Origin of the sequence: Gelatiniphilus marinus, assembly GCF_042684345.1 — a bacterium.
Lineage (GTDB): Bacteria > Bacteroidota > Bacteroidia > Flavobacteriales > Flavobacteriaceae > Gelatiniphilus > Gelatiniphilus marinus.
This window is the reverse complement of sequence record NZ_JBHULK010000003.1, coordinates 346,029-403,699: the sequence shown is the minus strand read 5'-3', so window position 1 is coordinate 403,699 and position 57,671 is coordinate 346,029. Positions and strand designations below refer to the sequence as shown.

Here is a 57,671-nt window from a genome sequence, read left to right as displayed (position 1 = left end):
CAAGTAATCAATCATAATTAATTTTATACCGTGTTGCGATGATAAACGGCGTGCTTTGGCACGTAAATCGAAAATGGACAACGATGGGGTATCGTCTATAAAAAGCGGTGCTTTTTCCAAGCCTTTTACTTTTACGTTAAGCTGTTCCCACTCGTGCTTTTCCAGTTTTCCGGTTCGAAGTTTCTCTGAAGACAATCCTGTTTCACTAGAAATTAAACGGGTAATTAATTGTACCGAAGCCATTTCCAAAGAAAAGAAAGCAACAGGTATATTTTGATCAACGGCTATATTTCGAGCCATAGACAAGGTTAAGGCGGTTTTACCCATACCCGGACGTGCCGCCACAATAATTAAATCGGATGGTTGCCAACCCGATGTTAATTTATCGAGTTTGTTAAACCCGGTTGGAATACCGCTTAATCCTTCTTTATTCGAAATTTCTTCAATTTTCTTTTTGGCTTGAATAACTAAATCTTGTGCGGTTTCACTAGATTTTTTTATGTTGCCTTGGGTAACTTCGTATAGTTTAGCCTCGGCTTTATCCAATAAATCGAAAACATCTTTGGTTTCATCATAAGAATCTTCAATAATTTCGCTTGAGATTTTTATTAAACTGCGTTGTATGAATTTCTGTAATATGATGCGTGCATGAAACTCGATATGTGCTGAAGAGGATACTTTTTGAGTTAGGGAAATAAGGTAAAAATCGCCGCCAGACAATTCCAGCTTGGAATTTTTCTTTAACTGTGTTGATACGGTTAATAAATCGACTGGTTCGCTGTTTTCGAACAAATGAAAAATAGCTTCAAATATATGCTGATGCGCTTCTTTGTAAAAAGCTTCAGGGCTTAAAATATCGATAACCTCGTCAACTCCTTTTTTGTCAATCATCATCGCACCCAACACAACTTCTTCTAAATCAATGGCTTGTGGTGGTATCTTTCCTTTTTCAAGACTAATGATGGTGCTTTTATCTACTTTGTATCCTTGGATTTGGTTAGGCTGTTTCATGACTACGAAAGTAATTAAATTGTATGTGTTTTGCTATGAAAAACGAATCTTGATTGTTAACCTTTAGTTAACAATTTAACTGTTAATAACTTATAAATATTGTCGATAACCATAAAAAAAATCTGAAGTACGGGACTTCAGATTTTACTGTAATGCTAATTTAAAAGGCTTAGCCTTTGTAAACGCCCATTTGCATATATTTATCCATACGCTGGGACACAAGATCTATTGGTGATAAGTTTTTAAGCGATTCAAAAGTTTTTAAAATGGTACTGCTAACGGTTGAAAATGTTTTTTCCCTATCGCGATGTGCACCTCCAAGGGGCTCTTTAATAATTTCGTCCACTAGCTTTAATTTTTTCATATCGGTTGCCGTAAGTTTTAGGGCTTCTGCGGCTTGTTCTTTGTATTCCCAACTGCGCCAAAGTATAGACGAGCAGGATTCTGGAGAGATAACAGAATACCAGGTGTTTTCTAGCATTAAAACCTTATCTCCTACGCCAATACCTAATGCGCCTCCAGATGCGCCTTCTCCAACAACTATGGTAATAATGGGCACTTTTAAGCGTGTCATCTCTAAAATATTTCTTGCAATAGCTTCGCCTTGTCCGCGCTCTTCGGCTTCTAAACCGGGGTAAGCTCCGGGTGTATCTAAAAGGGTTACTACCGGAATTCCGAATTTTTCGGCAGATTTCATTAAGCGCAAGGCTTTGCGGTAACCTTCTGGGTTTGCCATTCCAAAATTACGGTACTGCCTGGTTTTTGTATTGTAGCCTTTTTGCTGGCCGATAAACATAAAGCTTTGATCGCCAATTTTACCCAATCCTCCAATCATGGCTTTATCGTCTTTAAAGCTTCTGTCGCCGTGGAGCTCTAAAAAGGTATTGCCGCAAATGGCGTTTATATAGTCCATGGTATAGGGCCTATTTGGGTGGCGCGATAATTGTACACGCTGCCATGGCGTTAGGTTTTTATAGATGTTTTTTTTTACTTCTGTAAGTTTTTTTTCTATTTGCGTGCAGGTTTCAGTAACATCAACTTCACTCTCTTCGCCAATTACCCTACATTTTAACAATTGGTCTTCTAGCTCTTTTATTGGTAATTCAAATTCTAGGTATTCCATAAGAATTTTGTATTTGGACTTTTAATCTTGGTTAGGTTGCAAAATTACATATTTTATTTTGTTTTAAAATTACAAACAAAACGAAATAACATTTTAATTTCAGGAAATCCTAATTATCAAAATGGTATGGTTTGAGTAAATATAAAACTTTAATTTTGTAATGCTGTTAAGAACGTTTTCATTTTAAAGTTCTTATGTTTTTTACTAGGCCATTTAGCATTACGGTTGCAATGATTACAAGGGCACCATAATAAAAATTTGATGTCATTTTTTCTTTTTCAGGAAAGAGCAGGAAAGCCATCAAAATTCCATAAATAGGTTCTAGATTATAGGTTAACACCACGGTATAAGGGCTAATGTGCTTCATAACATAAACCGAGGCAATAAAGGCATAGGCCGTACAAACGGATGCTAAAATAAAAAGATAGCCAAAATCTTGTACACTAAGCTTAAAGAAATCTGCCGAAAATCCTGGGCCAAAAAAGAACAGGTAAACAGATATAAATAACACACCACTTAAAAACTCGTAAAAAGAAATAACGGTTGCCGTATGTTGTTTTAAAAAACTACCGTTAAGTACGGCGAACAATGATGACAGGAATGCAGACGATATGCCCAGAACGATGCCAATTATATATTTAAATTCGCTTTGTGTTATTATAAAAACACCAATTATTACCATTATACCAAAAACAATTTCGTACCAAATTATAGAACGTTTATAGACTATGGGCTCTATAAAAGAGGCAAAAAAAACACCCGTTGAAAACATGGCCAGTGTTATTGATATGTTTGATGCATCAATAGCTGCGAAAAAAGTAATCCAATGCAATGCGATAATAACCCCAGCCACCGAGAGCTTTAAAATGGATTTTGGCGGTATGCTTAATTTTACTTTGGCTATTTTAACATACGCAAGCATTAAAATAGAGGCCATAACCATTCTAAACCAAACCAAAGGAATGGCGCTAATTGTAATAAACTCTCCTAAAATGGCTGTAAAACCTGCAATAAACACTAAAAAATGAAGGTGTAATTGGTTTTTGAGTTTAGCGTTTGGCATTACGTAAAAGATATAAAGCTAAAATACCGAAAATGACGTTAGGAAACCACACCGCAATAATTGGCGGGAAATTAGACTGTTCTGCCATAACACCAAATATTTTATCGAAAAATACAAAAACCATGGCAATACAAATGCCCACAGCTAAATTAACGCCCATGCCACCGCGCCTCTTTATAGACGAAACGGCAACTGCTATTATGGTTAAAATAAATACCGAAACGGGCAAGCTCCATTTTCTGTAAAGCACTAATTGATAGCGCCCTATATTTGAAGAGCCGCGTTTTTCCTCTTTGTCTATAAAATCTTTTAACTCGCTATAAGGCAGGGTTTCTGCGATGTAAATCTCTGGAGTTAAATCTTCAGTATCGAAAGGAAATACCGTGTCTTTTTTTGGTGCGCTTTCAATAATATCTTCAAATTCGCCAATAGTTCGTTTTACATAATTACGTAATTGATATGTGCTATCTTCTGGATTGTATTTTATGGTGCTGGCGTTTATTTTGTAAACAAGTTTGTTGTCTTTAATGTGCTCTAAGGTAAAAAAGTGCCCTTGTTTGTTTTTTAAATCGAAACTGTTTACGTAAATAAAATCGTTGTCGTTAATTTGCCTAAACACATCTCTGTTTTCGGCAACTTTTCTGCCTTTTTTTAAATATTTATAGCTAAAATCATTAAAGCCCTCGCTAGCTTTGGGCGCTAAATACAAGCCCAGTACCAGGGCTAAAACAGCGACAATAAATGCACCGATTAAATAGGGTTTTAAAAATCTTGAAAAGGATACGCCCGAGCTTAAAAAAGCAATGATTTCTGTATTGTTGGCCAGTTTTGAGGTAAACCAAATTACAGACAAGAATAAAAACAACGGAAATAATAAATGGGCGAAATAAATTGTGAAATCCAACAGGTACCACATAACCTCTGCAAAAGGCACTTCGTTTTCTAGTATTTTTCCTATTTTTTCGGCAAGATGTACTGTTATTCCTATGGGAATAAACAAGAGTAGCATCATAAAAAATGTAAATAAATAGCGCTTTAATATGTACCAGTCTAGTATTTTCAATTCAATTTCATATTTATTTTAAGAAAACAGAAAAGAGCTATTAGAAAAAGACTCGTAAATACTATCTATTTCTTCTCTGTTCTATCTTTTCTTCTTTAAAATCTTTTACAAACGATTATCCATTTGTTTTACCATGTTATCTTTCCAAACCCTAAAATCTCCTGCTAATATATGTTTTCTTGCTTCGCGAACCAACCATAAATAAAATCCTAAATTATGGATGGTCGCTATTTGTTTGCCCAACAATTCGTTTACGGTAAACAAATGCCTAAGGTAGGCTTTGGTGTATTGGGTATCTACAAATGTAATTCCCATCTTGTCTATGGGCGAAAAATCGTCTGCCCATTTTAAATTTTTAATGTTAATAGTACCATTTGCCGTAAACAACATGCCGTTTCTGGCATTACGTGTTGGCATTACGCAATCGAACATATCTACACCTAACGCAATATTTTCTAAAATATTGATTGGTGTCCCTACGCCCATTAAATAGCGTGGTTTATCTTCGGGTAGAATATGGGTTACAACCTCGGTCATGGCATACATTTCTTCGGCTGGCTCGCCCACCGATAATCCACCAATGGCATTGCCAACAGCTCCTGCATTGGCAATATATTCTGCCGATTGCTGGCGCAAGTCTTTATACGTACTGCCTTGTACTATTGGGAAAAAGGCTTGATTGTAACCGTATTTTAAAGGTGTTTTTTCTAAATGATTAATACAGCGGTCCAACCAACGATGCGTCATGTGCATGCTTCGTTTGGCATAATTGTAATCGCAGGGGTATGGTGTACACTCATCGAAAGCCATAATAATATCGGCACCAATGGTTCGTTGTATTTCCATTACGTTTTCTGGTGTGAATGTATGATAACTGCCATCAATATGAGATTTGAATTTTACACCTTCTTCTTTAATTTTTCTGTTTGCTGAAAGTGAATACACTTGATAGCCACCCGAATCGGTTAATATATTCCGGTCCCAATTCATAAACTTGTGCAATCCACCGGCTTTTTCGAGAATGTGGGTTTGCGGGCGTAAATACAAATGATAGGTGTTACCTAGTATAATATCTGGGTTTATATCGTCTTTAAGTTCGCGCTGGTGCACGCCTTTTACTGTAGCTACTGTACCAACAGGCATAAAAATAGGTGTTTCTATAACACCGTGATCTGTGGTTATTTTTCCGGCTCTGGCTTTACTTTTGGGGTCTTTCGTTTTTAAATCGAATGTCATATATCTAAAAATCTGTAGTCGGCAAACCTACATATTTTTTTTATTCTAATACCTGTCTCATCTTTAAATCGTGTTTGCCTTAACACTATTTTATGAGGTCTGGCGGTTTATAAAAATAAATTTACAGGCTTTTAGCTTCCTCCCAAAACTGGTCCATTTCGGCAAGCGTCATATCCTTTAGGGGTTTGTTTAAGCATTTAGCCTTGGCTTCAAGGTATTTAAATCGCTTTGAAAATTTTTTATTGGTGCGCTCCAAGGCATTTTCTGGGTTAATGTTTAAAAAGCGGGCGTAGTTTACCATTGCGAACAAAACATCGCCAAATTCGTTTTCCATGTTGTCTTGGTTGCCCAAGTTTACCTCGGTTTTAAACTCGTTTAATTCCTCTTCTACCTTTTCCCAAACTTGATTAGGCGCTTCCCAATCAAAACCTACTCCGGCTACTTTTTCTTGAATTCTATTGGCTTTTACCAATGCTGGCAGGCTTTTGGGCACGCCTTCTAAAACACTAGTTTTGCCTTCTTTAAGCTTTAGGTTTTCCCAATTGCGTTTTACATCGTTTTCGTTTTCAACCTTTAGGTCGCCGTAAATATGCGGATGCCTGTTTATCAATTTTTCGCAAATACTGTTGCAAACATCGGCAATATCAAAATGTTTGGTTTCGCTTCCTATTTTAGAATAAAACACAATGTGCAGCAATACATCGCCCAATTCCTTTTTAACTTCATTTAAGTCATTATCTAAAATGGCATCGCCCAATTCGTAGGTTTCTTCAATGGTAAGATGCCTTAGGGTTTCCATGGTTTGCTTTTTATCCCAGGGGCATTGCTCTCGCAATTCGTCCATAATGGTTAGCAACCTATCAAAGGCTTTTAGTTGTTTTGCTCTGCAATTCATTATTTAAATTTTTGTAAAAATACAATTTTGGTTATGCCGAAATAATAATGTACTAAAAAAACCAATTTATTTTTCATGCTTTATGGTTTTAAGACTCTAACTGCCATAATATTTTTTATACCATTTTAATCTACCAAATGTTAATTATACTATTTGGTTTATGGTTTGACTTAGTGCGAAAAAATAAATACTTTCGCCAAATACAATATTAGGGTGTTATTACAGCACTAGTTATTTTAAAACCCTACAGATAATATTTAAAAAAGAATTATAATTTTAAAAAAGATTTTTTATGCCAAATGAATTTGAAAAAGGAAAAATATTTTCTTACGATAAAAGTATTAGTTATGCCGAAAAAGCCGTTGTTAGCAAGCATATTTTAAAAAAAGAAACAGGAAATATTTCTTTATTTGCTTTTGATAAAAATGAAGGTTTAAGCGAACATACCGCACCTTTTGATGCTATTGCTTTTATAGTTGATGGTAAAGCCGATATAAAAATAGATGGGGTTTCCCACATTCTTGAAACAGGAGACAATATAATTATGCCAGCAAATATACCGCACTCGTTATTTGCCATAGAGAAATTTAAAATGGTACTAACTATGCTAAAAAATAAAAAGTAAAATTGATTACTTTTCATACTCCCTCCCGAGAGCTTTCGGGAAGGGATTCTCGGGAATGGCCCCAACGCTTCGGTAAAATTACCCCCCTGTAACACAGCCTCAAGACCTTCTTTTCGATTTAAATCTTTACTTAAATTTTAATTCAGGTAGCACTTACGCATTTTGTTAGCAAACGTTTAATTATTAATACATTATATTAGATGTATAGTTTTAATTAGCGTTAACACAATGGATACTTTAAAAATTTCAGTACTGGCAATTCTTATTTTGTTTTTTAGTTGCAGTAAAGGCAAACCATCAGTAGAAAAAAAATGGTATAAAGGTAATTTGCACACCCATTCTTATTGGAGTGATGGCGACGAATTCCCTGAAGTTATTATGCATTGGTATAAAAGTAACGGGTATCAATTTGTAGCTTTAACAGACCATAATACTTTGGCCAAGGGTGATAAATGGATAACTGTTCCTGAAGATTCCATCTATCAAAACGCATTTAAAAATTACCTAAAAACCTATGGTACAAATTGGGTAAATTATAAAATTGATTCGTTAAACAGAATCCAAGTTAAACTAAAAACTTACAACCAATACAAAACAAAATTTGAAGAGAATAATAAGTTTTTAATTCTACAAGCTGAAGAAATAACCGATAGCTACCAAGGCAAGCCCATTCACATAAACGCAACCAATATCGAGCACAAAATAAACCCGCAAGGTGGCCACAGCGTTTTAAATGTGATGCAAAACAACTTAGATGCCGTAGCTAAACAAAAAGAAGAATTAGGCAAACCAATAATAGCCCACATTAACCATGCAAATTTTGGCTACGCCATTGGTCTTGAAGATATGATAGCCTTAAAAAACGAACAGTTTTTCGAGGTTTACAACGGGCATCCTGCTGTTAATAATTCTGGAAATGATGAATATATATCCACTGAATTGATGTGGGATTACATTAACATTGCTTACATAGAAAACAATAAACCATTAATGTACGGACTTGCTACCGATGATTCGCACCATTACCACAGAAAAGGCAGCACATGGAGCAACGCTGGTAGAGGCTGGATTATGGTACAAACAGATATATTAAGCCCTAAATCTTTAATAAACGCGATGGAAACCGGACAGTTTTACGCCTCAACTGGCGTAGAATTAAAAGATCTTAGTTTTAAAAACAACACCCTTTCTGTTGAAGTTAAAGCAGATAAAAACACAACCTACAAAATAGCGTTTATTGGCTGCAAAAAAGGACAAGTAGAGCCCGAAGAACTTTTTTCTGTCGAGGGCAACAAAGCCAGTTTCGTACTAACAAAAAACTTGCTATACGCAAGATGCAAAATAACCTCTTCTAAATTACACAAAAACCCCATTGAAGATTTGCTGTTTGAAAACGCTTGGACCCAACCTTATACTTATACAGAATAAAAAACCATAAAGCCCTTGCTTTAAAGATTGTTAGGAAACGCTGTAAAAAAGCAACACAAAAATAAAACTACTCCCTATAAATTGTGGGTAAGGCTATTTTAAACTTTACAGCCAACAATCTCGTGGTTATTACCACCACACCGGCAACTACAAAGACAATATTGTCTTCAATTGGTAATTCGCTTAACAAAAAATATGTAACCCCACCAAGAATACAAGCTGTGGCATAAATTTCCTTTCTGAATATTACGGGTATTTCGTTACATAAAATATCTCTTATAACACCTCCAAAACATGCCGACATGGTACCCAAAGCTACACAAATTATAGGGTGCAATTCTGCATTTATACCTTTTTCTATACCTACCACAGTATAAAGCCCAATACCTATGGTATCAAACAAAAAAAGTGAGGTTCTTAAATAATTGATTTTGTTTCTAAAAACAATGGCAAATACCGAAGATGCTATAATGATGTAAGAATACGTCATGTCTTCCATCCAAAAAACCGGCGTGTTTCCTATAAGCAAATCGCGCAGCGTACCACCACCAACTGCGGTTACAAAAGCAATTATTAGGATGCCGAATAAGTCCATTTTTTTGCCCATCGCAACTAGTACGCCCGAAATGGCAAAGGCAATGGTGCCTAAAATATCTATGGTGTAAAACATGGTTTTTTGTTAATCATATTAATTTATACGATGGTGCGCGTTAGCGATTGAGGCATTTGATGAAGCTCTTTTTGTGTTGTTGCACCTATGCAACACAAAAAAGCGACTGCCGAAAGCGCGACCCTTGTGGTAACGCTATAATTATATTTTTTATAAGAATGATATCCCGAAACAATTTCGGGATGAGTGATTCACTCTCTTTTTTAAAGACCCTTCGATAAACTCAGGGTAAGCGATTCGCACACTTTTTCTGAAAAGGAAAAAGTAGCTCTTGAAAACCTTACCTTATTTAGAAAGACCCTTCGATAAACTCAGGGTAAGCGATTCGCACACTTTTTCTGAAAAGGAAAAAGTGGCTCTTGAAAACTTTACCTTATTCAGAAAGACCCTTCGATAAACTCAGGGTAAGCGATTCGCACACTTTTTCCGAAAAGGAAAAAGTGGCTCTCTGCTTACATATCTTGTGTATAAAAATTATAATCTTTTAAAATAGCATCGATAAAGTCTATATCTGTTTTTTGTTTTATGGTTTTAATTTCAACGACTTCAACTAATTTATTCCTCAACTTTATTAAGGTTTGATAATCTTTTGAGGCCCTCGCCACGGTAAAGGTATCTTTTATAATGCGCGCATCGTTATCGGATAATTTTATAACATTTGGGTATGTTGGCCTGTAATCGTCTTTTAAATTTTCTAAAATAGTATGACTGATATTTACTTTATCTTTTAAGGCAATTACTGCTGTTCCTGCTACCATATCGCCCAAGCGTTGTTGTTTTTTACTAAACATAATTACAAAAAAGCCCAAGCCGAAAATGTAAATATCTACAATTCTGAAAAACCACCGCACCACATAATCTGCCAGCGACGCTTGATAACCATCAATTTTAACCACCTTGATTTTTAAGGCACGTTTGCCAATGGTTTGCCCTTCTAAAAGCGATTCTAAGGCCAACGTGTAAAACATAACCGGAAAGCTCAATACCGTGTTAATGGCAATTTGAGACCACTGGTCCATGTTTTCGAAAGCACCAAAAGTCCAATTTAAAACCAATAAATAGCCGATTTTTATAGCGGTATCTATGATGAATGCCAACAAACGCTCCCCTGCTCCAACAGCAGTGAATTTTATTTTTACATTTTGGGTCGTGTTAATTTGTAACTCTGACATTTTATATTTTAATTTATCAAAAATACATGAATTTTTTAATTCGAAAATTTAAAAAATCGAATGAAAAAATTACATGGATTAACAAAGTTGGTTACTGAAGTGAAACTAAATTTTGTAATTTTTTAAATACAAAATTTAGTTTTTTACAGAAGAAATATATGAGGGAAGTTTCATTCATCAAACAAAATAAGGAGAAATGGTTGAGTTTCGAGCAGGCAATTTTTAATAATGACTTTAAAGACCCCGACGAACTCGCCTCGCAATACATTCATTTAATAAACGATTTGGCTTACGCACAAACCTATTACCCTAAAAGCAAGGTGATTGCGTACTTAAACCAATTGGCTGCAAAAGCATTTCAAAAAATTTATAAAACCAAACGGGAAAACACCAACAGGTTTCTTGATTTTTGGAAAACCGAAGTGCCGTTAATTTGCTACCAATACCGAAAATTTATTTACATCGCTTTTGTAATCTTTTTCACGTTTACGTTTATTGGCGCGATTTCTGCTGCCAATGACGGGGAGTTTGTGCGTTCTATTTTGGGCGATAATTATGTAAACATGTCTTTAGAAAATATTGAAGCCGGCGATCCGGTTGCGGTTTATAAAAGCGGTAGTAATTGGGGCAGTTTTATTGGTATTACCATTAACAATTTACGGGTTGGCATTATTGCATTTGTTTTGGGTGTTTTTGGTGGCGTTGGCACACTTTATATTATGTTTAAAAACTGTATTATGCTGGGTTCTTTTCAGTATTTTTTTTACGAAAAAGGCGTATTTTGGGAAAGTGTTCGCGGGATTTGGATTCACGGTTCTATGGAAATTTTTGCCATTGTTATCGAGTGTGCTGCGGGGTTGATTCTTGGTGCCAGTATTTTATTTCCGGGTACACATTCTAGATATACCTCGTTTAAACATGGTGCAAAAACAGGTGTAAAAATTTTAATAAGCACCTTTCCGTTTACCTTTTTTGCTGGCTTTTTAGAAGGTTTTGTAACGCGTTATTCTAATATTATGCCGCATTTTTTATCGGTGGGCATTATTTTAATTACCCTCGGAGTTATTAGTTATTACTACTTAATTTATCCTTTTAAAGTGCAAAAAGAAGTAACACGTGTTCCACTTTTAAATCCATCTTCTATCTGAAAATAATCCGATTACATATTGTTGTTTTCTTGCTTTTGAGTGTTGCAAATTCTCAAAAGGCATTTGGTATTTCTACTTTTCAAAAGCCCGAGCAAATTAGAAAATTTGACAACGATTTTAAAACACGTTATTCCAGCAGAAAATATAATTACGAAGGTAAAGAGGTTGTAAACCAAACTCCATCTGGTTCGGGTAAATATGAAGATTTTAAAAACGTAAAACCATCAACAAAAGAAACAAATAATCCCGATAGTTTCAGTATCAACTTTGGCCCTTTTGCTTGGTTATTTTATTTAGCATTGGCTATTGCAGTAGTCTATTTGGTTTACATTTTACTTAACGAAGGTGGAGCTGGTTTATTTTCATCTAAACAAAATCGAACTCTTAATAATTACGAAGATATTACTGCCGAAAATATTGAAAATGCAGATATTAACACGCTAATACATAATGCTGAAAATGACAATAATTTCAGACTCGCCATCCGATTTTATTATCTACTTGTTTTAAAAACCCTTAGTTTAAAAAACCATATAAAATTTGAAGACGATAAAACCAACGCTGAGTATTTAAATGAAATAAACGATAAGCCATTTAGTAAAAATTTTGCTTACACCTCGTATTTGTACAATTATATTTGGTATGGCCAATTCCCGTTGAATACCGATGAATACAGCAAAGCTAAAAAGAATTTTGTAACCCTTTTAAATCTGGTTAAGTAAATGAAAAAGATAATTCCAATACTTTTCATTATCGCTGCTTTAATGGTTACGGCAGCAATAACTTTTGGCATAAAATCTACTAAAACGGTAGATTGGGAAGAGTCTTTTAACGAAAAAAGTAACAAACCTTACGGAGTAAGCATTTTTTACAAAGAATTACCAAACCTATTTAAAAACCATAAAATTAGAACGGTTTACCATCAACCGGCGAGTTATTTAAGAGCACATTCCAAGGATAATTACGGCGAGCATATTGCTGAAGGCAGTTTTGTTATCATCGGGAATTCTGATTATTTAGAAGACAATTCGATTGATGAATTATTGCATTTTGTCGATTCTGGAAACACACTTTTTATATCAGATTATTATTTCAGTCAGAAAATTCACGATACCTTAAATATAAGTGTCGATTATATTGAAAACACGAAAGACAGCATTTCGTATCAATCTTTAAAATACCTCGACATAAAAAATATTGCCATCGATAAAAATGAAGGCGACAATTATTTTTCAAAGTTCGACACCATAAATCACACCGTTTTAGGATATTCTAAAATCGATTACAAACACGCAAATTTTATACATGTCCCTTTTGGAAAAGGCAATATATATCTGCATTTAGAGCCAAAAGCCTTTACCAATTATAATCTTTTAAAAGAAGACCGATATAAATATGCAGAAGGCCTCATTTCCTATTTACCCGAAAACGATGTGTATTTTGATTCTTATACCAAAATACAAACAGGTTATGATGGCAAAGTGGAAAAAGAATCGAATCTCAGTTGGTTTTTAGAGCAACCGGCGTTTAAATGGGCATGGTACACCGCTTTAATTTTTGGTATTTTATTCATGATTTTTAATGCCAAACGCCGACAACGTATTATAAAAATTATAAAACCCTTGCAAAATACAACTGTGGCTTTTGTTAAAACAATTTCTAATTTATATTTTGAGACCCAAGATCATAAAAACTTAATAGACAAAAAAATAACCTATTTTTTGGAGCGCATCCGTACCGATTTTAATTTGGACACTGCTGTTTTAAACGAAGCATTTATAGTGAAATTAGCATCGAAAACAGGAAAGAAAAAAGAAGATATTAAAAAACTAATCGATTACATCAATTGGTTGCGTACCAAAAATGAGTTTTTTGAAGAAAACTTAATACAACTAAACAAGCTTATTGAAGCTTTTTATTTAAAATAATTATGGACGAAAATAAAAACCAAAAAGACCATCAAGATTTTATACCGAAGTCAGAAAATGTAGTATCATCAATAGACCATAGTGTGCTTAAAGATTCAAACGATTTACAATTTAAAAACCGATTGGATTTAACCGAACTTCAACAAAGCATTGAAAAAATAAGGCACGAAGTTGGCAAAGTTATCGTAGGGCAAAAAGATATGGTAGATATGCTCATCGCGTCGCTTTTAGCCAAAGGGCATTCGCTTATCGAGGGCGTTCCGGGTGTAGCAAAAACCATTACCGCAAAACTGTTGGCAAAATCTTTGAGTGTTGGTTTTAGCAGAATTCAATTCACACCAGATTTAATGCCGAGTGATATTTTAGGAACCTCAGTTTTCAATTTAAAAGACTCAGAATTTGAATTTAAAAAAGGTCCTATTTTCTCAAACATGATTTTAATTGACGAAATAAATAGAGCTCCAGCAAAAACTCAAGCGGCATTATTTGAAGTGATGGAAGAGCAGCAAATTACCATTGATGGTAACAAGTATAAATTAGACGCGCCTTTTATGGTTTTAGCTACCCAAAACCCCATAGAACAAGAAGGCACGTACCGTTTGCCCGAAGCACAATTAGACCGTTTTTTATTTAAAATTGATGTGGATTACCCAAATTTAAATGAAGAAATAGAAATCCTTTCGAGAGAACACAAATTAAGAGACACCGAAAAAACCGAAACCATTTCATCATTTTTAACAGCCAAACAAATTGCTGAATATCAAAATATAGTCACCCGAATTTTGGTTGAATCACATTTGCTAAAATACATTGCAGAACTTATTGTGGCCACGCGTAACAACCGCTTTTTATATTTAGGCGCATCGCCACGAGCATCCATAGCCATATTAAAATCCAGTAAAGCATTTGCCGCCATGAGCGGTCGCGATTTTGTAACGCCAGAAGATATTAAACGTGCCGCAATTCCTGTGTTGCACCACCGCGTTATTGTAACACCCGAACGCGAAATGGAAGGCGTGTCGAGCAAACAAATCATCAAACAAATTATTGAAACTGTTGAAATACCGAGGTAAAAAGTAGGCAGTAACCAGTACTCAGTTGGCAGTCGCAGTTGCAGTGAAGAATCCCACTTCTAACTTCTAACTTCTAACTTCTAACTTCTAACTTCTAACTTCTAACTTCTAACTTCTAACTTCTAAAAAATTGAAATTCTTTAAACCATTCTACATACAACCCCGATTTTTTTACACAGGCATTGGCATTGTGGTATTGTTTGGTTTAAGTTATTTTGTGCCGCTATTATTTAATATCGCACAACTCTCCATTTTAGTACTTACCTTCCTTTTTGCTATAGATTTTCTAATTGTTTTTATTGGGAAAAATAAAATTAAAGCACGCCGGATTTTACCCGATAAATTTTCAAACGGCGATAAAAACACCATCGATTTAAACATCAATAACAACTATCCGTTTGCCATTCATTTGGAAATTATTGACGAAATACCCGAGCAATTTCAAGTGCGTGATTTTAAAATTAAAGACACGATTTACCCTCGAAAAACAAAATCAATCACATATCATTTAAAACCAACTGCACGTGGCGAATATCATTTTGGCTGTTTAAACGTTTACGCCTATTCCGCCTTAAAATTAGTCGCTAAACGCTTTATTTTTGATGATGCTGCGATGGTGCCAACCTACCCAAGTTTTAAGCAATTAAAAAAGTTTGAGCTTTTAAACATTAACCAAAATGCACTTGAATATGGACTTAAAAAAGTTCGCCGATTGGGGCATACCATGGAATTCGAGCAAATAAAAGATTATGTTTTGGGCGACGATTTGCGCACCATAAATTGGAAAGCCACCGCAAAACGCAACCAATTGATGGTCAATCAATTTCAAGACGAAAAATCGCAACCCATCTATTCCATCATCGATAAAGGCCGTGTAATGAAAATGCCTTTTAACGGTTTAAGCCTATTAGATTACGCCATTAATGCCACCCTAGTTATTAGTAATGTGGTTTTAAAAAAGCACGACAAAGCGGGCATGCTTTCGTTCTCTAAAAACATTGAAAACATGGTGGTTGCCAATCGCCGAAGCTCGCAAATGCAGCTTATTTTAGAATCGCTTTACAACGTAAAAACAGATTTCCACGAAAGCGATTTTAGCCGACTTTACGGCAACATAAAAAGGCACATTACCCACAGAAGCCTCATTTTAATGTACACCAATTTTGAAACCCTCGACGGATTAAACCGCCAACTACCCTATTTAAAAGCCATTGCCAAAAGCCATTTATTGGTGGTTATTTTCTTTAAAAACACCAAGTTAAATAGTTTAATTACCCAAAAAGCCGAAACCGTACAGCAAGTTTACGATAAGGTAATCGCTGAGAAATTTGCCTTCGAAAAGCGTTTAATTGTAAACGAGCTCAAAAAATACGGCATCTATTCCATATTAACCACACCAGAAAATTTGACTATCGATACCATTAACAAGTATTTGGAAATTAAGTCTCGAGGGCTGCTGTAAATTCGGGCGTTACCCCGCTGGTCGCTGAGGCTCCCGAAGCGGTGTCGGGCTTTCCAATACAATCTTTTTTTCGTGTCTCAAAAAAGGATTTCCATTTCAATCCCTAACGCACCTGTTTGCCAAGGCTGTTGCAAACTCACAACTTCAACCCCTTTCCGTTCGCCAAACTCCTGTCTTCTGTCTTCAAGCAAAATACAATTCATCATTTATATTTTACAGTTGGGTAACAACAATTACCAAAGTCTGTTTTTCTGTCAGATATTTGAAGTGTTAATCAATAAAAACCATAAAACCATGAAAACTTTATCACTAATCATCACATTATTTTTCGCTGTTACTTTAATACAAGCACAAGAAAATTCAGAAGGAAAAACCATTACCGTTGTCATTGAAAATATTAAAAACAATAAAGGAAATGTATTGTTAGCACTTCATACAGAAAACACATTTATGAGAGGCAAAGGCATTAAAAACGAGCAAAGTAAAATTGAAAACGGAAAAATAACCGTAACCTTCAAAAACATTAAACCCGGCACTTACGCCATAATGGCACTGCACGACGAAAACGAAAATAATCAAATGGATTTTGAAGATAATGGCATGCCAAAGGAACAGTACGGCATGTCCAACAACCCAATGAGTTATGGCCCGCCACAATTTGCAACCGCCAAATTTAAATTAAAAGCAGAAGATTTAGAAATGAATATTATGTTTTAGCATCTGTATAAATAAAGCGGCTTACTTTGGCCAAAAACCCGTAAGCCGCCTTAAAAAATTAACCAAAATAAACTAATAATCTAAATCGTTTCGTTTAACCAAGCTTTCATCATCCAAACGGTTTTTTCTTGTTCGGTAATAAAATCGCTTATCATCGAGTTGGTACCTTCATCGTTTGCATCACCCGATTTTTCTAAAATTTCTCTTTCAATTTTTAAAAGTTCGGTTAACGAATCTACAATTAATCGAACGGCTTTATCGTCTTCAGAAATATTTTTACCCACTTTAACTTCGGCTTTTGCCGAATAATCTTCAAATGTGTGTAAAGGCGTAGCACCCAAAGTTAAAATACGTTCTGCAATTTCATCAACCTTTATAGTGGCATCGGTATATAATTCTTCAAACTTAACGTGTAAATCAAAAAAACGCTTACCTCTAATATTCCAATGTATGCCTCTTAAATTCTGGTAATAGATTTGAAAATTCGCCAATAAATGATTTAAATCGTTTGCTAAATCTTCTGTTTTAAAGGTGTTTAAACCTATACTGTTGTATGTCATTTAAATATATATTTCTTTTTATTTGCCACAAATTTAATTTATAATTAACAGGTGTTTTAATAAATTTTATTGATAGTTTTTATATTTTTATAGCCTAAATTGATACCCATGACAATTACACAACTCTATTATGTTTTGGCAGTTGCCGAAAACCAAAATTTTACCAAAGCCGCAGAAAAATGCTTTGTAACGCAGCCCACGTTAAGTATGCAAATTCAGAAGCTTGAAGACCAGTTAGATGTTCAGATTTTTGATAGAAGCAAAAAACCCATTGAGCTTACCGAAATTGGTAAAAAAATAGTGCATCAGGCCAGAAATATTGTTAACGAATCCTATAGAATACAAGATATTGTAGATCAGCAAAAAGGATTTATTGGTGGCGAGTTTAAGCTGGGAGTAATCCCTACTATAATGCCAACTTTATTGCCCATGTTTTTAAAAACCTTTATAAAAAAGCACCCCAAGGTAAAGCTTAAAATTGAAGAGCTAACCACCGAGGAGATTATCGAGCGCATTACAGAAGGCCATTTAGATGCAGCCATTGCAGCAACACCGCTAAAAAACGAGCTTATAAAAGAACGTGTGCTTTATTTTGAGCCTTTTGTAAGTTACATTCCTAAGGGGCATCGTTTGCATTGCAACAAAAAAATAAATGTATCAGATTTAGATATCAGCGATATGCTATTGCTTGAAGATGGGCATTGTTTTAGAGATGGGGTAATTAATCTATGTAAGGCTTTTAAAAACCAAACAGACGATCAATTTCAAATAGAAAGCGGTAGTATTGAAACGCTTATAAAGTTATCAAACGAAGGTTTGGGCATGACGCTTTTGCCCTATTTACACACACTGGATGTTAAAGAAAGTGAAAAAGAAAACCTGCATTATTTTAACGAACCCACACCGGCCAGGGAAGTGAGCTTGATTTACCATAACAACGAATTGAAAATACAGATTGTTGAAGCTTTACAAGATGTTATTTCTGGTATTGTTCGTGGGGCTATTGCTTTTCAGAACGTAGAAATTATAAGTCCTATTTCTAATAAATAAAACTAAAAAAGCGATTTACTTGGGCTACAATAAGTAACTAGTAAATCGCTTTTTTTATGCTTTTAAATAGATTAAACATTGATTTAATTCTGGGTTTTGCCGTACAAGAGATTGTATATATTCTTTAAGCTCTTCAATCTCGTAAGGTAGTAATCTATTTACTGCCTTTTGTACTTCTTTGCAAAACAAGGTTGTATCAAAACTTACTTTTTTAAGCACAATTTTGGTGTACTCTAGCATTGCTCTTGCCATAATTTGTAATAGGTTTTAGGTTTAAATTAAACGTAGATTTGTTTATAGGCATTACTTATTTTATTAAACACACAATTTAGTGAAAAATTATATGCATTTATAAAATTAAATAAAATTTAACACTTAAAACTTATTGTCGCCATCTAATAAATTTCCTAAACCACCAAGAATACTGCCTTCGCCCTTATCTTTACCACCCCCTTGTGGAGCCGATGCCAAAACACGACCTGCAAGTCGGCTAAAGGGCAAGGACTGAATGTAAACCGTTCCAGGACCTTGAAGCTTTGCAAAAAATAAACCCTCGCCACCAAATATGGTGTTTTTAATACCGCCAACAAACTCTACATCGTAATCTACAGTTTTATCGAAACCTACAATACAGCCTGTATCTACACGAAGTGTTTCCCCAGCTTGCAGTTCTTTTCTAGCCATAGTGCCACCAGCATGCACAAATGCCATACCATCGCCTTCTAGTTTTTGCATAATAAAACCTTCGCCACCAAATAAGCCACGACCTAATTTTTTGGAGAACTCAATACCAACACTAACCCCTTTTGCTGCGCACAAAAAAGCGTCTTTTTGACAAATAAACTTGCCACCAAACTCTGTTAAATCTATGGGGATAATTTTTCCAGGATATGGTGATGCGAAAGAGACGTTACGTTTGCCAACTAAATCGTTATAAAAAGCTGTCATAAAAAGGCTTTCGCCAGTAAGTATGCGTTTTCCGGCGCCTAATATCTTGCCTAAAAAACCTGTGTCTTTTTGAGATCCATCACCAAAAATGGTTTCCATTTTAATGCCGTCGTCCATCATCATAAAGCTTCCGGCTTCGGCAACAACGCCTTCTTGTGGGTCGAGTTCTATTTCTACGTATTGCATTTCTTCGCCGTAGATGCGGTAATCAATTTCGTGTGCTGTCATCCTTTAATATTATTTATTGTTACTTTTTATTCTTTATTGTTTCGCTTCGTTTATATGTTGATTTGTTTTGGGGTTTGTTACAAAGTAAATTAAAAATGGTATAAATAACTGAGGTTACCTAAATTAATTTTTAGATAACCCCTGAAATAAATGCAATTACGCAATTGGTGTTTAACGATAAATAACGACTTTGTGCGTTTCTGTTTTTTCTTCCCTAATGATTTTTAAATAATAAAATCCGTTTTTAAGCTTAGAAATATCTAATTTATACTCCTTTTTGTTGCCTTTTTCTCTTTTTTGCTTTTTTAATATACTTTGATCGTTATATAATAAAAATTCAACTTTAGCATTTGGTTTAATTCGTTTAATAGTATCCTCATTTTCTATGTTTACAATACTTAATTCATCTGATACTGCCGGATTGGGTGCAACCCTATAAGAAAACCAACCACCAGAACAGTTAAATGAATCTTCTGCAAAATAAACACTATGTAATGCATTACCGCATTCGCCTTGATAGCTTATATCGATTCTTTCTGGGTTTCCATAAAAATTTCCTGGAGTAAACAATAACTCTAGTGCGCCATAAGAGTAACCGGACCATCCATAAGGTAATATGACGTTGCTCATAGTTGACAAATCGACAACGGAATTACCAGAGTAGCCTAAAATGTATGAAGAGTTTGGGCAAACCAAGAACGGGTCGTTAAATGAACCGCTTCCGCTAACAGCGTTATAATATTCGTCGGTTAAGTTAAAATCATTTGTGTTTAATAGCGTGTTATTTAATTGTATGTTTTTGGTTAAAGAAGAGCTCGCATTAAAAGTCGCCTTTATCCAGCCATTGGCAGGATAGCTCACGTTGGGTTTAACCGTAACCGCATTTGTTGTACTGCTTAAAATTTGTAAGTTAGATGATACTTCCCAATTTTGAACACCTTCAGGAGTTGAGCAACTATCAAAAGTAAATGTTTCAGCATTACATATATAATCTTCACCTAACAATTTGTCTGGACTTATTGGAAAAGATGGAGATTGAGGATTACCACTTAACTCTGCTTTCAACCAATTGACGCTAGCTTCAGTAAACGAGGTATGCCTTTCGTTTATCTTAGGGCCAAAATAACTATCAAACGGAATCTCATTAGTGCACACTAAGTTTCTATCTATTCTTTGACTCCAATTAAAATTGGGGTTTTTAAATCCTAAGGCACTAACTGTTGGGATAAAAGAATGTACTTTTTTATTAGTTCTGGATTCAAAATGAGAACCATATATCCCTAATAAACTACCCAAAATTAGATTAAAAGGGTCTAAAAATTGTACACCATCACCAAATCCATAAATATCATCTAATAAGTCCAAGCCTTCCCCTAAAACAGAAGCGTGTAATAAGTCTTCGCTATTAAAAAGCCCTCCTGGAACATTATCCATACTTCCATGAGGATTATTATTGGTGTATGTCGCTGTTCTTAAAGGCTTCGAAAGTCGCCATAAGCGCGCCACCTGTACCACATTACCTGTATTTCCCATATATTTGGTATTCATTTCAGATACTTTAATATCTCCTATTATTTGATCTGCAAAACCGTGTATCCTAAAATCTTCCTGTCCTTCTACACCAACCTTGGCACCATTAAGAGCGCCATTAACTATGGCTATTTTTCTTAAGTTTTGAGGATATCCATTAGAGTTTGGCAACCCATTTGAAGACATATTATTATAATACTGTTGGTGTATTGGCGAGCCTCCATTTAAATAATCTGGTAAGTGACCTATTCTATGCTGCTCAATCAATTGTTGGTTAGCTGCTGTAGATTTTAACTGATTGTAATAAAAATCGTTAGCTGCTACGCTACCTCCAAAAGCATCTAATAAGTTTATCATAGACTGTATTCCCATGGGAATATTAGCGCCTAAATGTGGGCTATCTACACTCACCCAAAGCCTAGTGTTATGATTCATATTGTTTTTTTCCATATAAGCTAAGGCATACCTGCTAATTTGCCCACCCATACTGGGACCTACGATAACAAGTTTTTCAGTACTGCCATTTTGCACCAATTTATTATTTAAATGCTGGTATAACGTTACATGGTTCATGGCATTGCGCTCTATATAATCTGCGCCACCATCAATGGTTTTACTGCCTCTTGTATAGGTAGGATGGTTTACTAGAACAACATCGTAACCTATATTTCTAAGATTGTCAATTAAATCAATATTTTGTCCGTTGTTGTCTTTATATTGCATAAACTCAGCTATGGATAAATGCTCGCTAGGGGGTTTAGAAGAGTCCTCATCTTGTATTTTTCTTATATCCCCAGGATCAAAACCATCAATAACCACTATAGGTTTTAATAATGTTGGCTGGGTATTGCCGTTATTAGTATGATAAAATATACGGTAGTCTATCTGACCATAAACAGGAGCGTTTTCATCATAACCCTGAAATGGATGGGTAGACACAAACCCTGTTACATCTTCAACTAACGGATCCATCATACGGAACTGAGTCGTTTCAGATAATTTTACATGTAATTTGCCATATGTGGTTTTTACCTCTCCATCGCTATAATTAACAGTAAACTTCAAGGTTTTATACCCAGACTCAGCATAATTTACTGATACTTCCCGATGCGTATATTTATTTTTGCTGTAAACTAAATAGTCTTTACCTGTACCAAAATTAGCTACGATGGATGTGATTTTATTTTCACCATCCTCAAACCATAAATTGGGATTAAACCTATAATTAATCGTGTTGCCTACAGCATAATCCAATAAGGGTGATACCACCAGCACATCGTGTTCTAAAAACACAGGATTGTCATTTATTCTTGTTAATTGGTTATCTTTAAAACGCAAAGCACCAAGAGTTTCGTCTTTACTATTATAGTTTAAACTTTGAAGCATTACATGTAGAACCCCAATATCTATAGTATTTAGGCTTTTTTTTCTTTTGTAATATTTTCGAACCTCTTTAATAGGTTTAAACTTGGTTTTATTAGAAGCCCTATAAAGTTCCTGTAAAGCTTGCTCAAAATACCCCAAGCTTGCCGTATTCTTATCTTTGGTGTTAAAACGAGTTAGGTTAGCAATTGGTGTGGTGCGGTCATATAAAAACGAAGAGGTTAGCTCGCTTTTATCAATATTTTCTAGCATTAGATCTATATCTGGCTCTGGTATTTGATCTTTGTTTTGGCTAAATGAAAAATTAATAAATAGTATAAATACAATTGGAATAATAAAGTTTTTCATAATTTCACAGTATTAATATGTGAAACATTGTGTTAAGGTTTTATTTATTATAAGGGTGCTATTGGCGTAGCACCCTTTTTATGGAAATTCTGTATCGAGCAAGGTGTCCCATTTTATATCGAAACGCCCTTGGGTTATTTCGATAATATCGGTTGGGTCTTCTTTATTTTGGACAGTGCACTCGAACGTACCCGATACAATTCGGTTTTCAAAGTCGTAACGTAAAATATTTAAAGCTCCACCATTTTGTATGGAACAGTACCATTTATAGGACTGTAAATTTTCATCCCACCAACGGCAACGGATATTAATGTTCATATTTGCATCAATACCATCGAGACAATTGCTTTGATTTACACTAAATTGACCTGAACCGATCTTACTTAATTCATATATATATATATCTATTCGACCTCCAGTTCCTGTAACATAATCTTTAACCTGTATTTGATTATACGATATACCTGGTGGCGACCCCCAAAAAATCATTCCAGGGTCTGGCCCTAAAGTAGACCCCGTCCCATCCCTTGGGGTCAATAGTTTGCCATCTATATAACAGCCAAAGGTATTCGCACCCATTTGGGTTATGGGCGGTAATGTGGGTCTAAATTCTTCATCATCGCTACAAGAACCAGAAGTGAACAATCCTGTTAATAGCAGTAGTAAAATAAATTTTTTAAGTGTTTTCATAATTTCTTTTTTTTAGGATTATCAGTATGTAAAATTAACGGATTGCTATTTAAAAGTGTCCGAGATTATCTTAATTAGATAAATTAGGACAACGTTTTTCATGATTTTAAAGTGTTAAGGATGAAACAATGGTTTTTCTGTTGTTTTATAAACAATGCAGGTACCGCGGCTACGGTACCTGTTTTTTTTAATGAAAATTGGTATAGGGCAGTGTATCCCATTTTAAATCAAAACGACCTTCCGTAATTTCAACGGTATCAGTTGCGTCGTCTCTGTTTTGCACAGTACAACTAAACGTGCCCGATACAATTCGGTTTTCAAAATCATAGCGGGTTATGGTCAATGTGCCCCCATTTTCAATGGAACAGTACCATTTGTAGTTCTGGGTTTCTTTATCTAACCATCTACACGTTATATTAACGTTTTCCAAAGCATCAACACCAACTTCACAATTACCTTCATTTATTACATAAACACCTTTTTTATTTTGATGTAAATTTTGAATATGGAATGTTAGAAGTCCACCATTACCACTCTTAAAATCTCTTACTTTCAGTTCCCAATAAGTGATTTCACGTGGTATGCCACCAGCTATCATCCTTACACCCTTATCTTGCGTATGAAGTGTCCCTGCCCCATCCCTTGGGGTCAACAATTTGCCATCTATATAACAACCAAAGGTATTGGATCCTGTTTGGGTTATGGGCGGTAATGTGGGTCTAAATTCTTCATCATCGCTACAAGAACCGGAAACAAACAGTACCAGCACGAATGATAGCAATACAGTTTTTTTTAGTAGTTTCATAATATCTTTTTTTAGGATTATCAGTATATAAAATTAGCAGGTAATTATTTAAAAGTGTCCGAGATTATCTTAATTGGATAAATTAGGACAATTATACCTAAACCCCTATTCTTTTTAATCAGTTCAATTTTTTAAATTCGGTAGGAGTTTGCCCCGTAAATTTTTTAAAGGCTGAATAAAACACAGATTTAGAATTAAAGCCACTCTCTATGGCTAGAGCAACCATGGTGTATTTATTGTATTGCTCATCACTTAATAATTGCTTAGCATACTCGACCCTTAATCTATTAATGTAATCTGGGAAACTATAACCGCTATAATTATTAATGAGTTTTGATGCATAACTGCTGCTTATGTTCGTTTCTGTTGCCAAGTCGTCTAAGCTAAAAAGAGGGTCTAAATACCGCTTGTTTTCGACTATGTAATTGTCAATATCATAAAACTTCCCTATCATGTTATCGTCCTCAAAGTTCAATTTTACTGAAGTTGGAACAACATTTATATCATTTTTTATCAACTCTTTTCTTAAGTATATGCGATCTTGCATTAACCTGTAACGCATTAACCCATGGTAGCCTATCCAATAAATCAAAAGGGTGCTTGATACCCTTAATGGATAATAAGTATAAGCTTTATAAGCCCCTTCATATAAAAAGTTTAAAATAACAGCTAAAACCCAAAACAAAATAACCATAAGCCCAAAAACCATAAATTGCTTTAACCATTTCAATTCGTCTAGCAATACTCTAGATTTATGATGGTTCGCACTAAAGACAATGGTTGTCGCTTTTATAAAAACAGCTATTGAAAAAAAGGCATTTACCATTTCCTCAATTTTGGTGTAATCTTTTATTAAATGGTTGTCTAATTGGTAGGCGTAACAATAAACAATCAAACAAGACCTCACGATAATTTCCAGACTAAAAAGCACAAAGGTTAGTTTTATAAAAAGCCCGACTTCTCGTTTCAGGTTTAAATAATAAATTAAAAACACGTAAAAGGCTGGAGTTATAAGCAAGTACCAAGGCACCTCCATGTTTTTTACAAAAAACAATGGGCTGGAAAACCCTTTTTCGATCAACCAAGCCTGTAAATTATTTAGTGAAATAAAAAGCACCACGGCATTTAGGTACCAAATAGGTTTCGCTATCATCTTTTTGGTTAAAACAGGAAACAGGACAAACAAAAACCCTTGTATGGCTCCAATTATAAGAATAAAATTAGATACATCTTTTACCATTGTATATTAACTATTGTCCAGAGCAATATAAATGTAAGAAAAAATGAAAAAAAAAAAACCTACGTGCTATTACGTATTTTTGTTAAAAAGCCTAGCTTTAACGTTTAACTACTGTGGGAAACCCGTAAAATGAAGTTTTTAATAAATTTTGTATAGGAAATTAGCAGGCATTATGGTTTAATTCAAAGGGCGCTATTGTTCATAAATGAAACGTAATTAATTATATATTAAACAATTAGAACTATTATTAACACAATACTCTAATTATAAAATTATTAAAATATAATATGCGCATTACTTTAATATGAACTTAATTTTAAAAGTAAACAACTGCATACTGCAACTGAACACTGCCAACTTAAAATAAAAAGCTAACTTTTTATTTTAACACTCCACTCAAAATTAAAGGTTGAAACTACAACACCTTCTTTATTGGTTCCTACAGATTGCATCCAAAAGGTTTGCCCTTCGCCGGTCTCGATTGTTTTTTGTAATGCATTATCTATTAATTCGCCGTCGTTACAAACAAAAGTTATTATGCCTGTTGCTTTTTTGGTAAATGTGGCGTTATTGGTGGTTACCAACATCGATATTTTTTTACCGCTTTCTTGAATTTTCGCCATAACAATAGCACCCGTTGTTAATTCGGCAGCCATACCTTGCACCGCCCAAAACAAGGATTTGAATGGATTTTGATTGATCCATTTATATTTTACGGTAACGGTACAAGCCTTATTGGTAATGGTCTTGACTCGCACACCCATTAAAAAAACCGCGGGCAGTTTAAACATATTGAATGTATTTATTTTACTGGGTGTCAACTTCATTTTTAAATTTATTTTACCCAAAAATATTGAAAATAATCGACACTTCAATTTGTTAAATTTTTGTTAATTTTTAGTACTATGCGTAACAAAGTACCTTCTTTTAGACATATATTTGCATAAGAAACTATTATATGTTTTAAAATCATGTTAGACAATCATCAAAAAAACATCGCCACGTTTATTCATTTATCGACCTTTAGCAGGTTTATAATTCCGTTTGGTAATTTTATTGGCCCCATTGTACTATGGAGTGTTAATAAAAACAAATCGGAGTTTATTGATGCCCATGGCAAGCAAGCCATTAATTTTCAGATGAGTATTTTGCTATATGCTGTAATTCTGGGAACACTTACCATTCCGTTTTTTATTTTCAAGATTTTTAGCGGGTTGGATTTTATAGATTTTAACGGGTTTCATAATTTTCATATAAACATTGGCAAGCCATCTCCATTACTTTATATAGGTGGTGCGTTGGGCGCTTTGGCCGTAGTGGGTTTTATTTTGGAGTTGGTTTTTATTGTAATTGCCAGTTTAAAGGCACGCGATGGCGAATTGTACCAATACCCTTTAACGATTAATTTTTTAAAATAATAATGATGACTGCGGACTGAATACTGAAAACGGCGGACTTGCCCGCGTTAGGGATTGCAGAGGAAAGCCCACAGCGAGGCACGAGCGCGGACTTGTAACGGAAAGCCCGACCCGCAGGGTAACGCCAAAAAAATATAAATTAGAGTAAAAATATCATCAATAATAAATCATCAAATCAATCAAAAAATGAACAGTTTCACCTTATTAAACGAATGACACTATGAAGATAGAAAACACAAAAGCACAGATGCGTAAAGGGGTATTAGAGTTCTGCATACTTTCGGTCTTAAAGGATGACGATGCTTATGTAGCAGAGATTTTAAGCACCCTAAAAGATGCCAAGTTGCTTGTGGTTGAGGGTACTATTTACCCTTTGCTAACGCGACTTAAAAACGCTGGTCTTTTAAATTACAGATGGGAGGAAAGTACCTCTGGGCCACCACGTAAATATTACGGATTAACCGAAACAGGGAAGCTGTTTTTAAAGGAATTGAACACCACCTGGAGCGAATTGCACAACGCAGTAAGCATAGTAACAAGCCAAAAAACTACAAAGAAATGAATAAGACAGTAAACATAAATTTAGCAGGTATATTTTTTCATATAGATGAGGATGCGTACTTAAAATTGCAACGCTATCTTGAGGCTATAAAACGTTCGTTTACAGACTCTCAAGGGCGATCTGAGATTATAGCCGATATTGAAGCCCGAATTGCCGAACTTTTTAACGAGCGGGTACAGAACAACAAACAAGTTATACGCATAAAAGAGGTGGACGAAGTGATTGCCATAATGGGGCAACCTGAAGATTACTTGGTGGACGACGAGATTTTTGAAGATGAGCCGCAAGCTACGTACAGCAAAAAATCGGTGCCTTCAAAAAAATTATTTAGAGATACAGACAACTCGTATATTGGAGGCGTATCGTCTGGATTAGGGCACTATTTTGGTATTGATGTGCTTTGGGTACGTTTAGCTTGGATTGTTTTAATATTTGGGGCCGGTACCGGCATTCTTTTATATATTTTACTTTGGATTTTAGTGCCGGAAGCTAAAACAACCTCGGAAAAAATAATGATGACCGGCGAGCCCGTTAACATAAGTAACATTGAAAAAAAAATTAAGGACGGGTTTGAAAACGTGTCTGAAACGGTAACCGACGTTGCAAAAAACGTAACCGAATCGGTATCGGGTGCCGCTAAAAATGTGAGCGAATCGGTATCGGGTGCTGCAAAAAAAGTGGATTTAAAAAAACAGGGCAGTAAAATAAAATCGTCTTCCCGAACTTTTTTTGATACCATTGGTGATATTATAATGTTTTTCTTAAAAGTGTTTGCAAAATTTATTGGTATCCTTTTAATTTTTATTGGGGCCTTTACACTAATAGCGCTGCTGGTAACACTGCTATCTTTGGGCGTGGTAGATGTTATCCATTTACCGGGTTTAGACCTTGTTGAAATTGTAAACGCAGGCAATACACCTATTTGGTTGGTATCGCTATTAACCTTTTTTACAGTTGGTATTCCGTTCTTTTTCCTGTTCTATTTAGGGCTTAAAATTTTAATAAACAACCTTAAATCGATTGGCAATATTGCAAAATTTACCCTTTTAGGCGTGTGGTTAATGTCTATTATTGGGCTGGTAGTTATTGGTGTTAGGCAAGCCAGCGAACATGCTTTTGATGAAGCTGTAGTTGAGAAAAGAGAATTAAATATTACGGCTAACGACACTATTAATTTAAAAATGGTTGGCAACGATCTTTACACAGATTACATTAATAGACACAGTAACAATTTTAAAGTAGCGCATAATGAAAATGGGGAAAAAACTATTTATTCATCGGATGTTGCCATTATTGTTAAATCGACAACCGATTCTCTGGCTACTTTAAGCGTTACCAAAAGCGCCGATGGCAGAAATTATGAAACAGCCATACAACGTGCCAAAAACATTAATTACAATTATGCGCTTAAAAACAAGGTACTGCTTCTGGATTCTTATTTTACAACAGATACCAAAAATAAATACAGCGATCAAGAAGTAAGACTTACTTTATACTTGCCCGAGGGCTCTGTTTTAAAATGCGATAAAAATTCAAGCTCGTTTTTCTATTACAGAAATTATCACGGAACTATTGTTACCCATACCGACACCAATAAATATCTAAAAATTTTAGAAGATGCTATTGAATGTTTAGACTGCCCGATTGAAGAAAAAGAAGAAGATTACAAAGTAGAGGTCGATTTAAAAGATGAAAGCTCTAGCCTAAAAATAAATGAAAAAGGCGTAAAAATATCCGTTGATAGCGCTAATTTAAAAATTGATAAAACCGGAATAAAGGCCAACGACAACGAGGTAAAGGTAAAAATTGATGGCGATGGCATTTCAATAAAAACTAAGGAAAATTAAAACAACTCATCATTAAAAAATAACAGTTCAGATATTTAAGTTTTAAATGAATAAAAACAATAGTGATATTTGAACGGGTAAAAATAAATCATTAATCATCAATCAAAAAACGAACAATTATGACAACACTAACAAAAATTATCGTAGCAACAGTACTTGCCATACTAAGCTTAACTCTATTTTCCTGCAATTTTGATATAAACATGAACTCTGGCGTTAAAGGCAATGGCAATGTGCAAATAGTAGATCGAACCGTAACCGAATCGTTTTTAGCTATTAAAGCAACCGAAGGATTAGATGTTTATTTAACACAAGGCAACAGCGAAAGCATAAGCGTTGAAGCTGATGAAAATTTACACGAACTGATTTTAACCGAAGTGATAGATGGTGTTTTAAAAATTCACACAAGCCAGAATATTGGCAAGGCCACAGCTAAAAAAGTAATGGTTAGTTTTAAAGATGTTTCTGCAATTACCTCAACAAGTGGCAGCGATGTATATTCTACCAATACCATTAGCGCCAATCATTTAAAACTAAAATCGACTAGCGGAAGCGATATGGAGTTGGATGTTAACACCTCGATATTAGAATGTAAATCTACCAGCGGCAGCGATTTAAAATTATCTGGCAAAACCAACAAACTAATTGCAGAAGCCACAAGCGGAAGCGATATTAAAGCATCAAATTTAATTGCCGAATCTAGTGAAGTTAAAGCTACAAGCGGTGCAGATATTAGCGTAAACACCGTAAAAGAACTTACGGCCAAAGCTACTAGCGGTGGCGATATAAAATATTATGGCAATCCAGAAAAAGTGAATAAAAAAGATGGCGTTTCTGGCAGTATTAGAAAACAGTAAATAACGTGAGTTCGATTTAAAATTTTTATAATTATATGCTTTAGTTTGTTGTTTTTTTAGTTGTTTGTCATTTCGACAGAGCGAGGAACGAGCGACGAGAAATCTCATTCAATAGAGATTCTTCCTCATTCTTCGTTTGAATGACATGGTTTTAACTTTGTAAGTTTACAACCTACTGATTATGAACTATAATTATATCGAACTCACGTTAAATAAGTATTGTTATAACAGGTTGGTTGGTAAAATGCAGCACTTTACCAAAAAGTGAGTAAAGCATTTTATAATCCTAAAATATTTCTTTACTTTGTGTAAAGCCACTCTCAATTATGTTTGATGATATTTTAGCAGCCATCCCCTTTGGTTTTATACTAGCCTTTACAATTGGCCCTGTGTTTTTTGTGCTTTTGGAAACTAGCGCTACCAAAGGTTTTAAAAGCGCTCTTATTTTTGATTGCGGCGTTATGCTTGGCGATATCCTATTTATTATTATTGCTTTTTACAGTACCAACAGATTATTGGACAAAGTGAAAGACGATCCTAGTTTTATAATTTTTGGTGGTGTTTTATTGGTAACCTACGGTATAATCTCGTTTGTTAAAACATCAAAATCTTTTCGGCAAATTGTTAGGGAATATCATAAAATTGAAATAAAAAAAGGCTACGGAAAGCTATTTTTAAAAGGATTTTTGCTCAATTTTATAAATATTGGTGTTTTATTGGGCTGGGTAGCTTTTATAGTTTTGGCAAACTCGCTAACAGAATCTAAAAACGGGGTAATGGTTTTTATTTCAACCATATTAATTGTTTATTTTCTGGTAGATCTGGTTAAAATAGCTATTGCAAAAAAATTAAAAAACAAACTTACGCCTAAACTTATTTTTAAAACCAAAAAAGTTATTGCACTTGTAATTCTAGGCTTTGGAATTTTATTGCTGGCACAGGGTTTTTTTCCGGATGAGAAGAAAATAATTAAAGAAACACTAGAGCAAATTAACCCTTTGAAATAAATTAGGATTCTTGCACATTGGAAATTTTATTTAATGCTGGTAGGTAGATTAATTTGTTACAAGTTATGCGCTTTACTGTGTTTAACGCTATAAGAAGACACATTTTAGGCCAAAGTAGAACAATCTGGTAATAGAGCAAAAAAAAAAAGACTGCCTTTTATTTAAGACAGTCTTTTTTTTTTGGGTGAAAACCTTTAGGAAGTTGTAAACTTAATAAGTCCACATATCCAATTCAAAATCTCGAATTTTATCTTTTATACGTTCAGATTCCAACAACTGCATTAAGGCATTATCAGAGACATATTCACTAATTGTCCTATCTCCTTGAACATTTTCTTCTTTATAAATGTAACCATCAAAACGTCTAGAATTTAATATGTGGTCGAAAGAGAAAGGTATGGAACTATTCTCACTGTTAAACGATTTTGCTTCATGCAACACTTCTCTGGCATCTGGGAAAAAAACCCAAAACAGCTCTACCAAATCTGGTTCTTCTTCATCTATAAAGTTAACATCTGGAGCTACTGGAGCAATGCCCAACAAGCGGTATTTCATTTCGGCCTGCCTTTTATCGAAATACCATAGCCCTTTTATGCGGTATTCTCTAATATCTGCTGCTGTAATGTCGCGTCTGTTAATATATTCGGGAGATAATTCTTCTCCTGCATTTAACTGCTCAATACCTAATTCTGTGGTATCAATCATGGTTAAAGCAGCCTCAATATCTTTTAAGGTTCGCTTGGTTGTAAAATAAGAGTCGTCATAGATGTTTTCTATTTTCCCTTCTTTGATGCTCTTCATGAGCACGTGGTACAACGAGCGCCTATTGCTGCCAATATTATTGGTATCGATTGGGTAATAAAGCGGAAAATTAACCCGTTCGTCTAAAACGATTTTTTCCCAAACCATTCTTGCAAAAAGAATATCTCTATCGTCAACATAGCCATATTCCAACGGTTTATCGTTATCGACTGCTTTTTGGGCTTCTGTTCTTACCCCAATTTCTTCGGGGCTTTTAGCGTTTAGTATGTTAGCTTGTGCTACCATACCAGACACTGTAAAAACTGTTGCTGTGGTTAATAAAAAACTTTTTAAATTCATGAGTTTCTTTTATTTTGTTTGTCCAACGGTCTCATTTAACATCCATAGTTTTTTTGGGTTTAAAAACCTATGGATGTTTCATTCTCTTTTATATTATTGGGTTTTACCCATGTAATACTAGTTTGTAAGCTCAACAAATACCGGAGATACTTTTTTAAGTATTACACTAACACCAGAGGCTTTAGCTTCAATATCGAATATTTGAACCCCAGACCCACGTTTTGCTTTTCGTAAAGCAGCTTTGGCTCTACTATCTAACTTGTTTCCATTAACATTTATTGTGGGCTGGCCAGGAACTTTAAACTTAAATCCTGTTACACGTAATGGCAACTCGAAATCGAAATCGTCAAATTTAGCACCAATGGTTGAGATTTCAAGGCTGTTACGTTGCATTTTTATAGCACCGTCTTCTCCTCTTACCGTACCTGTAGGCTTTGGCAAATCTTTTATTCTGAATTTGGCATTATCGCTTACTTTTCCACCATCTGGTAGAATACCGGTTACGTTAATAGTAACTTCTCTACCTTTTATTCTTGTAGCATCCATAACATAACTACTACCAGATTTTCTTGATAAACCTTGCGCACTAGCCGTTACTTTATTATCCGGAATACCAGCAAACGAAATGGTCATGGGGTTTTTAACACCTCTGTAAACCACATTCATTTTATCTGCTGAAATGGTGGCTGAATTTGGTTTGGCAACGGTTGCAAATGATGAATTTACAGGAACTTCAATTTCTTCGCCGTCTTGGTCGAAAATTAATTTTCCTTCAATTCTATGCTCGCCTACACCACCAGTACCTATTTTAAGCTTTACTTTACCTTCTTCAATAGTATATTGGTTTTCTGTTAATGGTCTGCCATCCAAGGTTAGCTCTACCCTACTTGGTTTTGTAGAGGCGTCTTTTCTACCTAAAACGATCTGTCCATCAAACTGCTCGCCGTTAAAGTAAGCTGATTTTGAGGTTTCCATTAATGTGGTATAGTTGGTCATGGACACTTCACTGGAGAGCGTACCTTGCAGCATGTTTCCTAAAACTTCAGACTCTGTGGTCTTAATATCGGCTTGAAGCTGTGTCATTTTAGTTAATGAGGCTACTAAAGGAAAGCCTTTGTAATGGTATTCTAGCCAATCTACTTTTATTCCGTCTCTGTTTATTTCTTGATCGGTATTAAACTTATCTTTAACGTCTTTAATAACGTTTTCCATTCCTTTTTTACCTTCTAATAAAGATACTACACCTTCTCTAAAGGTACTTATTTGGTTTAAAAACTCTTGTCCTTCTGGTTTTAGTTTGTCTCCTTTAAAGAAATTTTGGTCTAGGTAATCGCCCCTGTCCATAATTTCGTAATCAGTAGCGTCATCAACCGTTTCGGTCATTTTTGTTTTTAATTCTGACAAATAAGCATCAAAATCCATTGCCAATTTGTGCAGTTTTTCTGCATCTGCCTTTAGGGGTTCGTACTTTTCTGGCTGTTCTTCGGCCTTAAGTTTTAAACTAGCTACAAAACTAGCGTTGCGTACCTCGGCGGCTTCGTTAGATTCTACGAGTCTTTCGTTCATTAATCCGAAGGCTGAAAGCACTTCTTTAGACATATTTAAAGCTAGCATTGCTATAAATATTAAATACATCAGATTAATCATTCTCTGTCTTGGTGATAAATTTCCTCCTGCCATGTCTAATTAGGTTTTTGGTTAATTAATAAAATTGGGTTAACCCGCTAATTAGTTTTTGTTCATTGCAGTTAACATACCACCGTAAACACCGTTTAGCGACGATAAATTAGAGGCTAAAGACTGCATTTGCTCTTTTAATTTGGCTGCATTCTCTACAGATTCTTCGTTTATTGCTGCTTGTTTGTTGATGCTTTCCAGCTGTACTTTATATAGGCTGTTTAAAGATTCCATTTGTGCAGCGGCAAGTGTTAGCTCTTCGCCATACTTTTTGGTTGCCTCGACAGACTCTACTGTTGAGGATATATTTTTCGCAGCACCTTCAAAACTTTTAATGCTATCGCCTAAACTTGCCATGAGTTCGCCATCTATTTTGGCGTCTTTTAACAACTCGTCGAGTTTTTTAGATAGTAGCCCTTGTGGGTTTTCTTTTTCTTTTTTTGTGGTGCCGCTTTGTGCTCCAGCTAATTCTGGATATACCAAGGACCAATCGAGATCATCATCTACGGGCTCGAATGCAGAAATTGCAAAGATAATAGCCTCGGTTACAAGACCTAAGGTTAACATAAAGTTGCCGTCTATAAATCCAAACTCCATATGAGTGATTTTGAATAAAGCTCCAATTATTACAATTGCTGCTCCTAATCCATAAGCCATATTCATGAATCTTTTACTTGCTTTTGACTGTGCCATAATTTTCGGTTTTTAATTTTAAGTAGTAATACTTAAGTAGGTTAATAGTTTTATTATTGATTTGATTAATATTTATTAGTTTCCAGCGCTCTGTGTTACTTTTGTCCCCATGTAATCTTGCACTGTTCTGAAACCTATATAACTTCTTGCAGAATCTGCGTATTCGTAATCTCTTGAACTTACTTGTAAAAAGTAAGCAACATCTTTCCATGAGCCCCCTCGAACCACTTTACGCTGGTTGTTTTTATCGTTAACACTAGGGTTTATGGTTGATGTGTATTCGTAAGAATTAGGGTCGTAAGATGCATTTACCCATTCTGATACATTACCGGCCATGTTGTACAAGTTATAATCGTTTGGATCATAAGACTTTGCTTCTACGGTGTATAATGCTTGATCTGCTGCGTAATCGCCACGAACGGGTTTAAAGTTGGCCATAAAGCATCCTCTGTCGCTCTTGGTATATGGGCCTCCCCATGGATAGGTTGCTGCTTGCAAACCGCCTCTGGCAGCATACTCCCATTCTGCTTCGTTAGGTAATCGAAATCTATTAACAAAGGCTGCTTTTTTTGATTTTTGATAGGTATTTTTGTTTATGGTTCTCCACTCACAGAATGCTTTGGCTTGTTTCCAGGTTACACCTACAACCGGATAGTCGCTGTAAGCATCGTGCCAAAAATAGTCATTGTGCATAGGCTCGTTGTAGGAATAAGCAAAATCCCTTATCCAAACCGTGGTATCTGGATATACTTCTATTTCTTCCTTTACAATTACGTCTTTACGCTTTACACCTCTATTTCTAGCGGCTTCTTGTATATCCATATAGCTGTATTGGAACTTAAACTTTTTTACATCCCAAGTACGTTGGCCGTTGTACGATTCGTCTAATGGCAAATACATGGTATCCATTACCTCTGCGTAATATTCGTCTGGATATTCATCGGTATCGAATATCAAATCTACATCGTGGTTTAATTTTCTACCTTCATATCCTGTTGGCCCAAGACCTGTGTAATTTTCGAACATGTACTTTTCGTAAACCGACATGTTGGCGGTATCTGCATCTTTAAAAGCATATTCTCCTGTACCTCCATCTTCTGGGGTAAGCCCAAAATCGTCTGCTATTTTTGCCAATTCCAATCTTACAATAGAATCTCTTACCCAGTGTACAAACTGTCTGTATTCGCTGTTGGTTATTTCTGTGGCGTCCATATAAAGAGCCCTTACGGTAACTGTTTTGGCAGGAGCATCATGAATTCCGGCCAAATCGTCATCAGCTTTACCCATTATAAATGAACCACCAGGAATAAGCTCCATGCCATACGGCTTTTCCGGGTGCCATTTTTTACCCTTAACACCTACCAGTTCGCCTCTATCTTTAGAGCCACAACTAGCTAGAATTGTTAGTACTGCGGTTAATAAAATAAACTTTTTCATATCCATAGAAAACTCGAGGTTAATTATTTAAGCTTTACTTTTGAGAGCGTAAACATATTTATATATTTTTTAAAAAACAACTTTATTTACAAAAAAATTACATTTCATCGTGAAAAAATTACATTTTACCGATAAAATCCAGTATTTGACCATGTTTTGTCCACTATACACAATTCTTTTGAAATGCTTTGTACCAACGTTCTGGCACCTTATTATTGCAAGCATCTAAATAATCTTGGTGCATGCAAGGTAATAACGTATGCCTTTTTAATTTATTATTGACTTCTGATAAAAAAGGAATCTCTATCCACCAACGTCCTGTTTTTGCACTCTTGTAAAATATCAGTTCTTGCTCGTCAACCAATGTAATGAATTTTTGGTAGTTATTTTCGTTAGAAAAATCATCGTCCTTCACTCTAAAATTATACCCTTCAATAAAATACCAAATCATTTGTGCGATTAGCATCGAGGTTACCTCATCGTCCTTTGAGGGTTTGTATTCGTAAATCCCGAACGATGACACCTTATTGCTTATTCCGGCATAGCGAGCTATGGCGCATATTTCCTTTCCGTTTAATCCATTGGGCGAATACTTTTGGTTTAAACTAAGCGCAGAGGCTTGTACGGCACTTAAATCGATACTTACAATATGGGCATCGCGCAAAGCGGGCTCGACAATTTTTATATCGTTAGCGACATCTCCAAGCCTGTAGGACTCGAAATATAGCCTGTCCATTAAATCGATTTCTTCTTGCGAGTTAAAATAGGTTTGATACCCTATGGTTGCGTAATTAAACAGATTGTAGGGCTCGTCTAAAATAATCTTACCAACAAAACTGTTGTTTTTAATGGGTTTTGCAGAGTCTCCTAAATCGAATTTACAATCTACATTTACAATATTAACCATGGGCACCAACGCATCGTAAGCCCTGTAATTGGCATAGGTTAAATCTTGCGAGCCTCCTATAATTAAAGGGGTTATTTTTTGTTTAACCAATATGGCAATAGCTTCTTTTAGGGCAAAATAGGTGTCTTCGACGGTTTCGCCTTTGTTAATATCGCCCAAATCTGCTACTGCGGTGTTCCAACTGCCCGGAAAAAGCCCGTAGAGTGATTTTCTGATTTCGTTAAGCTGAAATGTTTCGCCTATATAATTAACGTCATTTCTATTTTCTAAAACACCTAGGATAGCAATATTGACACCTTCTAAATCGGGGATACCATTTTGGGCCGAATGTATTTTAAGCTTTCGCCCTAAAGCCTGAGTTGGCAGTAGCTCGTTATGGGCCAATACCAAATCTGAAACAGGTGAGAGAAAATTAAAATTCATTGCTTATTTTTTCTTTTTTGTGGTGTTTTTTTTTGTTGCTACTTTTTTCTTGGTTGTTTTTTTCTTTGGCGCCTTGGCTTCAATGAGTGCTTTGGCTTCTTCCAAGGTCATATCAGAAACATCAATGGTTTTTGCCAGTTCTACCTTTATTTTTTCTTTAACTACGTTGTGTCTTCCCCAGCGTGCTTTTTCAACGCGAATACCTTCTTCTTCCCAATTATGGATAACTTTATCAATTTCCTTTTGGATTTTAGTCTCGATCAATTCAACAATATCTTCTTCAGATAAGTTATCCCAATCGTATTTTTTGTTCACGTTAATAAACATATTGTTCCATTTTATAAATGGTCCAAAGCGTCCTTTGCCTTTTTGTACAGGCAAGTCTTTGTATGTATATATAGGTGCGTCTGCTTTTTGCTTTTCTTTTATTAAAATTACGGCTTGGTCCAGATCGACACTTAAGGGGTCGGTACCTTTTGGGAGCGATACAAATACGCTGCCGTGCTTTACATAAGGGCCGTAACGGCCATTGTTAACTTGTACGTCTTCGCCTTCAAAAGTGCCTAGATCTTTTGGTAACTGGAAGAGATCCATGGCCTCTTCGTAGGTAATGGTATTTAGCTGTTGCTCTGGGCTTAGGCTTGCAAACTGGGGTTTTTCGTCGTCGTCAACCGTACCAATTTGCACCATGGGCCCAAACTTGCCCAAGCGCACGCTTACTTGTTTTCCGGTGTTTGGATCTGTGCCCAAAATACGTTCTCCAGATTCTCTTTCGGCATTTTCTTTTACATCTTCTACTTGCGGATGAAAATCTTTGTAGAACGATTTCATCATTTGTATCCAGTCTTCTTTTCCTTCAGCGATATCGTCAAAATCTTCTTCAACTTTTGCTGTAAAATTATAATCTAAAATGCTTTCAAAATGGTTGACCAAGAAGTCGGTTACAATCATCCCTATATCGGTTGGAACCAGTTTTCCTTTATCGGAACCTACTTTTTCAGACAACAATTTATCTTTCACAACACCACTTTGCAAAGTGAGCTGCGAATAATTTCGCACTTCACCTTCAACGGTACCTTTCTCAACATAATTTCTGTTTTGAATGGTTGAAATGGTTGGCGCGTATGTTGATGGTCTACCAATACCCAATTCCTCTAGTTTTTTAACCAGGGAAGCTTCGGTGTATCTTGCTGGCGGCCTTGTATAACGCTGTGTTGCCGTTATGTAATTATTAAGTAGTGTTTGGTTGGTTTCCATGGCTGGCAGCATGCCTTCTTGCTCGACATCTTCATCGTCGGTACCTTCTAAATACACTTTTAAAAAGCCATCAAAAGTTATTACTTCTCCGTTTGCGGTAAAGGTTTCTTTGTGCGTTGATGCGCTTATCTTCACATTGGTTCGCTCCAGTTGTGCATCGCTCATTTGCGAGGCAATGGCGCGTTTCCAGATAAGGTCGTACAGACGTGCTTGGTCGTAATCTATATCAACGGTCTGTGTTGCGAAATTAGTTGGACGGATGGCCTCGTGCGCCTCTTGCGCTCCTTTTGCTTTGCCTTTATAATTTCTTGGTTTACTGTATTTTTCGCCGTAGGCATTTTTAATTTCTTTTGCAGCGCCTTTTCTAGCTTCGTCGGAAAGGTTTACGCTATCGGTTCTCATATAGGTAATTAAACCGGCTTCGTAAAGGCGTTGTGCCATCGTCATGGTTTTACTTACCGAAAAATATAATTTACGCGATGCTTCTTGCTGTAATGTTGATGTGGTAAAGGGAGCTGCAGGCGATTTTTTAGCTGGTTTTTTTTGTAAATCTGAAACTTTAAAATGGGCTGAAGCATTTTGCTCCAAAAATTTTTGGGCCTCTGCTTTTGTTGAAAAATTCTTTGGCAATTTAGCTTTGAATGTTTGCCCGTTTTTCCCTGAAGCTTCGGGATAAAATTCGGCATCAATTCTATACGATGCCACGGGCGCAAACCCTTGTATTTCGCGTTCTTTTTCAACAATTAAACGCACGGAAACCGATTGCACGCGGCCTGCCGAGAGACCGCCTTTTACCTTGCGCCAAAGCACGGGAGACAACTCGTATCCCACTATCCGGTCCAGTACACGGCGGGCTTGTTGGGCATCAACCAAATCGTAATCAATACCTCTTGGGTTTTCGATGGCTTTTTGGATAGCGGTTTTAGTAATTTCGTGAAAAACAATACGTTTGGTTTTTTCTTTATCTAATTTTAAAGCTTCGGCTAAATGCCACGCAATGGCCTCACCCTCGCGATCCTCATCACTTGCCAACCAAACCGTTTCTGCTTTTTTTGCTAGGTCTTTCAGCTTTTTTACAACTGCTTTTTTATCTTTTGAAACTTCGTATTTTGGTTTAAAATCACCTTCTACATTTACGCCCAATTCCTTTGAGGGTAAATCGGAAATGTGCCCAAAACTAGACTCTACCTTAAAATCTTTTCCTAAAAATTTTTCTATGGTTTTTGCCTTGGCAGGTGACTCAACAATTACTAAATTCTTCGCCATACTTGATTTTTTGAAGCTACAAATGTATATGAAAAAAAGTTTATCTGCGGCTTTTTATGGATAATCTGTAAACATTTTAAATAAAAACACCTGTTTTTAACATTTTAAAAACAGGTGTTTTTTACTAAGTTTTAAAAATTTTACTCTACGGTTGTTCCTATTTCTTCAATGGCGCTTGTTTCGTTAAAGCCAATAGTTTTTTTATAAATTAAATAAATTGGGTGGTAAACAAAAGTTGCTGTAAATAGCAGCCCTACACCACATAACAAATAGCCTACTATTTGAGATAATAAAGAACTCACAATTATAAGACCAAATGCTAATAGCCATTTTTTATGCCCTAATTTAAAGCTGGCTTTTACAATTTCTCCAACCGATAACTCTGGATTAAATGCGAAAAATATTCCGAAAAAAGATAATGGAACAATCATGTATATTAACGGGATGTAACACAGCAAAGCTGAAGGAATAGCTATTAAAATTGAAACTAACATGATCATAAATGTTTTGCTTAAATACTTGGTTTTAACAAAATGGAAAAACTCTGCTGTTTTTACCGTTTCGTTGTTATCTAGTTTTCTCATTATCCTGTAAAAGCCTGCGTTTATTGCTACGGATATGGCCCCGAGAACAAAAATCCCTACAATTACAAACAGTATGTAAAGTATAGACATGCCCCCAAAAAAGTTATTAAAAGCATCAGAATTGGCATAACCACCTTCTTGTTGGGCTATGGCCATACCAATTAGGGGAATGTACAATACTATAATTAAAGGCAGCATTATAATGGTGGTTAATAAAATCATTAAAAAACCCTGAAGCCAAGTCTTTTTAAACAATTCGATGGATTCGCCGAAAATGGTTCCGAAGTCCAACGCTTTGGCGCGTTCTATTTTTTCTAATAAACTTGTAATGGTATGCATGGTTTAAGTTTTTGGTTAGTGCAATGTTCAAATTAAACACTTTCAAATAGATTTAACAAGATTATTTTTGTAATTAAAAAAACCCCGCATAAAAGGCAGGGTTCTTTAATTTTATTTTTTCCTTAAATCAATTCAACGAAAAAGTGCTTATTAGCTTCACATCGTTAATACCGTATTGGTATTGATATAGGGTGTTTCCGCCAATCATTATCAATGTGTTTTCTAAGGGAATAACATCGGTGGCTTGTATGTTTTTTAAGTTTTTTGTCATGCTAATATTTAACGGATCTGTTTTATCGAACAGTTTTAAGCCTGCCGTTCCGTCGCAAACAAAGAGCATGTTGCCTTTTATACCTAAGCCGTAAGGATTTTCTAAACCGTATCGAACTGCTAATGTTGGTTTGGTTTTATCGCTAATATCTATTATTTCCAAAACGCTTTCTTGTTGCCCGCATAAATTACCGCCCCTAAGGGTTACATAAGCATAGTCTCCATCAACCACCACGGGATCGCAGCTTTCCCAATGTACAAATTCTGAAACATATTCTGGTGCTGCTGGGTTTGCTAAACTGTAAATATACATGCCTCTGGTGCTTCCTAAATACAAATGATTATCGGCTTGAAACATGGTTTCTATATTCCATCCTGCTTGTTGGGTGTTTTCTAATATTGGCGATTTTAAGTTTTGAATGTTAAAAATATTCATTTTACGGGTACCCACGGTGTATAAATAATTTTTTACAATTTGGAAACGTGCCAAAGAACCGCCGGTTCCAATTACAGATTCGCTTACATTGGTTAGCCCATTACCATCAGAAAAGAAAATATCGCCTGTACCCCAAACGAAATCTTCTTTTTTACGCCTTTCTAAAGACTGGGTCCACCCGACAATAATATGGGTGTTTGCATCGTATTTTGCATAATCCATGAGTTGAGTACCCTCAGGAATGTTGGGGATTTCGTGATAAAAATCGAATACATCTTCTAAACGCTCCACTATCGATATGGTATTGATATCGGAAATATCGAAAACCACCAAATCTGTGGCGCTATCGGCATACAAAAAATCGTCTTTTACCGATATATCTTCGTTTGCAGGAATGTTGATAAATTTTATGGCTTTGGGAGATTCGGGATTGGAATTATCAATAATATGCACACCAGCTTTAGCATCGCTTACAAAAATATAATCTTTATAGGCGTAAATTTTTCCGGCTTCTTTAATGTTTGTTGGCGGCTCTACTTTTACCAGGTTTCTAAACGCGGTTTTGCTCATTAATTCTGGTGTTGCAACTTTAACGAACTGGTATTCAACATCATCTTTTTCGCAAGATATAAGGCTAAAAAAGACAAGGCTTAAAAAAAGGAATTTTAATTTCATGGCGGTTGTTTTTTAAGGTGATTATTTGTTTTAATATTTATAATTAAATGGAGATTCCAGACCTTCAATATTCAGGATAATTTCTTGGTCTCCATCAACTTGCAAGGGTTTTAAATTAAATGATATGGTTTTCACGATGTAAGCTTCACAGATTTCATTATTTATTAATTGAAATTTTAAATCGCGCTGTGGTATCGAAGTTTCGGCTATTGCACCAGAATCAACCAATTGATATTCCCACGAATCCCCGTCGCAACCCGAAGCTGCAATAGCAATACTTATGCAATCACCTATTATTTCTGCGCTTATAAAAGTAAAATTATCTGAAACTAAATTATCGTATTTTTCCTTATCTATTACAACGGGCAAATCGCAATCTAAATTAACAATGTCGTTATTATCTTCACACTGCATATTCATAAAACAGATGCAAATTAAAACGGAAAATAGCATTTTTTTAATCATAATATAATCTTGTTTTAGTAGATAAATAATGGAAAACCGTTTTGACACTTCACGCCTTTGGGTTGTTGCGGTAAATCGCAGGTCGAAACAATATCCCATTTAATATTATAAGCGGTTTCAGCGGCATTGTAAGCTTCAACTTTTTGCAAAAACGCATCCGTATCAATCTGATTTGAATACGCTATATAACCCTGTGGCCCACCGCAAGCTTTGGCTCCATAGGCTGTAAACAACCAATCGTTTGCATTGGTGCACGATACGCTTATGCTTAAATTGTAAATTTCGTTATACAAATCCATTAATTTTTGATGGTCTATTTCCTGTTCTGTCAGTTCTCTTTTAACAATCAATTCCGTTTCGGAAACCGATACGATGCGCCACGCATAATTTATGGGATAAAATTCTTGAGTAATGGTAACCAATGTGTTTTCCAGGACCCAATTGCCTTTATAATCGGAATAGCTTAAAGGCGGTGTTCCGCACCAACCTGAGGAGCGTTCAACAAAATCGCCATTGGCCTTAAACATAATGCCAGCCCCATTATTGGGTAAAGCTGGGGCTCTTTTAAAAACAGTTTCATTTTCGTTATAATAAGGATCAACCCAACTGCCAATCAATAAATTATCAGGGTTTGGGATAGCGTTCTCGTTGCTATCGCAAGCCAATATTAATAAAAAGAGGAATAAAAAAAGAGCTTTGGTTTTCATTATTTAAATCGTTTATTTTAAAGATGCAGAAGGTGCAAAAAGGTTGCGTTGAATTTTACACAAAATAACATGACATTGTGTCATAAAAACATTATTTAATTGTATATTTGCACACTTATTGACCGCGAATAGGCATCAGTTAAATTATGGAAAAGATTATAGACGAAAGCAAACAAGGGGAATCCTTGGTTTTAGAACAAAAAAAAGAAAACACCCGCAAGCTTTTTATTGAAAGCTATGGATGTTCAATGAATTTTAGCGACAGCGAAATCGTAGCTTCTATTTTAACAAAAGAAGGCTTTAACACCACCCAAAAATTAGAAGATGCCGATTTGGTTTTGGTAAACACCTGCTCTATTCGCGATAAAGCCGAACAAACCATACGCAAACGCTTAGAAAAATACAATGCCGTAAAACGCGACAACAACCCCAAAATGAAAGTGGGCGTTTTAGGCTGTATGGCAGAACGCTTAAAAACCAAATTTCTTGAAGAAGAAAAAATTGTCGATTTAGTGGTTGGCCCCGATGCGTACAAAGATTTACCCAACCTTTTAGCCGAAGTTGAAGAAGGTAGAGACGCCATAAACGTAATCCTTTCTAAAGAAGAAACCTATGGCGATATTTCGCCCGTACGTTTAAACAGCAATGGTGTTACCGCTTTTGTTTCGATTACGCGTGGTTGCGATAATATGTGTACATTTTGTGTGGTGCCTTTTACGCGCGGTCGCGAACGTAGCCGGGACCCACAAAGCATTATCGAGGAAATTAACGATTTATGGAACAAAGGCTATAAAGAAATTACACTACTTGGGCAAAATGTAGATAGCTACCTTTGGTATGGCGGCGGCCTAAAAAAAGATTTTGATAAAGCGAGCGAATTACAAAAAGCAACAGCTATAAGTTTTTCAAATTTATTAGAATTGTGCGCCAAAGCACAACCAAAAATGCGCATTCGTTTTTCAACTTCTAATCCACAAGATTTAACGCTGGATGTTATTGAAACGATGGCGAAATACAATAACATCTGCAACCATATCCACTTGCCCGTACAAAGCGGAAGCAATCGTATTTTAAAAGCGATGAACCGTTTACATACACGCGAAGAATACATGGAATTAATTGATAACATTCGTAGAATTATTCCAGACTGTGCCATAAGTCAGGATATGATTGTTGGTTTCCCAACCGAAACCGAGGCCGATTTTAATGAAACCATATCGTTAATGGAATATGTAAAATACAACTTCGGCTATATGTTTACCTATTCAGAACGTCCCGGAACCATGGCAGGGAGAAATATGGAAGACGATATTCCTGAGCCAGTTAAAAAAAGACGCTTGCAAGATATTGTAGATTTACAGCGCGAACACAGCGAAATAAGAACCAAAGAATGGTTAAACAAAACCGTAGAGGTATTGATTGAAAAAGAATCTAAAAAATCTGATGCACAATGGTCAGGAAGAACGCAACAAAACATCGTATGTGTATTCCCAAAAGGAGATTTTAAAGTGGGAGATTTTGTAAACGTAAAGGTTACAGATTGTACGAGTGCTACTTTAATTGGGGAGGCAATAAGCCCCTCCTAACCTCCCCAAAGGGGAGGAATGCTCACTCAAACGCATAAAAAAGTCAAAAGAATAATGATTCAAAATAGAATACAACGAAACAATATTAATAACATTTTAAATTCCCCCTTTGGGGGCTAGGGGGCTTACTTATGGAATCCGTTCAAGCAATAAAACAACGTTTTGGTATTATAGGTAATACACCTGCGCTTAATCGTGCCATCGAAAAAGCAATACAAGTAGCACCAACAGATATTTCGGTTTTGGTAACCGGGGAATCTGGTGTTGGCAAAGAAAGTATTCCTAAAATAATACACCAATTATCTCACAGAAAACACAACAAATACATAGCAGTAAACTGTGGTGCCATTCCAGAAGGCACCATTGACAGTGAACTTTTTGGACACGAAAAAGGGGCTTTTACAGGCGCCACACAAACGCGCTCTGGATATTTTGAGGTGGCCGATGGCGGTACCATTTTTTTAGACGAAGTTGGCGAATTGCCACTAACAACACAAGTGCGTTTATTACGTGTTCTTGAAAATGGCGAGTTTATTAAAGTAGGCTCCAGCAAGGTTCAAAAAACCGATGTAAGGATTGTGGCGGCAACCAATGCCAATATGTTTCAGTCTATCGAAAAAGAAAAATTCCGCGAAGATCTGTATTACAGGTTAAGTACCGTAGATATTCATTTGCCTCCATTACGCGAGCGACAAGACGATATTCATTTATTATTCAGAAAATTTGCCAGCGATTTCGCCTTAAAATACAAGATGCCAACGGTTAAATTAACCGATAACGCCATTAGGGTTTTACAAAAACACCGATGGAACGGCAACATTCGTCAGTTACGAAACGTTGCCGAACAAGTTTCAGTTTTAGAACAAAATCGAAACATTAACGCCGAAGTACTAAAAGGCTATTTACCAACATCGGGCAGCAATTTGCCCGCGGTTATTAAAACATCAAAAGCCGAAAGCGATTTTAGTAGCGAACGCGAGATTTTATACAAAGTCCTTTTTGACATGAAGAGCGATTTGAACGATTTGAAAAAACTTACCATGGAACTCATGAAAAAAGGCAACGTTAAAGACGTTGAAAAAGACCACGGGAGCTTAATCCAAAAAATCTATGGCAATGCCGATGAAACAGAAACAGATTACGAAGAAGCACTAACAGAACCCGAAGTGCTATCGATACCCGAACACCCTGAGACGCTTGACGATGGCGCAAACGCACAAGATAAATACCATTTTGCCGAAGAGATTGAAGAAGAAGAAACCCTATCTTTACAAGACAAAGAGCTGGAGTTAATAAAAAAATCGCTTGAACGCCATCAAGGAAAGCGTAAATTAGCAGCTGCCGAATTAGGTATTAGCGAACGTACGCTGTACAGGAAAATTAAACAATATGACCTTTAAAAGAATTGGCAGTTGCAGTTTTCAGTAAGCAGTTAAAAAGTACAACAATATAAAAAAGCAATCGTTTTTAAAATAATCCAACGGGTACATTAAACGCTCTCGAAAGGCCTTAAAAAATATCAATCTTATAAATGAAAAATATAAAATACATCTTTTTATTACTAGCAATCGCAACATTTAAGTCCTGCGGCATCTATGGCTTTACCCAACCCAGCTCTATAAAGGCAGAGACTTTTCAGGTAAACCGAATTGAAAACAACGCCCTACTTGTAGAACCTGGTTTAGAGCGCGATTTTCAAAATGCATTACAAGATAAAATACTAGATCAAACCAATTACAAATTAGAGACCTCTAATGCCGACTTGGTTTACGAAGGCGAAATAACAACCTACAGAATTTCGCCAACCACGGCCACATCGGATAATAGAGCCGCACAAAACCGGCTAACCATAGGCGTAAAAATTAGTTTTTACAATACCAATAACGAAGAAGACAATGTAGATCAATCCTTTTCGTTTTTTTACGATTACCCAGGTAGAGAACAACTTGTGGGCGCCCAAAAAGCAACCGCGCACGAAGAGATTTTTGAGCGCTTAACGCAAGATATTATTAATGCTACTTTAGCAAAATGGTAGATTATTAAACCTCGGTTAGCAGTAATAAAAATTTAAAATAGTCGATATCATTTCGAGTAAAACGAAAAATCTCATAAAATATTAAATAATTAAATTAGGCTTAGCCAACAATGAATCAAAAAGATTTTACATACATCCTACAAAACCCGCAAGCCATAACGCATGAGCAAACCGAGGCCGTAACATCTATTGTTGATGAGTTTCCTTATTTTCAATCGGCACGCGCAGTACATCTTAAAGGTTTAAAGAACCAAAGCAGTTTTAAGTACAACCAAGCCCTTAAAACCACAGCCGCCTACACCACAGACAGAAGCATACTCTTCGATTTTATAACCTCTGAAGTTTTTATACAAAACGAAATATCGCAATTCATCAAACAAAACACAACACATTTAAAAGCCATCGGTGTTAACGCTGAAGATATTTCCATTAACAAAAGCGTGGCTATTGATGATGCCTTAAAACAACAAATTAAAGATACCGATGGCGTTCTGGACCCGGCGTTGTTTCAACCCAAGGTAGAACGCCCAAAAAAAGCCTTTGTACTTGACGACTCTGAGCGTATTGAAAACGTAACCAAAGCCACCAAAACACAAGAAGCATCAGCTAACGACATACTTAACATAGGTAAACCACTGCAATTCGATAAAAGAGAAACCCACTCGTTTAACGAATGGTTAAAACTTGCTCGATTTAAACCTATTAAAAGAGAAAAGACACAAATTTCAAAAAACACAAAAGAAGCAAAAGAAGTTTCAGAACATAGCGAAAAAGCTAAAAAATTCGAACTAATAGATAAATTTATCACCCAAAACCCAAAAATAAATCCGTCTAAAACCTTAACATCAAAAGGTAATCTCGCCAAAGCACAAATGATACAGCCCGAAGCTTTAATGACCGAGACTTTAGCCCGTATCTATGTTGAACAAAAAAACTATAAAAAAGCCATTCAATCTTACAACATTTTAAGTTTGAAATATCCAGAAAAAAGTAGTTTCTTTGCAAACCAAATTAAAGCAATAGAACAATTACAAGAACAAAATAACACAGAATAATGAGCACGTTTACAATATTTTTAGCATTAATCGTAGTGGTAGCGTTTTTACTTATAGTGGTAATTATGGTACAGAACCCTAAAGGCGGAGGGCTATCTTCTTCGTTTGGCGGTGGCGGCACACAACAATTAGGGGGCGTAAAAAAGACTACCGATTTTTTAGACAAAAGCACATGGACTTTAGCAACACTGCTATTGGTTTTAATACTGGCCTCTAACGTAGCCATTAGTAGCGGAAACGAAACCGTAGATTCTAAAGCATTGGACCCCGATGCAACTACGCAGCCATTACCCGCAACACCACTACCAACTACAAACAACAATGCTGATACCACAACAGCCAAAGACTCAGCACAATAATACAATGTATTTTAAACAAAAAAACGCCAACTCCAAAAGTTGGCGTTTTTTTGTTTCTGGCTCTTACAGATAAACAAATCTGCAAGTTTGTCAGTTAAAAAGCATTGGCACATTTTTAGCATAACGCTAAGGCGTTAAACATAATTTAAATTAAAAACAAAATAACAAAATGAGCTTAAACATTAAACCATTAGCAGACCGAGTTGTTATAGAACCAGCTGCTGCTGAAACTAAAACAGCGTCAGGAATTATTATTCCGGATAACGCTAAAGAAAAACCACAAAAAGGTAAGGTTGTTGCCGCAGGCAAAGGCACCAAAGACGAGCCTATTACCGTAAAAGTTGGCGATACTGTTTTATATGGCAAATATGCAGGAACAGAGCTTAAACTAGAAGGTAAAGATTATTTAATTATGCGCGAAAGCGATATATTGGCAATTGTGTAACAATTACTTTTTCATTTCCGCGTAGGCGGAAATCTCATCAAACAAAACTAGATTTTCATTAAACAGTTTCCCGCCCTCGCGGGAATAAAAATAAAACATATTATGGCAAAAGACATAAAATTTGATATTGAAGCACGAGACGGATTAAAACGCGGTGTTGATGCATTGGCAAATGCAGTAAAAGTAACTTTGGGCCCCAAAGGACGTAACGTAATTATTAGTAAATCTTTCGGCGCACCACAGGTTACCAAAGATGGCGTTACAGTAGCCAAAGAAATAGAACTGGAAGACGCACACGAAAACATGGGGGCACAAATGGTAAAGGAAGTTGCTAGCAAAACCAACGATTTAGCTGGCGATGGCACCACTACAGCAACCGTTTTAGCTCAGGCCATCGTTAAAGAAGGCTTAAAAAACGTTGCTGCTGGCGCAAACCCTATGGATCTAAAACGCGGCATAGACAAAGCCGTTTCTGCGATTACCCAAGATTTAGAAAAACAATCTAAACAGGTGGGCAATTCATCTGAAAAAATAAAACAAGTAGCTGCCATTTCAGCAAATAACGATGATACCATAGGCGAACTAATTGCTCAAGCTTTTGATAAAGTGGGTAAAGAAGGTGTTATTACCGTTGAAGAAGCCAAAGGTATGGAAACCTACGTAGATGTTGTTGAAGGTATGCAATTCGACAGAGGCTACCTTTCGCCTTACTTTGTAACCGATGCCGATAAAATGATTGCCGATTTAGAAAATCCGTACATTTTATTATTCGACAAAAAAATCTCTAACCTACAGGAAATCCTTCCAATACTAGAGCCGGTTGCTCAATCTGGCCGGCCTTTAGTGATTATTGCTGAAGATGTTGACGGACAAGCCCTAGCCACCTTGGTAGTAAACAAATTACGTGGCGGACTTAAAATTGCTGCCGTTAAAGCACCTGGTTTTGGAGACCGACGTAAAGCCATGCTTGAAGATATTGCTATTTTAACTGGCGGAACCGTAATATCTGAAGAAAGAGGATTTACTTTAGAAAACGCCGATTTAAGTATGTTGGGTACTGCTGAAACCGTAACAGTTGATAAAGACAATACTACAATTGTTAACGGTGCCGGAAATGCAAAAGATATAAAAGCACGTGTTAACCAAATTAAATCGCAAATAGAAACAACCACTAGCGATTACGACAAAGAAAAACTGCAAGAACGCTTAGCTAAATTAGCCGGTGGTGTTGCCGTACTTTACGTTGGCGCTGCCAGTGAAGTGGAAATGAAAGAAAAGAAAGACCGTGTTGATGATGCATTGCACGCAACCCGAGCTGCCGTTGAAGAAGGTATTGTTGCCGGAGGTGGTGTTGCCTTGGTTAGAGCCATATCGGTTTTAGAAAAAATTACAACCGAAAACCTAGACGAAGTAACAGGCATTCAAATTGTAGCGCGCGCCATAGAAGCACCTTTACGTACCATTGTGCAAAACGCAGGTGGCGAAGGTAGCGTTGTAATTAATAAAGTTTTAGAAGGCAAAAAAGACTTTGGCTACGATGCTAAATCTGAAACTTATGTAGATATGCTCAAAGCCGGTATTATCGATCCTAAAAAAGTAACGCGTATTGCATTAGAAAATGCAGCATCGGTTGCTGGTATGATTCTTACTACCGAGTGTGCTTTAATAGACATTAAAGAAGACGCACCTGCTATGCCTCCAATGGGCGGCGGTGGTATGCCAGGCATGATGTAATTAAATAATCGCCTTAGATAATTATTAAAAAACGCTTCAATTAATTTTGAAGCGTTTTTTTTAGCCTTTCACCTTAAATGTATAAGTAGAGATTAAATCTTCTCCTATAAAAAAATGCACATCGTAAAACCCTTTATATTTAAATGCATAATCAATAGTTAAGTAATTATTTTTGATTGATGCTGACTTAGGATAAACTTTATTGCTATGGCTCCCACTATCAATTAACAACCTAACCGCTTTAACATCTATTGGTTTTTTAAGCTCGAATTTAAAAGAAACACTGTCGTTTTTTTTGATGACATTGTACATTTTTTTAGGCTCAACATGAAGGTTAATATTCGCATAAGCTTGCCCGTAAATAATGGGGGAATCTATAAATGCTTGAAACGAAGTTGCATGGGCATCATTTAAAAGCAACCATTTTTTTTCAGCAGGAAAATGATCTATTGCAAAGAGTTCGGGGTTTGCTAAAAAAAAACCTTCGTTATATTGAAATTGAAAATGAAAAGTTTCTGGATTAGGTATGCCGCTCGCCCAAGTAGGGTCGCAGAGATACCATTTACCATTTAGTTTAACGGCATTCCAAGAATGGTTTGGGGCATCTAATTTATCAATATTTGTTGTACTTGTTTTGGCAAAACCGTGTACCATTTCGCATTCTATATTGGCCAAATCTGCAAGTTCTTTTACTAAATAAGCATACCCCGTACAAATGGTTTTATTGGTTTTTTTAAGTTTTTTTAATGTTGCTTTTCTAAATTTAGTATTCCAGCTTTTAAGCTTCACACTATCATTTTTAAACCGTTGCCTTTTTTGCATGTTTTTTGAAAACATACGATAATCATTAGCAATATTGTTACTAACCCAGGTAAAAATAGCACGGAAACGTTCTACATCGGTAGCTAAACCCGAAGTGAGTTTGTATGCCAATTCGGGTAAATTATTAAGTTTTTCATTTTTGTATTTCAACGCCATTCTATCGGCTTTTGTAAAATCGATAGTATCAAAATCTGAGATTTGCGCATGCGATTGAAATACAAAAATGAAGATTAATAAATAACGCATTGTTAAAATTTAACTATAGCTATAAGATGTAATTATTAATTTGAGCGTTTAGATTTATAGGGTTTATTGGAGTTTAAAGCACCCACAAACTCAATTAAATCTTCAGATAGCATTTGTTTTACAAACGTGGTATTGCTCTTTATTTTTACCGCAATGGTTTCGTAACCTAAATAGCTAATTAGTAAAACGTCTCCTGTTTTTAGCGGTTCTGGAAATGTAAACTCGCCTTTGGCATTGGTTACCGTTCCTACCTTAGCTCCTTTTAAGGTAATGCTGGCACTCTCTACCGGCCCATCTTCACTGGTAACAATACCTTTAATAATTCTTTCGTTTTGCGGTATTTCTGTTGAAGTTGCCTTTTTATTTTGCCCATAAACAGGACTGTATGCAAGGGTGGCAATCATAAAAATGGCAATAAAACTCAAGCTTTTGCAAGCCTTTTTTTGTGTACGTGTTAACTGTGGTTTCATAATTTTATATATTTTATTTTCATCAAATCTATCTTAAGGAAGATTAACATGAAAGTTATATTGAGTGAGTAACAACTTTAAGTGAGTGAAGATACAAAATTATGACATTAACAGCAATTAGTTAATTAAAATTCAGCACTTTAAATCTAGTCTTTTATTATAAAACTGCCTAATTGTTTGTTTTCATTTTTATAGGATTTATGCTAATATTTCTAATAAATTTAAGAGCCATCATTTATATTTTTATGCTTTTCCTCAATCCACTTACCCATAAACTTGGTGCTCTGTAAAGTATGATGTACTAACATTTGCCCTATGAAATTATTAAGTCGTTTTTCGGTAATATGTTTAACCGCTTCTTCTATTTTGGCTAAAAACTTTTTTTTATGCTCAATATTACTGAAACGCTTATTTATAATTTCAAATCCGTTTTGTTGTTTTGCTTTCCACAGCATTTCATCATTATATAATTGAACCGCTTTACGTGCAAATTCCTCTGGATTATCTTCAATAAACCCGTTTGGTTCTATATTACCAAACATGCCTTCTGCAGCTATACCACTCATAATACATGGTGTGCCGTTTTGCATGGCATCAACCAATTTTCCTTTTAAGCCGGCACCAAAACGTATGGGCGCTAAACATATTTTTGATTGCTGCATGGCCACGTTTACATTTTCGGCAAAACCTTTTACTAAAAAACCTGCTTTTGCATTGTGCAACTGGTTTACTTTTTGAGTAGCGTAAGCACCGTAAATATGCAATTCGGCTTTGGGCAATTGCTCTTTTATAAGCGGCCAAATGGATTCTTTTAAATACAAAACGGCGTTATAATTGGGTTCGTGCAAAAAATTTCCAATGGTTATAAAATGTTTTCGGTCGTTAAATTTCGATAAACTTTCAATATTTTCTTTTGAAATTTCATCTAACAGAAATGGCAAATAAACCAACAAAGACTCATCAACTTTAAATTCGTTTTTAAGAAGTTCCATTTCGGTTTCCGAAATAATCAAACTTAAATCGCTGCGGTAAATACTGGCTATTTCCCGCTTTGCGGTATCGTTAAACAAATAAGTTTTATCAAATGATTTACTGTCTTTAAAAGCTTGTTGTCTGCCTTTTCGCAGACCATGTAAATCTTCGGTATCCAGAATTCTTACAGCATTTGGGCATTGTTGGGCAACGCGCCACCCAAATTGCTCTTCGGTCATAAAACGATCGAACATTACAATATCTGGATTCAAATCCTTTATAAAATCATTAAAACTGGAATGATTCAATTCAATCTTAACCTGCTCGATGCCCATCGTTTTTAAATCAAAAGCATTATCTGTTTTAGTACACGAACTCGCAAAAGTGATGTGATAGTTTTGCGATTGAAACACAGCAATTAACTGCATCATTCTGCTACCTGCCGCAGAACTTTTGGGCTCTGGCCAAACAAAACCGATGATTAATAATTTTTTATTCATAAAAAATTCTAAAAATCAAATATTCAAAAACTAAATTCCAAAACCTAAATATGACCAATTGAAATTATCACTTAGAAATTTTAATTTCAACCGAATATTCATTCAGATTAATAGCCTTGTTCAGTAATGGATGTGGTAATGCACTAACTAATTCAATTTTCAATCCGTTTATTACTGTATCTCGTTGAAAATTTCTGTGGGTGTTTAATGTAAAATATTTTTTTTCAGTTTTTGAATTCAATACAAAATCAACAACCGCATTGCCTTGCCATAAGCAAACTGCATTAGTAGGGTATCTAGAGTCATTTACAGAGTTAAAACATAAGCTTTAGTCAGTTCCTTTAATATCTAAACAGTTGTTTTTTTAAATCATATTCTTCGTCAAATCCTGAATCATCTTGTGTACAACAAACGAATAAAATAGGCAATATCTTTATCAATATTATTTTAATAAGTTTCATGGTTTTTTTATTATTAGATGCAATTTAAGCTATTTGTTTGCGTAATTTTTTCGCTTATTACTAAAGCCAAACTCTATTATAGCATTTCTATTCCAAATTAATATCAGAAACTGCTTTCGCTTCCCCTTTGGGGAAGGATAGGATGGGGCTTTCTACTCTGGTTTAGGCTCCAAACCGTATTTTAACCGCACTTTTTTTGCCCAATCTACCACGGCTTCTATTTGTGCATCGGTAAGTTTAGCTTCGGTGTGCGTCCATGTGTAAGAATTTAAGGGCATTTCTTTAGCTTCAACCATTTCAATAAGTTCTTCAAACTTATGGTCTTTGCGTTTTGTGGAATTCGCAGCCCAACTCGATACGTTAAAATGTTTTTTTCCGTGGTTAATATGGTCGGCAAGCCAATAGTTTACGGGTGTTATTTTGTTATACCAAGGGTATCGGGTAAAATCGCTATGGCAATCGTAACAGGTTTCTTTTAATATAAGTTTTACATCTTCGGGCGGATTGGTTTCTTTTAAAAAGGCTTCAATGGATGCTAAATCGCCTTCATTTTTTTCGGGTGCAAAAAATTGAGCGATTACAAACAAAACCAATAGTGCCAAAAGTGTTTTTTTTATCATTTTCATTTTACTTAATTTTAGATTTTAAAAATACTAAAAATCATTTTGACCACGCAGGAACTTTATAACGAATTAAGCCATGTTAACCATTCGCGCGAAAAGCGTTTGTATTACGCCAATCTGGTTATTAATAATCCAGGTTTAATTTCTAAATTATTGGAGATTATGCTTTGGGTAGATGACAAAGCGTCGCCGCGAGCTGCTTGGGTATTCGAGTTTATGTGCAAAAAAAACATAGACGCCATAATACCGTATTTAGATACCTTTACCGAAAACATGCACAAAGTCCATATAGATTCTGCGGTGCGACCTGTGGCTAAAATATGTGAATTTCTAGCAACAGCTTACTATTCGAAAACCGAGAACGATATACAAACTGCTTTAACTGAAACACATAAAGAGCGTATTATTGAAGTTTGTTTTGATTATATGATTAACGATGAAAAAGTAGCGCCTAAAGCATACAGCATGTCCACCCTTTTTTTATTGGGAAAAGAATATGATTGGGTTTATCCTGAATTATCTCGGATTTTAGAAGACGATTTTCACAAACAAAGTGCAGCTTTTAAAGCACGAGCTCGCCATATTTTAAAAAAAATTAAAAAAGCGTGAAGTTTGAAGCACGAAGCACGAAGTTAGAATTACGAGTAAGCTTTAGAATTTAGTTTTTGTTATTTGGAATTTGGGTTATGAAACTTCGGTCTTAAAAACCTATCTTTGCAACTTCTTAAAAACAACACAAAACATGTCATTATCACCACTAAACGCCATTTCTCCAATTGATGGAAGATATAGAAATAAAGTAAACGAATTAGCGCCTTATTTTTCTGAAGAAGCCCTTATAAAATATCGTGTATTAGTTGAAATTGAATACTTTATCGCACTTTGCGAAATTCCGTTACCGCAACTTAAAACTGTTGACAGTAGCGTTTTTGAAGATTTAAGAGCCATTTATAAGGATTTTTCTGCTGATGATGCTCAAGCCATTAAAAACATAGAAAGCATTACCAACCACGATGTTAAAGCGGTTGAATATTTTATAAAGGAAAAATTTGATGCTTTAGGCTTGTCTCAACATAAAGAGTTTATCCATTTCGGGCTAACCTCGCAAGACATCAATAACACCGCGATTCCTTTAAGCATCAAGGAAGCGATGAACGACGTTTACGTTCCTGAATACTTAAATGTTTTAGAGAAACTTAAAACTTTATCTAAAGATTGGTCTGCTGTTTCCATGCTGGCCAGAACCCACGGACAACCTGCTTCCCCTACCCGTTTAGGCAAAGAAATTGAGGTTTTTGTGGTGCGATTAAACGAGCAGTTTAATTTGCTGAACGATATACCAAGTGCCGCTAAATTTGGCGGTGCAACCGGTAATTTTAATGCGCATCATGTGGCCTACCCAAACATTGATTGGAAAGCTTTTGGAAGCCAATTTGTGCAAGAAAAACTAGGATTGCAACACTCGTTCCCAACCACGCAAATCGAACATTACGACCACATGGCTGCCTTGTTTGACACTTTAAAACGCATCAACACCATTTTAATTGATTTGGACCGCGATATTTGGACCTATGTTTCGATGGATTATTTTAAACAAAAAATCAAAAAAGGTGAAGTTGGAAGCTCTGCCATGCCGCACAAAGTAAACCCTATCGATTTTGAAAACTCCGAAGGTAATTTGGGTATTGCCAATGCTGTTTTCGAGCATCTTTCGGCTAAATTGCCAATTTCAAGATTGCAGCGCGATTTAACCGATAGCACCGTTTTGCGTAATGTTGGTGTTCCTTTCGGGCATACATTAATTGGTTTTAAATCGACTTTAAAAGGATTGGATAAATTACTGTTGAATGAATCTAAATTTGCAGAAGATCTGGAAAACAATTGGGCCGTGGTTGCCGAGGCTATTCAAACCATTTTGCGTCGCGAGGGTTACCCTAATCCTTATGAAGCTTTAAAGGGTTTAACCAGAACCAATAAAGCCATAAACAAAAACTCCATTTCAAATTTTATTGACACTTTAGAAGTTTCAAACACAATAAAAGAAGAATTAAAACGTATTACTCCTAGTAATTATACAGGAATTTAATACTTAAAAAACAATGCTAAACGATAAACAAACATTAATACTAAGTGGCCTAATGGCTGGTGGCATTTTTGTTACCGGGATTTTGGAAATCCTTGACAATTTTATCGTTTTAACCCTAATTACTATTGTTTTTTTGGCAGTTATTATAAATATATTATACGTAAATAGAATTTTAAAAAAGAAAAAGTAACATTGTTTATTGTATTGAAAAACAGGCTGTTGAAATTTTCAACAGCCTGTTTTTTGTTTTCCACTTTAGCAGCAATCTTAAGTTTACTTAAAGAAATTCACTATATCTTGAACCTGGTTTTCATCAACGTTAGCATTTTGCATCGCGCTAACCAAGGTTACCATTTTATCGGGATTCATATTATTGCCCAATACACGAACAATACCAAAACCCAATTCTTTCGCGCTTCCAAAGATAATAACCTCATCGGCTTCATCATCTGTACCAATGTACTTTACAACGATTTTATTTCCTTTATCGCTAAATTCCATCAGGTCGTGGTACTTTTTATCGCTTAAAATGGTTTTCACTTTTGCCAATTCAGCTTTAAAATTTTCGGCTTCTGTACCTTCAACCTTATAGCCTAAAAAATTTAAGCGTTTTACCGATTTGTAGGCTTCTTTTTGTTCTTCGGTAAATTTAGAGTCGTCTATTTCAACCATCGATATGGGTATGTCTTGTGTAATAAAATTTGACGATTCCTGATTGTCCACAAAATACGTTTGCAGACTTTTACCATCGTTACAGCTTACAAAAGCTATTGCTAAACCGAATACTAATACGATATGTTTGATTGTTCGTTGCATGATTGATGTGTTGTATTTATTAGTTCTTTTTTTCTAAATGCTTACCTCCTGGAATATTCATTTTATTGGTAAGCTTCGAGATTTCGTTTAAATCGATATCACCGGTCATCGATACCACTACGGTTTCAATTTTACGT

General features: G+C 35.6%; 56 protein-coding genes (2 of these 56 cut by a window edge). 23 read left to right on the top strand and 33 right to left on the bottom strand.

Annotation, left to right across the window (positions count from 1 at the left end; translation table 11 throughout):
* From dnaB to mazG, 6 genes are all read right to left on the bottom strand, one after another.
* Nucleotides 1-1,011 carry the 5' portion of a replicative DNA helicase gene (gene dnaB / locus ACFSQS_RS10625; RefSeq protein WP_388018253.1) on the bottom strand. 531 nt of this gene lie to the left of the window's left edge, so only the first 1,011 of its 1,542 coding nucleotides appear in the window; the start codon lies at nt 1,009-1,011; the stop codon falls past the left edge of the window.
* Nucleotides 1,012-1,180: 169 nt separating this feature from the next.
* Nucleotides 1,181-2,134, bottom strand: coding sequence for an acetyl-CoA carboxylase carboxyltransferase subunit alpha (locus ACFSQS_RS10620; protein ID WP_388018250.1), 954 nt, complete (start codon nt 2,132-2,134; stop codon nt 1,181-1,183).
* 178 nt (nt 2,135-2,312) lie between these two features.
* Nucleotides 2,313-3,197, bottom strand: coding sequence for a DMT family transporter (locus ACFSQS_RS10615; protein ID WP_388018247.1), 885 nt, complete (start codon nt 3,195-3,197; stop codon nt 2,313-2,315).
* Nucleotides 3,184-4,260: an LptF/LptG family permease gene (locus tag ACFSQS_RS10610; protein ID WP_388018244.1), complete on the bottom strand. Its 1,077-nt coding sequence runs from the start codon at nt 4,258-4,260 to the stop codon at nt 3,184-3,186. The genes ACFSQS_RS10615 and ACFSQS_RS10610 overlap by 14 nt, the downstream gene beginning before the upstream one ends.
* Before the next feature lie 105 nt (nt 4,261-4,365).
* A complete protein-coding gene (gene tgt, locus ACFSQS_RS10605; RefSeq protein ID WP_388018241.1) occupies nt 4,366-5,496 on the bottom strand; it encodes a tRNA guanosine(34) transglycosylase Tgt in 1,131 nt (376 codons plus the stop codon).
* Nucleotides 5,497-5,617: 121 nt separating this feature from the next.
* Nucleotides 5,618-6,391, bottom strand: coding sequence for a nucleoside triphosphate pyrophosphohydrolase (gene mazG, locus ACFSQS_RS10600; protein WP_388018238.1), 774 nt, complete (start codon nt 6,389-6,391; stop codon nt 5,618-5,620).
* A gap of 292 nt (nt 6,392-6,683) precedes the next feature.
* Between mazG and ACFSQS_RS10595 the strand changes: the two genes are divergently transcribed.
* Nucleotides 6,684-7,016, top strand: a complete 333-nt coding sequence (locus tag ACFSQS_RS10595) for a cupin domain-containing protein (protein ID WP_388018235.1) — start codon at nt 6,684-6,686, stop codon at nt 7,014-7,016.
* Nucleotides 7,017-7,244: 228 nt separating this feature from the next.
* Complete coding sequence (locus ACFSQS_RS10590; protein WP_388018232.1) at nt 7,245-8,444, top strand: PHP domain-containing protein; 1,200 nt, start codon at nt 7,245-7,247, stop codon at nt 8,442-8,444.
* A 67-nt stretch (nt 8,445-8,511) separates the two neighbouring features.
* Here ACFSQS_RS10590 and ACFSQS_RS10585 read toward each other — a convergent pair whose 3' ends face one another.
* Both ACFSQS_RS10585 and ACFSQS_RS10580 read right to left on the bottom strand, forming a co-directional pair.
* The gene (locus tag ACFSQS_RS10585; protein WP_388018229.1) at nt 8,512-9,114 is read right to left on the bottom strand and encodes a trimeric intracellular cation channel family protein; all 603 of its coding nucleotides are present in this window, start codon (nt 9,112-9,114) and stop codon (nt 8,512-8,514) included.
* Nucleotides 9,115-9,566: 452 nt separating this feature from the next.
* Nucleotides 9,567-10,286: an RDD family protein gene (locus ACFSQS_RS10580; RefSeq protein WP_388018226.1), complete on the bottom strand. Its 720-nt coding sequence runs from the start codon at nt 10,284-10,286 to the stop codon at nt 9,567-9,569.
* Between the two features lie 158 nt (nt 10,287-10,444).
* Here ACFSQS_RS10580 and ACFSQS_RS10575 point away from each other — a divergent pair, with 158 nt between their 5' ends.
* From ACFSQS_RS10575 to ACFSQS_RS10555, 5 genes are all read left to right on the top strand, one after another.
* On the top strand, nt 10,445-11,434 hold the full coding sequence (locus ACFSQS_RS10575) for a stage II sporulation protein M (protein ID WP_388018223.1): 990 nt from the start codon (nt 10,445-10,447) through the stop codon (nt 11,432-11,434).
* A gap of 35 nt (nt 11,435-11,469) precedes the next feature.
* Complete coding sequence (locus tag ACFSQS_RS10570; RefSeq protein ID WP_388018220.1) at nt 11,470-12,156, top strand: hypothetical protein; 687 nt, start codon at nt 11,470-11,472, stop codon at nt 12,154-12,156.
* On the top strand, nt 12,157-13,362 hold the full coding sequence (locus ACFSQS_RS10565) for a DUF4350 domain-containing protein (RefSeq protein WP_388018217.1): 1,206 nt from the start codon (nt 12,157-12,159) through the stop codon (nt 13,360-13,362).
* Between the two features lie 2 nt (nt 13,363-13,364).
* Nucleotides 13,365-14,435 carry an AAA family ATPase gene (locus ACFSQS_RS10560; RefSeq protein WP_388018214.1) on the top strand — a complete coding sequence of 357 codons (1,071 nt, stop codon included), beginning with the start codon at nt 13,365-13,367 and terminating at the stop codon, nt 14,433-14,435.
* Between the two features lie 130 nt (nt 14,436-14,565).
* Nucleotides 14,566-15,897, top strand: coding sequence for a DUF58 domain-containing protein (locus ACFSQS_RS10555; RefSeq protein WP_388018211.1), 1,332 nt, complete (start codon nt 14,566-14,568; stop codon nt 15,895-15,897).
* 77 nt (nt 15,898-15,974) lie between these two features.
* Here ACFSQS_RS10555 and ACFSQS_RS10550 read toward each other — a convergent pair whose 3' ends face one another.
* Complete coding sequence (locus ACFSQS_RS10550; protein WP_388018208.1) at nt 15,975-16,103, bottom strand: hypothetical protein; 129 nt, start codon at nt 16,101-16,103, stop codon at nt 15,975-15,977.
* Nucleotides 16,104-16,191: 88 nt separating this feature from the next.
* On the opposite strand from ACFSQS_RS10550, the gene ACFSQS_RS10545 reads away from it, so the two are divergent.
* Nucleotides 16,192-16,614 carry a DUF2141 domain-containing protein gene (locus ACFSQS_RS10545; RefSeq protein ID WP_388018205.1) on the top strand — a complete coding sequence of 141 codons (423 nt, stop codon included), beginning with the start codon at nt 16,192-16,194 and terminating at the stop codon, nt 16,612-16,614.
* 80 nt (nt 16,615-16,694) lie between these two features.
* Here ACFSQS_RS10545 and ACFSQS_RS10540 read toward each other — a convergent pair whose 3' ends face one another.
* Nucleotides 16,695-17,174 carry a Dps family protein gene (locus ACFSQS_RS10540; RefSeq protein WP_388018202.1) on the bottom strand — a complete coding sequence of 160 codons (480 nt, stop codon included), beginning with the start codon at nt 17,172-17,174 and terminating at the stop codon, nt 16,695-16,697.
* 108 nt (nt 17,175-17,282) lie between these two features.
* On the opposite strand from ACFSQS_RS10540, the gene ACFSQS_RS10535 reads away from it, so the two are divergent.
* On the top strand, nt 17,283-18,224 hold the full coding sequence (locus ACFSQS_RS10535) for a LysR substrate-binding domain-containing protein (RefSeq protein ID WP_388018199.1): 942 nt from the start codon (nt 17,283-17,285) through the stop codon (nt 18,222-18,224).
* Between the two features lie 54 nt (nt 18,225-18,278).
* On the opposite strand, the gene ACFSQS_RS10530 is transcribed toward ACFSQS_RS10535, so the two are convergent.
* From ACFSQS_RS10530 to ACFSQS_RS10500, 7 genes are all read right to left on the bottom strand, one after another.
* A complete protein-coding gene (locus tag ACFSQS_RS10530) occupies nt 18,279-18,476 on the bottom strand; it encodes a hypothetical protein (protein WP_388018196.1) in 198 nt (65 codons plus the stop codon).
* A gap of 123 nt (nt 18,477-18,599) precedes the next feature.
* Complete coding sequence (locus ACFSQS_RS10525; protein WP_388018193.1) at nt 18,600-19,400, bottom strand: TIGR00266 family protein; 801 nt, start codon at nt 19,398-19,400, stop codon at nt 18,600-18,602.
* A gap of 171 nt (nt 19,401-19,571) precedes the next feature.
* Nucleotides 19,572-22,661, bottom strand: a complete 3,090-nt coding sequence (locus ACFSQS_RS10520; protein ID WP_388018190.1) for a T9SS type A sorting domain-containing protein — start codon at nt 22,659-22,661, stop codon at nt 19,572-19,574.
* A gap of 78 nt (nt 22,662-22,739) precedes the next feature.
* Nucleotides 22,740-23,351: a hypothetical protein gene (locus tag ACFSQS_RS10515; protein ID WP_388018187.1), complete on the bottom strand. Its 612-nt coding sequence runs from the start codon at nt 23,349-23,351 to the stop codon at nt 22,740-22,742.
* 187 nt (nt 23,352-23,538) lie between these two features.
* Complete coding sequence (locus ACFSQS_RS10510) at nt 23,539-24,156, bottom strand: immunoglobulin domain-containing protein (RefSeq protein WP_388018184.1); 618 nt, start codon at nt 24,154-24,156, stop codon at nt 23,539-23,541.
* Between the two features lie 118 nt (nt 24,157-24,274).
* On the bottom strand, nt 24,275-25,396 hold the full coding sequence (locus tag ACFSQS_RS10505) for a helix-turn-helix domain-containing protein (RefSeq protein ID WP_388018181.1): 1,122 nt from the start codon (nt 25,394-25,396) through the stop codon (nt 24,275-24,277).
* Between the two features lie 371 nt (nt 25,397-25,767).
* Complete coding sequence (locus tag ACFSQS_RS10500) at nt 25,768-26,223, bottom strand: DUF4442 domain-containing protein (RefSeq protein ID WP_388018178.1); 456 nt, start codon at nt 26,221-26,223, stop codon at nt 25,768-25,770.
* A 144-nt stretch (nt 26,224-26,367) separates the two neighbouring features.
* Between ACFSQS_RS10500 and ACFSQS_RS10495 the strand changes: the two genes are divergently transcribed.
* The 5 genes from ACFSQS_RS10495 to ACFSQS_RS10475 all read left to right on the top strand — a co-directional run bounded on the left by ACFSQS_RS10495 (nt 26,368) and on the right by ACFSQS_RS10475 (nt 31,087).
* Nucleotides 26,368-26,814 carry a DUF4870 domain-containing protein gene (locus ACFSQS_RS10495; protein WP_388018175.1) on the top strand — a complete coding sequence of 149 codons (447 nt, stop codon included), beginning with the start codon at nt 26,368-26,370 and terminating at the stop codon, nt 26,812-26,814.
* A gap of 220 nt (nt 26,815-27,034) precedes the next feature.
* Nucleotides 27,035-27,376, top strand: coding sequence for a PadR family transcriptional regulator (locus ACFSQS_RS10490; protein WP_388018172.1), 342 nt, complete (start codon nt 27,035-27,037; stop codon nt 27,374-27,376).
* Entirely contained in the window at nt 27,373-29,223 is a 1,851-nt protein-coding gene (locus tag ACFSQS_RS10485) for a PspC domain-containing protein (protein ID WP_388018169.1), read from the top strand. The genes ACFSQS_RS10490 and ACFSQS_RS10485 overlap by 4 nt, the downstream gene beginning before the upstream one ends.
* Nucleotides 29,224-29,342: 119 nt before the next feature.
* Complete coding sequence (locus tag ACFSQS_RS10480; protein ID WP_388018166.1) at nt 29,343-30,080, top strand: head GIN domain-containing protein; 738 nt, start codon at nt 29,343-29,345, stop codon at nt 30,078-30,080.
* 326 nt (nt 30,081-30,406) lie between these two features.
* A complete protein-coding gene (locus tag ACFSQS_RS10475; RefSeq protein WP_388018163.1) occupies nt 30,407-31,087 on the top strand; it encodes a LysE family translocator in 681 nt (226 codons plus the stop codon).
* Between the two features lie 210 nt (nt 31,088-31,297).
* Here the strand turns inward: ACFSQS_RS10475 and porN are convergent, their stop codons facing one another.
* The 10 genes from porN to ACFSQS_RS10425 all read right to left on the bottom strand — a co-directional run bounded on the left by porN (nt 31,298) and on the right by ACFSQS_RS10425 (nt 43,324).
* Entirely contained in the window at nt 31,298-32,188 is an 891-nt protein-coding gene (gene porN / locus ACFSQS_RS10470) for a type IX secretion system ring subunit PorN/GldN (RefSeq protein WP_388018160.1), read from the bottom strand.
* 117 nt (nt 32,189-32,305) lie between these two features.
* On the bottom strand, nt 32,306-33,868 hold the full coding sequence (gene porM / locus ACFSQS_RS10465; protein ID WP_388018157.1) for a type IX secretion system motor protein PorM/GldM: 1,563 nt from the start codon (nt 33,866-33,868) through the stop codon (nt 32,306-32,308).
* Between the two features lie 48 nt (nt 33,869-33,916).
* Nucleotides 33,917-34,558 (bottom strand): type IX secretion system motor protein PorL/GldL, encoded by a 642-nt coding sequence (porL, locus tag ACFSQS_RS10460; protein ID WP_388018154.1) that lies wholly within the window; start codon nt 34,556-34,558, stop codon nt 33,917-33,919.
* Nucleotides 34,559-34,633: 75 nt separating this feature from the next.
* Nucleotides 34,634-35,995 (bottom strand): type IX secretion system lipoprotein PorK/GldK, encoded by a 1,362-nt coding sequence (gene porK / locus ACFSQS_RS10455; RefSeq protein ID WP_449267410.1) that lies wholly within the window; start codon nt 35,993-35,995, stop codon nt 34,634-34,636.
* Between the two features lie 163 nt (nt 35,996-36,158).
* Nucleotides 36,159-37,325: a formimidoylglutamase gene (locus ACFSQS_RS10450; RefSeq protein WP_388018148.1), complete on the bottom strand. Its 1,167-nt coding sequence runs from the start codon at nt 37,323-37,325 to the stop codon at nt 36,159-36,161.
* A 3-nt stretch (nt 37,326-37,328) separates the two neighbouring features.
* The gene (topA, locus tag ACFSQS_RS10445) at nt 37,329-39,848 is read right to left on the bottom strand and encodes a type I DNA topoisomerase (RefSeq protein WP_388018145.1); all 2,520 of its coding nucleotides are present in this window, start codon (nt 39,846-39,848) and stop codon (nt 37,329-37,331) included.
* A 140-nt stretch (nt 39,849-39,988) separates the two neighbouring features.
* Complete coding sequence (locus ACFSQS_RS10440) at nt 39,989-40,771, bottom strand: hypothetical protein (RefSeq protein ID WP_388018142.1); 783 nt, start codon at nt 40,769-40,771, stop codon at nt 39,989-39,991.
* Nucleotides 40,772-40,898: 127 nt separating this feature from the next.
* Nucleotides 40,899-42,152: a hypothetical protein gene (locus ACFSQS_RS10435; RefSeq protein ID WP_388018140.1), complete on the bottom strand. Its 1,254-nt coding sequence runs from the start codon at nt 42,150-42,152 to the stop codon at nt 40,899-40,901.
* A 30-nt stretch (nt 42,153-42,182) separates the two neighbouring features.
* Nucleotides 42,183-42,572: a hypothetical protein gene (locus ACFSQS_RS10430; protein WP_388018137.1), complete on the bottom strand. Its 390-nt coding sequence runs from the start codon at nt 42,570-42,572 to the stop codon at nt 42,183-42,185.
* Nucleotides 42,573-42,631: 59 nt separating this feature from the next.
* On the bottom strand, nt 42,632-43,324 hold the full coding sequence (locus tag ACFSQS_RS10425; RefSeq protein WP_388018134.1) for a hypothetical protein: 693 nt from the start codon (nt 43,322-43,324) through the stop codon (nt 42,632-42,634).
* A 146-nt stretch (nt 43,325-43,470) separates the two neighbouring features.
* Here ACFSQS_RS10425 and miaB point away from each other — a divergent pair, with 146 nt between their 5' ends.
* From miaB to groL, 7 genes are all read left to right on the top strand, one after another.
* Nucleotides 43,471-44,910 carry a tRNA (N6-isopentenyl adenosine(37)-C2)-methylthiotransferase MiaB gene (miaB, locus tag ACFSQS_RS10420; RefSeq protein WP_388018131.1) on the top strand — a complete coding sequence of 480 codons (1,440 nt, stop codon included), beginning with the start codon at nt 43,471-43,473 and terminating at the stop codon, nt 44,908-44,910.
* 131 nt (nt 44,911-45,041) lie between these two features.
* A complete protein-coding gene (locus ACFSQS_RS10415; RefSeq protein WP_388018128.1) occupies nt 45,042-46,310 on the top strand; it encodes a sigma-54 interaction domain-containing protein in 1,269 nt (422 codons plus the stop codon).
* A 131-nt stretch (nt 46,311-46,441) separates the two neighbouring features.
* Nucleotides 46,442-46,945, top strand: a complete 504-nt coding sequence (lptE, locus tag ACFSQS_RS10410) for an LPS assembly lipoprotein LptE (protein WP_388018125.1) — start codon at nt 46,442-46,444, stop codon at nt 46,943-46,945.
* A 110-nt stretch (nt 46,946-47,055) separates the two neighbouring features.
* Nucleotides 47,056-48,000 (top strand): hypothetical protein, encoded by a 945-nt coding sequence (locus ACFSQS_RS10405; protein ID WP_388018122.1) that lies wholly within the window; start codon nt 47,056-47,058, stop codon nt 47,998-48,000.
* Nucleotides 48,000-48,359 (top strand): preprotein translocase subunit SecG, encoded by a 360-nt coding sequence (secG, locus tag ACFSQS_RS10400; protein ID WP_388018119.1) that lies wholly within the window; start codon nt 48,000-48,002, stop codon nt 48,357-48,359. Before ACFSQS_RS10405 ends, secG begins: the two co-directional genes overlap by 1 nt.
* A gap of 169 nt (nt 48,360-48,528) precedes the next feature.
* Entirely contained in the window at nt 48,529-48,804 is a 276-nt protein-coding gene (locus ACFSQS_RS10395; RefSeq protein ID WP_341215775.1) for a co-chaperone GroES, read from the top strand.
* Nucleotides 48,805-48,906: 102 nt separating this feature from the next.
* Nucleotides 48,907-50,538: a chaperonin GroEL gene (gene groL / locus ACFSQS_RS10390; RefSeq protein ID WP_388018115.1), complete on the top strand. Its 1,632-nt coding sequence runs from the start codon at nt 48,907-48,909 to the stop codon at nt 50,536-50,538.
* A 60-nt stretch (nt 50,539-50,598) separates the two neighbouring features.
* Here groL and ACFSQS_RS10385 read toward each other — a convergent pair whose 3' ends face one another.
* From ACFSQS_RS10385 to ACFSQS_RS10370, 4 genes are all read right to left on the bottom strand, one after another.
* Complete coding sequence (locus ACFSQS_RS10385) at nt 50,599-51,606, bottom strand: transglutaminase domain-containing protein (RefSeq protein ID WP_388018112.1); 1,008 nt, start codon at nt 51,604-51,606, stop codon at nt 50,599-50,601.
* Nucleotides 51,607-51,641: 35 nt separating this feature from the next.
* Nucleotides 51,642-52,076, bottom strand: a complete 435-nt coding sequence (locus tag ACFSQS_RS10380; RefSeq protein ID WP_388018109.1) for a carboxypeptidase-like regulatory domain-containing protein — start codon at nt 52,074-52,076, stop codon at nt 51,642-51,644.
* A gap of 221 nt (nt 52,077-52,297) precedes the next feature.
* Complete coding sequence (locus ACFSQS_RS10375) at nt 52,298-53,548, bottom strand: glycosyltransferase family 4 protein (protein ID WP_388018106.1); 1,251 nt, start codon at nt 53,546-53,548, stop codon at nt 52,298-52,300.
* A 613-nt stretch (nt 53,549-54,161) separates the two neighbouring features.
* The gene (locus ACFSQS_RS10370; protein ID WP_388018103.1) at nt 54,162-54,635 is read right to left on the bottom strand and encodes a heme-binding domain-containing protein; all 474 of its coding nucleotides are present in this window, start codon (nt 54,633-54,635) and stop codon (nt 54,162-54,164) included.
* Nucleotides 54,636-54,674: 39 nt separating this feature from the next.
* Between ACFSQS_RS10370 and ACFSQS_RS10365 the strand changes: the two genes are divergently transcribed.
* On the top strand, nt 54,675-55,241 hold the full coding sequence (locus ACFSQS_RS10365; protein ID WP_388018100.1) for an adenylosuccinate lyase: 567 nt from the start codon (nt 54,675-54,677) through the stop codon (nt 55,239-55,241).
* Nucleotides 55,242-55,374: 133 nt separating this feature from the next.
* Entirely contained in the window at nt 55,375-56,718 is a 1,344-nt protein-coding gene (purB, locus tag ACFSQS_RS10360) for an adenylosuccinate lyase (RefSeq protein ID WP_388018097.1), read from the top strand.
* Nucleotides 56,719-56,991: 273 nt separating this feature from the next.
* Here the strand turns inward: purB and ACFSQS_RS10355 are convergent, their stop codons facing one another.
* Nucleotides 56,992-57,534 (bottom strand): DUF4252 domain-containing protein, encoded by a 543-nt coding sequence (locus ACFSQS_RS10355; RefSeq protein WP_388018094.1) that lies wholly within the window; start codon nt 57,532-57,534, stop codon nt 56,992-56,994.
* 19 nt (nt 57,535-57,553) lie between these two features.
* A protein-coding gene (locus ACFSQS_RS10350; protein ID WP_388018091.1) for a DUF4252 domain-containing protein crosses the window boundary here: on the bottom strand, nt 57,554-57,671 show its 3' end. 443 nt of this gene lie beyond the right edge of the window; only the last 118 of its 561 coding nucleotides appear in the window; the start codon falls outside the window, past its right edge; the stop codon is at nt 57,554-57,556.

Excerpts from the sequence above, each read along its gene's own strand:
- ACFSQS_RS10620 (WP_388018250.1), bottom strand. The coding sequence starts at position 2,134 with ATGGAATACCTAGAATTTGAATTACCAATAAAAGAGCTAGAAGACCAA.
- ACFSQS_RS10615 (WP_388018247.1), bottom strand. The coding sequence starts at position 3,197 with ATGCCAAACGCTAAACTCAAAAACCAATTACACCTTCATTTTTTAGTG.
- tgt (WP_388018241.1), bottom strand. The coding sequence starts at position 5,496 with ATGACATTCGATTTAAAAACGAAAGACCCCAAAAGTAAAGCCAGAGCC.
- mazG (WP_388018238.1), bottom strand. The coding sequence starts at position 6,391 with ATGAATTGCAGAGCAAAACAACTAAAAGCCTTTGATAGGTTGCTAACC.
- ACFSQS_RS10595 (WP_388018235.1), top strand. The coding sequence starts at position 6,684 with ATGCCAAATGAATTTGAAAAAGGAAAAATATTTTCTTACGATAAAAGT.
- ACFSQS_RS10590 (WP_388018232.1), top strand. The coding sequence starts at position 7,245 with ATGGATACTTTAAAAATTTCAGTACTGGCAATTCTTATTTTGTTTTTT.
- ACFSQS_RS10585 (WP_388018229.1), bottom strand. The coding sequence starts at position 9,114 with ATGTTTTACACCATAGATATTTTAGGCACCATTGCCTTTGCCATTTCG.
- ACFSQS_RS10580 (WP_388018226.1), bottom strand. The coding sequence starts at position 10,286 with ATGTCAGAGTTACAAATTAACACGACCCAAAATGTAAAAATAAAATTC.
- ACFSQS_RS10575 (WP_388018223.1), top strand. The coding sequence starts at position 10,445 with ATGAGGGAAGTTTCATTCATCAAACAAAATAAGGAGAAATGGTTGAGT.
- ACFSQS_RS10565 (WP_388018217.1), top strand. The coding sequence starts at position 12,157 with ATGAAAAAGATAATTCCAATACTTTTCATTATCGCTGCTTTAATGGTT.
- ACFSQS_RS10560 (WP_388018214.1), top strand. The coding sequence starts at position 13,365 with ATGGACGAAAATAAAAACCAAAAAGACCATCAAGATTTTATACCGAAG.
- ACFSQS_RS10550 (WP_388018208.1), bottom strand. The coding sequence starts at position 16,103 with ATGATGAATTGTATTTTGCTTGAAGACAGAAGACAGGAGTTTGGCGAA.
- ACFSQS_RS10545 (WP_388018205.1), top strand. The coding sequence starts at position 16,192 with ATGAAAACTTTATCACTAATCATCACATTATTTTTCGCTGTTACTTTA.
- ACFSQS_RS10540 (WP_388018202.1), bottom strand. The coding sequence starts at position 17,174 with ATGACATACAACAGTATAGGTTTAAACACCTTTAAAACAGAAGATTTA.
- ACFSQS_RS10535 (WP_388018199.1), top strand. The coding sequence starts at position 17,283 with ATGACAATTACACAACTCTATTATGTTTTGGCAGTTGCCGAAAACCAA.
- ACFSQS_RS10530 (WP_388018196.1), bottom strand. The coding sequence starts at position 18,476 with ATGGCAAGAGCAATGCTAGAGTACACCAAAATTGTGCTTAAAAAAGTA.
- ACFSQS_RS10525 (WP_388018193.1), bottom strand. The coding sequence starts at position 19,400 with ATGACAGCACACGAAATTGATTACCGCATCTACGGCGAAGAAATGCAA.
- ACFSQS_RS10520 (WP_388018190.1), bottom strand. The coding sequence starts at position 22,661 with ATGAAAAACTTTATTATTCCAATTGTATTTATACTATTTATTAATTTT.
- ACFSQS_RS10515 (WP_388018187.1), bottom strand. The coding sequence starts at position 23,351 with ATGAAAACACTTAAAAAATTTATTTTACTACTGCTATTAACAGGATTG.
- ACFSQS_RS10510 (WP_388018184.1), bottom strand. The coding sequence starts at position 24,156 with ATGAAACTACTAAAAAAAACTGTATTGCTATCATTCGTGCTGGTACTG.
- ACFSQS_RS10505 (WP_388018181.1), bottom strand. The coding sequence starts at position 25,396 with ATGGTAAAAGATGTATCTAATTTTATTCTTATAATTGGAGCCATACAA.
- ACFSQS_RS10500 (WP_388018178.1), bottom strand. The coding sequence starts at position 26,223 with ATGAAGTTGACACCCAGTAAAATAAATACATTCAATATGTTTAAACTG.
- ACFSQS_RS10495 (WP_388018175.1), top strand. The coding sequence starts at position 26,368 with ATGTTAGACAATCATCAAAAAAACATCGCCACGTTTATTCATTTATCG.
- ACFSQS_RS10490 (WP_388018172.1), top strand. The coding sequence starts at position 27,035 with ATGAAGATAGAAAACACAAAAGCACAGATGCGTAAAGGGGTATTAGAG.
- ACFSQS_RS10485 (WP_388018169.1), top strand. The coding sequence starts at position 27,373 with ATGAATAAGACAGTAAACATAAATTTAGCAGGTATATTTTTTCATATA.
- ACFSQS_RS10480 (WP_388018166.1), top strand. The coding sequence starts at position 29,343 with ATGACAACACTAACAAAAATTATCGTAGCAACAGTACTTGCCATACTA.
- ACFSQS_RS10475 (WP_388018163.1), top strand. The coding sequence starts at position 30,407 with ATGTTTGATGATATTTTAGCAGCCATCCCCTTTGGTTTTATACTAGCC.
- porN (WP_388018160.1), bottom strand. The coding sequence starts at position 32,188 with ATGAATTTAAAAAGTTTTTTATTAACCACAGCAACAGTTTTTACAGTG.
- porM (WP_388018157.1), bottom strand. The coding sequence starts at position 33,868 with ATGGCAGGAGGAAATTTATCACCAAGACAGAGAATGATTAATCTGATG.
- porL (WP_388018154.1), bottom strand. The coding sequence starts at position 34,558 with ATGGCACAGTCAAAAGCAAGTAAAAGATTCATGAATATGGCTTATGGA.
- porK (WP_449267410.1), bottom strand. The coding sequence starts at position 35,995 with ATGAAAAAGTTTATTTTATTAACCGCAGTACTAACAATTCTAGCTAGT.
- ACFSQS_RS10450 (WP_388018148.1), bottom strand. The coding sequence starts at position 37,325 with ATGAATTTTAATTTTCTCTCACCTGTTTCAGATTTGGTATTGGCCCAT.
- topA (WP_388018145.1), bottom strand. The coding sequence starts at position 39,848 with ATGGCGAAGAATTTAGTAATTGTTGAGTCACCTGCCAAGGCAAAAACC.
- ACFSQS_RS10440 (WP_388018142.1), bottom strand. The coding sequence starts at position 40,771 with ATGCATACCATTACAAGTTTATTAGAAAAAATAGAACGCGCCAAAGCG.
- ACFSQS_RS10435 (WP_388018140.1), bottom strand. The coding sequence starts at position 42,152 with ATGAAATTAAAATTCCTTTTTTTAAGCCTTGTCTTTTTTAGCCTTATA.
- ACFSQS_RS10430 (WP_388018137.1), bottom strand. The coding sequence starts at position 42,572 with ATGAATATGCAGTGTGAAGATAATAACGACATTGTTAATTTAGATTGC.
- ACFSQS_RS10425 (WP_388018134.1), bottom strand. The coding sequence starts at position 43,324 with ATGAAAACCAAAGCTCTTTTTTTATTCCTCTTTTTATTAATATTGGCT.
- miaB (WP_388018131.1), top strand. The coding sequence starts at position 43,471 with ATGGAAAAGATTATAGACGAAAGCAAACAAGGGGAATCCTTGGTTTTA.
- ACFSQS_RS10415 (WP_388018128.1), top strand. The coding sequence starts at position 45,042 with ATGGAATCCGTTCAAGCAATAAAACAACGTTTTGGTATTATAGGTAAT.
- lptE (WP_388018125.1), top strand. The coding sequence starts at position 46,442 with ATGAAAAATATAAAATACATCTTTTTATTACTAGCAATCGCAACATTT.
- ACFSQS_RS10405 (WP_388018122.1), top strand. The coding sequence starts at position 47,056 with ATGAATCAAAAAGATTTTACATACATCCTACAAAACCCGCAAGCCATA.
- secG (WP_388018119.1), top strand. The coding sequence starts at position 48,000 with ATGAGCACGTTTACAATATTTTTAGCATTAATCGTAGTGGTAGCGTTT.
- ACFSQS_RS10395 (WP_341215775.1), top strand. The coding sequence starts at position 48,529 with ATGAGCTTAAACATTAAACCATTAGCAGACCGAGTTGTTATAGAACCA.
- groL (WP_388018115.1), top strand. The coding sequence starts at position 48,907 with ATGGCAAAAGACATAAAATTTGATATTGAAGCACGAGACGGATTAAAA.
- ACFSQS_RS10385 (WP_388018112.1), bottom strand. The coding sequence starts at position 51,606 with ATGCGTTATTTATTAATCTTCATTTTTGTATTTCAATCGCATGCGCAA.
- ACFSQS_RS10380 (WP_388018109.1), bottom strand. The coding sequence starts at position 52,076 with ATGAAACCACAGTTAACACGTACACAAAAAAAGGCTTGCAAAAGCTTG.
- ACFSQS_RS10375 (WP_388018106.1), bottom strand. The coding sequence starts at position 53,548 with ATGAATAAAAAATTATTAATCATCGGTTTTGTTTGGCCAGAGCCCAAA.
- ACFSQS_RS10370 (WP_388018103.1), bottom strand. The coding sequence starts at position 54,635 with ATGAAAATGATAAAAAAAACACTTTTGGCACTATTGGTTTTGTTTGTA.
- purB (WP_388018097.1), top strand. The coding sequence starts at position 55,375 with ATGTCATTATCACCACTAAACGCCATTTCTCCAATTGATGGAAGATAT.
- ACFSQS_RS10355 (WP_388018094.1), bottom strand. The coding sequence starts at position 57,534 with ATGCAACGAACAATCAAACATATCGTATTAGTATTCGGTTTAGCAATA.